The sequence below is a fragment of the Kerstersia sp. genome (assembly GCF_052103615.1).
In the GTDB taxonomy this organism is placed as follows: Bacteria; Pseudomonadota; Gammaproteobacteria; order Burkholderiales; family Burkholderiaceae_B; genus Kerstersia.
Window position 1 is genome coordinate 73,983 of sequence record NZ_JBQEKA010000003.1, and the last position, 43,929, is coordinate 117,911.

The following is a 43,929-nucleotide window of genomic DNA, read 5'->3' on the forward strand; positions in this document are numbered from 1 at the left end:
ACCCCGTAACCGGTTCTTTGAATGGCTCAGTGGCGCAGTTTATGCGCGAACGCGCACACGCTGACCAGCGACACACAGGCGCCCAGTGACAGGTCGAACCCCCGCGCCAGAATGACGACCATCTGCGCCGTGGCGAATATCGCCATATAGCTGGTCTGCACCAGCAAGTTCAGCAGATTGCGGCCGGAGACAATGCGCGGCTCCACCAGCGCCAGCCCCAGCAGCAGCAAGGGCGCCAGCAGCCAGAACACATTGCGGCCGGCGCACGCCGCGCCCTCGCGGCAGCGCTGCGCCACCGCGCCAGTTTGCAAAGTGCGGATCATGAGCGGCCTCCTTGGGCACGATGTTTGCGGAACTCTTCCAGCGCGACCACCAGCACGATGAATATCCCCATGACAATGGCCTGGGCCTTGCTGTGTATCCGCAGCAGATCCATCGCGTTATTAAGCAGCAGCAAAAAGAGCGCGCCCAGCGCCACACGCGCCGCCTTGCCCACGCCGCCCTGCAGGCTCACGCCCGCGATCACCGCCGCGCCTATGCTCTGCAACGCAATCGTATCTTCCAGCGAACCCTGGCCCGACCCCAGCTGCGCCGTCAGCAACAGGCTGGCCACCGCAGCCAGCAATGCGCAGGCGACATACACCAGGACCTGGCAGCGGCGCACGGGCAGGCCGGATACCCGTGCCGCCTGCGTATTGCCGCCCACCGCGTACAGATGCACGCCCAGCACCGTCCGGCCCTGCACCCAGGCCACCAGACCGATGGCCAGCGCAGCCAGATAGACGGCCGCAGGCACACCCAGCCACAAGGAACGCCCCCACTCCACAAACCCTTCCGGCAAGCCATATACCGGAATGCCATTGGTCAGCAGCAAGGCCAAACCGCCAGCCATGGATGCCGTTGCCAAGGTCACCATGAAAGGCGCGATCCCCAGCCACGCCACGCACAAGCCATTGACCAGCCCGACCAGCGCCCCGGCGCCCAAACCGGCCAAGACGCCCAGCAACACGCCGGCTTGCGGCCCCAGGGCCGCCGAGGCATGCACCATCACGCTGGCGCTGACCACACTGACCAGGGCCATGACCGCCCCCACGGACAAATCAAACCCCCGTGACACCAGCACCAGCATCTGCCCGATGGACACAATCATCAGCAAGGCTGCGCCGCGCAACAGGTTCAGCAGATTCTGCCCGCTCAGAAAACGCGGCTCGGCCAGCGCCAGCGCCACGGCAACCAGCACCATCGCCACCGGCAACAAATCCAGGGCCGCCACGCGGCGCCAGGCCCCCTGCATCGCTATCGCATTCATGCCGCCTCCCGTTGCGCGGGCCGCGCGAAAAAATGAGCCAGAATGGCGGCTTCCGAAAATTCCTCGCGCTGCAAATGGGCGACGACCCGTCCCTCATGCATGACATAAATGCGGTGCGCCAGCCCCATGACTTCGGGCAGTTCCGAGGACACCAGCACCACTGTCTTGCCAGCCGCCACCAGCTCCTGCATCAAGCCATAGACCTCCAGCTTGGCGCCGACATCTATGCCTACCGTGGGCTCGTCAAACATGAAAATATCCATGGGGCGGGTCATGCCGCGCGCCAGCAGCACTTTCTGGCGGTTGCCGCCGGACAACCCGCCGACGGCGCGCTCGATCTGCGGCGGCCGCAATCGCAGCCGCGTCAGGATATCGGTGATCTGGCGGTGTTCTCCGCCCAGCCGCAGCATGCCGGCACGCGCATAAGCCCCGGTATCCAGCGCCGCCATCGACGCGTTTTCACGGATAGGCCGGCTCAGCGCCAGGCCTTCACGCGCCCGGTCCGAGGGGAAATAGCACACCCCGCGGCGCAGCGACCCGGACGGGTCCGGCGCGCTAATGACGGCCTCCCCTTGCAGCACTCGTCCTGCTGCCACACGTTCCAGGCCATACACGGCACGGATCAATTCGGATTTGCCACACCCGACCAGACCGGCAATCCCGACGATTTCACCGGAACGGGCTTCAATGCTGGCGTCCCGCACACGGCCATCTTCCAGCGTCAGGCCCTCGGTACGCAACGTGACCGGCCCGGGCACAGCCGGAATGTCCGGGAACAGCACGCCCACCTTGCGCCCGGTCATCAACTCGATCAATTGCGCCTCGCTGGTATCTTGCCAGCGCACGGTCGCAATATGGCGGCCATCCCTCAAGACCGTCACACGGTCGGCCAGACGGGCGATTTCACGCATCCGGTGCGAGACATAAATGATCGCCACGCCCTGCTCGCGCAACTGGTCCACCAGGCCGAACAGTTTCTCGGCTTCGGCATCCGTCAGCGATGCCGTCGGTTCGTCCAGGATCAACACTCTGGTGTCGGTGGCGGCGCCGCTGCCCTGCCCGGCCGCCATCATGGCCTTGGCGATTTCGACCATCTGCTGGCGGGCACGCGAGAGGCGATTGACCGGGCAGGCAGGATCCAGCTCGAAACCCAGCCGTGCCAGCACTTCGCTGGCGCGTGAGCGCATGGCGGCGCGATCCAGCACCCCCAGCCGGGCAGGTTCGCGCCCCAGGAACAGGTTTTGTTCCACGCTCAGCTCAGGCACCAGGCTGAACTCCTGGAAGACCGGCTGAATGCCCAGGCGCCGGGCCCGTACCGGGGTCAGCTGCGTCAGCGGCGCGCCGTCGAACAGATAGCGCCCGGCATCCGGCCCGAACGTGCCGGCGATGATATTGATGATGGTGGACTTGCCTGCGCCATTCTCCCCGAACAGCACATGCACCTCACCGGCATGCAACTCAAAATCCACGCCATCGAGCGCCCGCACACCCGGAAAGGTCTTGACGATCCCCTCCAGGCGCAGCAACGGCGCGCCGGTCTTGGTTTCGACTGTGCTCATGGCCGTGTCCTGTCAGCGTGCCGCGGGAGCCGCCACCGAATACTCGGCACGGAATCCCGCCGGCGCCAGGACTTCTTCCATCCGGATCTCCGGCAGGCTTTCACGCGACACCATGCGGGGAATCGGGCTGAGATAGGCGGGCACGGTTTTGCCTTCCAGCACCTGCACTGCCAGATCCACGGCCAGGCGGCCCTGCAATACCGGGTACTGCGTCGCAAAACCGGCAATTTCCCCCTTGTTGAGCGCATCCAGCATGGCCTGGTTTTCATAGGCCGACAGCAACTTCACATCGGCCCTGCCCGCCTCGCGAATCGCGCCAATGGCGGCTTCCACCATCGTCGCACTGCCCCACAGCACATTCAGATCGGGGTAGGCCTGCAAGGCGTTTTGCACCAGGCGCAATTGCACCGCCACGCCGGTATCCCCATATTTTTCATCCAGCAGTTCCAGCTTGGGGCTGGCATCGACCACGCGCTTGAAACCCGTAGCAAACTGTTCGGCCCAGCCCGACCCGGCAGGCCCGGGCAGCGCCACGATGCGCGCCTGCGCATCCCCCAGGCTATCGGCCAGATAGCGGCCAGTCTGCTCACCCATGATGGTGTTGTCAGCAAACACCTTGGCCGCTGTCGGCGCCTTGTCCACCGGGTTCAACACTGCGATCACGGGCTTGCCCGCGCGCTGCGCTTCGCGGAATTTGCGCGCCAGCCCGGCTTCGGAAATCGCGCCGACAATCAGCGCATCGAAATCGGATGCCATGCAATCATCGAACTGCGACAGTTGCTTGGGCAGGTTTTCATACCCGCCAGCTTGATACACCGTCACGCCCACGCCTTGCCGCTTGGCTTCTTCGACAATCCCGTAGTCCACCGCCAGCCAGATGGTGTCTTTCATATGCGGGAACAGGGCGCAGATTTTCCAAGGCCGGGCAGCATGCTCCTGGGGCGTATATTCCAGCTGGCGCGCCTGTCCCGCGCTCAAATCCTCCACCGTCACCGGCCACCAATCGGCCCCGGGCTGGGCACAGGCCAGGGCGGGTAGCAACATAGCGGTCGCAGCAAGCCATTTTCTTATCATCGTGTTCACCTTTATCGTCAGGACAAGCAGGAAACAAAAGGATGGGAGCCGGCCGCATTGCAGCGTCGCGAGACGGCCTCGCAATTAATTGTTCATTCGAACGACCAATTAAAGGCCAAAATCGAACTTCCCTCATTCAGGATATGCCTGCATTGACGATACAGACAGGTGGGTATAGGAAAATAAACCGGGCGGGCCGCCGCCCGCGCTGGGGCGCGTTGCGACGCGCTGTAATACGTTGTGGTGCGTTGTGATGCGTTGGGCGCAGCAGGACTTAGCGCTGCGCGACCGCCTTGCGCCGCCGCGCCGCTGGCGCTGGTGCCGGTGCCGGTATTGCCGTCGTCGGCGCCATCATCCCGGTAGATAGGAAATTCGTCAGCCGCGCCAGCAATTCACTGGTGTCGCCATTGTGCTGGAACCGCCCGCCAGACAAATCCGCCAGGCGATCCACATCCGACAGCATGTACAGATAGGCGCCAATCAGAAAGACGAAACGCCAGGCCAGATCTTCGGCATGCACATCGGGCAAAAGCTGCTCCAGCACCGCGATATAACGCTTGGAGGAAGCGTCATAGACCTTGCGGCGCAATTGGAATGCCATTTCTTCCGGCTCGTTGTGCAAACGCGCCTGCAGTCTGACGAAGGCCAGCCCGCCAGGGCCGCTGGCCTTCATGTCGAACTGCGGCTGCAGGTAGGCGTGCAACAGTTCGCGCACGGTTGGCGCGCCTGCCGTCCTGGCCAGCAATTCATCCAGGCTGCGCATGCGCTGCTCACCCAGCCAGTTGCCCCGGCGGGTGAAGACTTCTTCGAACAATACCTGCTTGGATTGAAAGTAGTACGCGATCATGGATTGACGCACACCTGCCGCTGCGGCGATCTCTCGCGTCGAGGTCGCAGCATAGCCCTGGCTCGCAAACAGCTGTTCAGCCGCATCCAGAATCAGGGAACGGGTATCGCGTTCGCCTGCCGGACGCCCTGGGCCTCGGCGGGGGGTTGGAGTCGTCATATCGCTATCTTTCAGTACGTCCGGGGTGTGAATAACGTCGCATGGTAGCGAATATCCACAACTTTCGCACCGAATGGAAACACCCGCCCCATCAGGCCGCTGCGGCCCGGACGATAGCGGCACCCTGGCCGCCCAGGCGGCCCGCTGCAAGACCCGCAGCGGCGCGCCCCCTGAACGGCCATGCCGCGCAAGCGCGGTTTACCAGGCCGAACCGGCCTCCCACAGCACGGGCACTTCCGTCTCCCGGGCCTTGCGCAGCATGTCCAGCAGCGGGAAAGCGCGCTGCTTCAGACTGACCGCCTGCGCCATCGGATGCACGGGGTCCTGGTCGCCATCCTCGGATTCCTCGGCAGGCGCTTCGGCAGCGATTGCCGCTTCCAGCGCGGCAATCGCGCCCGGCAACTGCTCCACACTGAAAACGCCGCGCTTGAGGTCCGCTTCAGTCACCAGCCGGCCCGCCGCATGCATCACGGCGAGCGCGTGCTTGTCCAGCATCAGAACATCAGATGCCGCTTTTGATTGAAATGTCACCAGCATAGGTATTTTCCTCCGTGGATGAATCTGTTCATTCGTCAGCCTGCCTGGGACGCCGCGGCCGCATGATACCGGCAGGCACTTGCCGCTGAGACAGCCAATCCCTGGCTGTCCGCGCCCTGCCCGCCCTGCCCGCCCTGCCACTCGCCCTGCCAGTAGCCCTGCAACTTGACCGGCCTTGCCGCCCGCCTGCCATCATGACCAGACAGCCTGCCCAGCGGCGCGCGCCGCCAGACCGCGTCCCATACTGCCATCATATCCTGAGCGGCCTGTTCTTCGCCCTGCTGCCCGTTCTGCCTCTGGCAGCGGACGCCCAGGCGCCAGCCGCATCCCGCCTCTCATGCCCCGCCATGCAGCTGGGCCAGCCCTGCCCCGGCCCTGGGCTGACCGCGCCCGGCGCAGCCGAACCCGCGCTGAACCTGGGGCTGGACAACCCGGTGCATCTGGCCAGCGGCCGGAAATTCCTGCGCGATACGGATCTGCCGGCACACCCGCAGGCGCCAGGCCTGGAACTCGTGCGCTACTACAACAGCGCCGACCCGCGCCGCCATGCCAGCCCTGGCGCCGCCTGGCAATTTTCCTATGACCTGCGGCTGTATCGCCTGGCCAACCACCTGCAACTGATCCAGGCCGATGGCAGCCGCCTGCACTTCACTTGCGCCGCCGGCCTGACCGTTTGCCAGCACGAGGGGCAAGGCAGCCTGCATCTGCAAACAGAAGAACAAACCCATGCCCCAGCGGACGCACCAGCCGATGCTCCTACCGCTGCACCGACCGATGCACAAACCGCTGCGCCTACCGATACACAAACCAATGCGCCAGCAGACCGGCAAACACACGAGCCAGCAGGCGGCTGGCAATGGCGCTGGCCTGACGGATCACGGCTGGACTTCCGCCGCGATGGCTGGCTGGTCAGTCTGCGCCGGCCCGATGGGCGGCTGCTGGCCCGGCTAGACCGCGCTGCGGATGGCAGGCTGCTGGCTGCCCATGGGGCAACGCCTGACCGGCAACTGATTTTCCATTACCAGCACGAAACCGGGCGGTCGCCCCGGCTGCACAGCATAGACACTCCGCTGGGCCGCTTCCGCTACCACCATGACGCCGTGCCTGAGGGCTGGCGGCTAAGCCGCGTGGAGCGCCCCGACGGCATGCAGCGTCATTATGCGCACGACCCCGCTTTGCAGTCCGGCCATCCCCTGGCCATTACTGCCAGCGGCCTGTCCGCGCCCGGCCATGCGGCACGCTGGCAACGGCGCTGGCATTACGACCCTGACGCCCGAGTCATACGCCTGGAATATCTCGGCGCCGACGGCCAGGCCACAGCGGCCTGGCACCTGGAATACCGGGAACCCGCGCACGGCTCGCACGCAGGGCTGACCCGCGTGCGCGGCCCGCAGGGCACGACCGATGTCCATTATCTGCGGTATGGCAGCCGCTATCTGCTCTCCCGGATTTCAGGCGCGCCCTGCCCCGGCTGCGCCGCCCCCGGCCTGCAAGCGCAATATGATGCCGCCGGACGGCTGAGCGGCCTTAATGGCCTTAATGGCCTCAACGGCCTGCGCCTGCGCCGCCATCCGAACGGCGCCGTGCGTGAACTCGCACTCTCCGGCAGCGGCTGGCCCGGCCTGCGCCTGCGCTTTGACGCCGCAGGCCGCCCCAGCGCCAGCTACAGCCACCGCACTGGCCTGACCCGCTGGCGTCATGCCCCGCCCCTTCAACCCATGCAAGCCAGCGGCCCGGACACGGCCAGCGCAAACCGCGCGGCGGGAAGGGCCCCTGCCCATCCCTCAGACAGCCTCCCCGGCCTCCTTCCTGCCCCTCCCATAAAGTCCTCCGCCAAGCCCCTCGCCGAGCCCATCGCCGAACAACCCGCCGAACCCCCCACTGAACACCGCCACGAACCTGTCACTGAGCGCTTCACTAAACGCTTGGCCGAGCACGTCACCGAACACTTCACCGAACACGCTACCAAGCACTTCACCGACACCCGCACCAAGCGTCCGCCTGAACCTTCCACAGAGTCTCACCCTGGGCCGCCCTTCTGGCAGCATGACATCCGTTATGCCAACGGCGACCGCTGGCGTGCCCGCTATGATGCCCAGGGCCTGCCCACCCACCTGGCGGCCTTGCATCCGCTGCCGCCTCCTGCCCCTTCCAGCCCTTCCAGCCCTCACAGCCCTCACAGCCCTTCCAGCCCTTCCAGCCCCTCTACGTCTGCAATCGCCACGCCGGCCGCGCTGCACACCCGCCTGGCATGGCAGCATGGCCAGCTGCTGGAGCTGGCCCATCCGCATGAAAGCGAGCAACGCAAGTACGATGCCGCCGGCCGCCTGCGCGCCCGCCATATCCAGCGCCCCGGCGATGACCAGACACCGGCGCTCACGCTGACTGACCGCTATGACTATCACCCTGATGGCAGGCTGGCACGCCACTACTTGCCCGAAGGCGGCCTGCTGTCCTATGCGTGGCAGCGCGGCCGCCTGCACCGCCTGGAATGGCAGGACAGCCAGGGCCAGCGCCACCTGATTCTGCAAACCCTACCCGGACAGGCTGGCTATCGCACCGGCAATGGCGTGCACACACTGGGCCAACGCGACGCGCAGGGCCTGCGCGCGCTCATCAGCGCCCTGCCTGGCGCGCGCACGCCCCTGCTGGCGCAGGCCATCCGCCTGGACCCGGCAGGCCGCCTTGCTGCCGAACAGATCCAGACCGGCCACTGGCGCCAGCACTTTCGGTACGCTTACGATGCCTCGGGCCGCCTCGCGGTGATTGCAGCCGCAACACCAGAGGCCGCATCCTTGCCTGCGCCTGCGGCCAGCGCCACGTATCTGGCCTGGCATGCCGACGGCAGCCTGCAAGGGCTGCGCCCGTCCGCCAGCGCGCCCTTGCCCGGCGGCGCCTGGTCCTTGCCGCTGCCGCCGCTCACCGAGGATGCCAGCGGCCTGCCCTTGCAGCGCGGCGGCTGGCAACTGGCTTACGATCCGCAACGCCGCCTGCGGCAGGCCCGGCACCCGGCAAGCCAACTGACCATCGAGTACCTCAACAACGCCCACGGCCAGCGTATCCGCCGCGGCAGCGGGCCGGCAGCCATTCATTATCTTTACGATCCCCAAGGACTGCGCACCGCCCTGGCTAGCGCTAGCGCCAGCACCGGCACGCGCATCACGGAACGCTATCTTTATATCGGACAGATTCCGGTTGCCTGGCTGCGCTATGGCGCCGCCGGGGAAACACGCCTGGGCTTCATCCATACCGACGCCCAAGGCCTGCCGCGCGCGCTCAGCGACAGCCAGGGCCAGTTGGCCTGGCAGGCGGAATTCGACGTCTTCGGACGGCTCCTGCGCGAATCCGGCGGGCCTGGCCCCTCGCACCGCTATCCTGGCCAGCACGCCGACCCCGACCTGCCCTGGTATGACAATGGCATGCGCACCTATGACCCCGCCACCGGCAGCTACCTGGAGCCGGATCCGCTAGGCCCCTTGCCCGGCCATGATGCCTACGGCTACGCCGCCCAGCGCCCGCGGCAATATGCCGACCCCAGCGGCATGCTGCTCTACGCCTTTGACGGCACCCGCAACACGCCAGCCTCGCGCACCAATGTCTGGCTGCTGCACCAGCTGTATCCTGACGGCCGCCATTACCAGCCTGGTCCGGGCGACAGCGCCTGGGACACAGCCACTGCCAGCCGCGCCGGCCATATCCTCAGCACTCAATGGGAACGCCTGCTGGCCGACCTCGCCACAGCCGGACGCCAATGGCAGCAGCAGCCCGCCGCCATTGATCTGCTGGGATATTCGCGCGGCGCGGCGCTGGCCCAGCATTTCGCCAACCAGATTGCAGCCCATGTCAGCAACCAGCGTTTCTGGGCTTATGACCCGTCCATGGGCACGGTTTCCGCCTGCATAGACCTGCGATTCATGGGCTTGTTCGATACCGTGGCGCAATTCGGCGTGAACGGGCGCGACAACACCAATTACCTGCTCGGCGCCAGCCCTGCGTGGCAGTGGATCGCGCACGCGGTGGCGCTTCATGAGCACCGCTACCTGTTTCCGGCCAACAGTCTCGGCCAGGGGCAGGCCAATGTGGCGGAACTGCCGTTCATCGGTGCCCATGCGGACATAGGCGGCGGCTATCAGTCATCCGCCACCCCCGAGGCCGCGCGCGGCGACCTGTCGGATGTGGCCCTGGCCTGGATGCACTGGCAAGCCCGGGCGGCAGGCGTGCCGCTGCTCCCCTTGCCCGCCGAACACGCCACGGTGAGCCAGCCTTTGCTGCATGACGAGCGCAACGTGTTCTACCGCAAGACCGGCCAGGACAGGCCGTTGCACCACGCCGACGGCCGTCCCTGGCTGGACAGCCAGGCCGACCATGCCGCCCTGGGACGCGGCCCCCGCGAGGCCACCGAAGCCTTCATCGAACGCCTGCCTGACTGGATGCAGGCGCCCGGCAGCGTCACCGGAACAGTGGACATGGCGGCCTATCAGGCCTGGCTCAACCAGCGCGGGCAGCCTTCACCGCAACCCAAACGCGCTCCGCCGCCACGCTGAGCGGCAGGCCCGGCATCACTGAGGCACCACTGTGGCATCGCCGCCGCTCTCCCGTCTCGCCGTCCCTCAGAACAGCCCGGAGAGCGGCGGTTCTGCCCCGGTCAGCCGGAAAGCGCCCACGGCCGCAGCTTTCCAATCACGCGGATTGTGATTGGCCACCGTGCGCGCATTGCGCCAATGGCGATCCAAATTATGGGAGCGCGCCGTCGCGGAGGCGCTGCCTACATCAAAGACGCGCTCGGCTGCCTTGAGCGCCGCATTCGCCGCAATGTACTGGGCCTGCGCCACATCAATGGATGCCTGCAATACGGCATCATGGGACAAGCCCGCTTCCCAGGCATGGTCTATCGCCGCGGCCGCCCTCAGCACAACGGCCTCGGCCGCAAAGGCCTGGGCGGAAATTTCCCCCACCGCGCCCACCACATAAGGGTCTTCTACCGAGCGGCTGGCGCTGCTGTGCTTGATCGGCCTGGCATGATGGCGAGCAAAAAGCACAGCATCATCCAGCGCATTGCGGGCGATGCCCGCTTCGACCGCCCCTAGAAATAACTGGGCAAACGGCGTCACGATGGTGCGCCGCGCCTGCCCGTCACGAAACAAGGGCGATGGAATCAGGTCTTCCTCATCCACCCGGACATTGCGCAGAAGCGTCGTGCCGCTGGCAGTCAGACGCTGCCCCATGGCATCGAAATCATCGACCCGCTCCACGCCATCACGATCGCTGGGAACAATAAAACGGACTTCTGCCCCCGACTCATCCAAGGCCGCCGCCTGAATCCAGTCCGCATAGAGCGCGCCGGTGCTGTAGTACTTGGTACCGCTAACACGGTAATGCCCCGCTTCCCGCACCAGCACGCTGCTGATCGCGCCATTGGCGCCGCCACGTTCCCAGCCCGCATTGGCCACCACCGCGCCAGCCAGATAGCGCGGGAACCACCGCTGGCGGCTGGCTTCGTCACCCCCGGACAACAGATTCTCGATGAAGAGAAAGCCAGGCCGCAACGCCTGGGCCACATTGGAATCCGCCGCCGCGACATCCATGACGAAACGGATCACCTCCTGCACCGTGGTGCCACTGCCGCCATAGGCCCGGGGAATGCGAAAGGTATATAGGCCCTCGGCCGCAATGCGGCGCACCAGCGCGTGCGGCAACTGCCGCTCACGCTCCCGGTCTGCCGCGCCTGCGCGCAAGTCGGGCAACAGGGCTGCCGCGCGCTGGCGCAGCCCGGCCAGATCCCCCGCTGCCGTCCCGGCCACCTTGCTGCTGCCGGCGGCCGGCGCCAAAGAAAGAGACATGAATCCGTTCCCAAGAATGAAAAGTCAGACACTTCGCCAGAAACGTCGTCAGAAATTCCATCAGAAATTCCGTTAACGCCCATCCCTGGACAGATGGGCGGCTTTTCATCGTAAAAACAGCTGCCGGTATTTCAAACGATACTTTTTGTATTTGAACATTCACATTCGGCGCAGGAATGGCGCAAGCCGCTGCACACTCCTTACGCTCCTTGGCATTCTGTCGTTCCCTGTTGCACGCCCGCTGCGGGAATCAGGCTATCATTCCCCGATTGCACTTCTCTTTTTCGAATCCGCTCCCATGCTCCCCGAGCAACAGAATCTACTGATCTCCCGCATCCAGGCAGCCGTCAGCGCACTGCTGCCCGAAGCGCAGCCCAGCATCCAGCTGGAGCGTCCGAAAGTCGCCGCGCACGGCGATGCCGCCTGCAACGTCGCCATGCAGCTCGCCAAACCGGCGCGCCGCAACCCGCGCGAGCTGGCGCAAGCCATCGTTGACCATCTGCTGGCCGATCCGCAAACGGAAAATCTGCTGGCCGGCGCCGAAGTGGCAGGCCCCGGTTTCATCAATTTCCGGCTGGCGCCCGTGGCGCATCAAGCCGTGCTGGGCGCCATTGCCGGGCAGCGCGACCAATACGGCCGCGCACCCCGCCGCGACGAGAAAGTGCTGGTCGAATTCGTTTCGGCCAACCCGACCGGCCCCTTGCATGTCGGCCATGCCCGCCAGGCAGCGCTGGGCGATGCCCTGTGCCGCCTGTTCGACGCTCACGGCTATGACGTGACCCGCGAGTTCTATTACAACGACGCAGGCAACCAGATCGACAATCTGGCCATTAGCGTTCAGGCACGCGCGCGCGGCATTTCCCCGGATGACGCCAGCTACCCGGCAGACGGCTACCGCGGCGACTACATCGTCGATATCGCCAATGATTATCTGGCGGGCAAGACGGTACAGGCTTCTGACGGCGTCCCGGTCACCGGCACCGGCGATCTGGATGACCTCGACGCCATCCGCCGCTTCGCCGTGACCTACCTGCGCAACGAGCAGGATCTCGACCTGCAGGCCTTTGGCCTGAAGTTCGACAACTATTACCTGGAAAGCTCGCTCTATACCAGCGGCCGGGTGAACAATACGGTGCAGCGCCTGATCGACAAAGGCCACACCTATGAAATGGACGGCGCGCTGTGGCTGCGCACCACCGAACTGGGCACGGGTGACGATAAAGACCGCGTCATGCGCAAGGCAGAAGGGGGTTACACCTACTTCGTGCCGGACGTCGCGTATCACGAAGCCAAATGGGAGCGCGGCTTCCACAAGGCCATCAATATCCAGGGCAGTGACCACCACGGCACCGTGGCGCGCGTGCGCGCCGGGCTGCAAGGCCTGGATATCGGTATCCCCAAAGACTTCCCCGCCTACATCCTGCACAAGATGGTGAAGGTCGTGCGCGGCGGCCAGGAAGTGAAGATTTCCAAACGCGCTGGCAGCTACGTCACGCTGCGTGACCTGATCGACTGGGTTGGCCGCGATGCGGTGCGCTTCTTCCTGATCCAGCGCCGCGCCGATACCGAATTCACCTTCGATATCGACCTGGCCCGTTCGCAAAGCGAAGAAAACCCGGTCTATTACATTCAGTACGCCCATGCGCGCATCTGCTCGATGCTGGAACAGGCCCAGGCCGACGCTGGCGCCCTGCAACAGGCAGATGCCGCACCGCTGGTCGCGCCGACCGAAATCGCCCTGCTGCAGCGGCTCTCCGAATTCCCGGCGCTGGTTTCCCTCGCCGCCCAGGAGCTGTCGCCCCACCTGGTCGCTTTCTGGTTGCGTGATTGCGCTGCCGATTTCCACGCCTGGTACAACGCCGAGCGCGTCCGTGTCGATGACGCGGTGCTGCGCGATGCGCGTCTGCGCCTGGCGGACGCGACGCGCCAGGTCCTGGCCAACGGCCTGGCCCTGCTGGGTGTCGCCGCGCCCCAACGCATGTAACGAGTTTTCATGGCAAAACGCTCTTCCCGTTCTTCCGGCCAAGGCGGCAGCACCATCTACGGGCTGCTGGCCGGGCTGTTGCTGGGCCTGGTCGTGGCCGCTGTCGTGGCCTTTTATGTCACCAAGGCCCCAGTTCCCTTCGTTGACCGCGCAGGACGGGCGCCAGCGCCCGCCACCAGCCCCTTGCAAACGGCCACCCAGGGCGGCGTCAATCTGCCAGACCCGAACCGCGCCTTGCAGAACGCCAACCTGACGCCGCCCGATACGCGCATTCAACTGCCCAGCACCCCCGCGCCGGCTAACAACACTGGCCCCATTGCCGCGCTGCCGGCACCGGGCCAGACGCCAGCCCCGGCGCCCGCGCCAGCCACGCCAGCAGCCAATGGCAATGGCGACGACCTGGGCGCCCTGATCGCTTCCTTGCCCAGCCGGACATCATCGGCGCGGCCCTCCGATGCGGCGCCAGTACCCGCGCCCGCCGCCTTGCCCAAGCCAGCCAACGGCGCGGCCGCCAGCGCCTACTTCCTGCAAATCGGCTCCTTCCAGGTGCTTGAAGATGCGGAAGCCCTGCGCGCCCGCATGCTGCTGCTGGGCCTGCCGGTGCAAATCCAGCGCGCCGAAGTCAACGGCCTGCAGGTTAACCGTGTGCGCGTCGGCCCCTACACGCAGCTTGCCGACATGAACCGTACCCGGGCCCGCCTGACCGAAGAAAACGTCAGCTCGACCGTCGTCCGCCAATAAGCAACCGTCTATCCCGCCAACCCGCGCCAGGCAGGAGCAGGGCGCAGGCTGGCCGGGGCCGCCGCCAGTCGGCCACTGGCTTCATTCGCTCCATTGGCTCCGGATGCCGCCATGCGGCACCCAATGCACCCAAGGCCCCCCCCAAAGTCCACCCATAGACAAAGCGGCGGCGCCTGGGGCCGCCGGGAACCGCTGGCGGCGTCTGCTGTCCAACCGCCTCGGCACATCACGCATTGTGCTTGTGCCGCCATATTCCTGTCGTATCATTCCTCCTTCACTCAGCCAGGAACTGTCCAACATGACTTTCTCTTTTTCCCGTCTGCTTGCCGCCGCCACACTCATGCTCGGCGCGGCCGTTGCTCCGTTGAGCCAGGCCCAAACCGCCCGTTCCGTGGAACTGCAAGCCCCCCAGCGCACCGACAGCCCGGGGCAAGTGGAAGTGTTGGAATTCTTCGCCTATACCTGCATCCACTGCAAACTGCTGGATCCGATGATCAATGCCTGGGCCAAGGATCTGCCCCAGGATGTCAATTTCATGCATGTGCCGCTGGGCGGCGACAGCCGCAGCCGCCCCATGCAGCAGATGTACTACACGCTGGCGGCCCTGGATCGCCCCGATCTGCACGAAAAGTATTTCACCGCCCTGCATGACGAGCGCAAACGCCTGTTCACCCGCAAGGAAATGGCCGACTGGGCCGTGGAGCACGGCGTGGACCGCAAGGCCTTTGAAGGCGCTTTCGATTCGATGGGCGTCAGCAGCCAGGTTTCCCGCGCCGACGAGCTGGCCAAGATCTACAGCATCAACAGCACGCCTACCATCATCGTCAATGGCCGTTACCAGACCTCGCCCGCGCAGGCAGGCGGTTACCAGGAAAGCGTCCAGGAAACCGAGCGCCTGGTGCAACAGGAACGCGCCAAACTCGCCAAGTAAGCCAGCGCGCAGGCCAAGCGCTGCCGCGCCGGGCTCTTGCCCGGCCCACACCGCCCGCCCTCTACGTCCTTACATCCCTCTGCGCCCATCGTTGCCCGCGGCGCCCCATCGCGGGCGCCCAGGCAAGAAAATGGCCAGCGGCATATGCCGCTGGCCATTTTTTTAGTCCGTCCGGGCGGCGGCCCGCAGGCCCCTTCCGGGACAGCATCCTGCCGCTAGCAGCGGGGCGCTGGCGCCTCGCCAATGCCGCGCTCAGGCCTGGGCCGCGAGATCCAGCGCCCGGCCCAAATCCGCCGTCAGCTCTTCCACGTCCTCCAGGCCAATCTGCAAGCGTATCAAGGTCGCGCCCGGCAATTCGGCGCCATCACGCTGCAAGGCCGCCAGGGAAGGCTCCACCCACTGCACCAGGCTCTCGAAGCCGCCCCAGGAAAATCCGATGCCGAACAATGTCAGGGCATCGACAAAGCGCCGGCCCTCATCATGGGACAAATTCAGCGCGACCGTCAGCAAACCATTAGACCCTTGCGCGTCACGCTGCCAGAGCGCATGGCCCGCATCGCCCGGCCAGGCCGGATGGTAGATGGCCCGCGTTTCCGGGCGGCCGGCCAGGAACTCGCAGATGCGCAAGGCGCTGCGCGCTTGTTCAGTCATGCGCAGGGGCAGGGTGCGTAAACCGCGCAGCGCCAGCCAGGCGTCATCGGCGCTCAGGGCATAGCCCAGCGCGTACTGGGTACGGCTGAGACGGTCTCCCAGGGCCGCATCACGGGTCACGACCGCGCCCAGCATCAAGTCGGAATGCCCGCCCACATATTTGGTGCCTGCCACCATGGAGATGTCCGCCCCCAGCGCCAGCGGATGATAGGCATGGCCAGACCCCCAGGTGTTATCCGCCGCGACCAGCAAACCATGACGATGGCCGATCTCCGCCAGGGCGGGCAAATCCAGCATGCGCAACAGCAGGGAGCCGGGCGACTCCAGATACAGCAAGCGGGTATTCGGCCGGATCAGGCTTTCCAGATCATCGACCCCTGGCGTGAAATAGGTCAGTTCCACCCCCATTTTCTTGAGCAGCATATTGTCGAAATGGCGCACCGGGCCATAGACGCTGTCCACCACCAAAGCATGATCGCCCGCGCCCAGCAAGGTAAAGAAGACCAGCGTCAGGGCCGCCAGGCCAGAGGGCGCCAGCACACAGTGGCTGCCGCCTTCCATGGCCACGAACGCATCTTCCAGCGCCCGGTGCGTATCCATGCCGGAACGCCCGTAGGTCACAGCGCGCTCACCGGCAGCCTTGCGCCGCTGCGCATTCTCCAGGGCCGCCAGATCGGCAAAACGCACGGTGCTGGCACGCATAGGGGGCAGGCTGACTGGCGCCACTCCGTCGGCATCGAAGGGCGCGCTGCCGATATGCATCAGGCGGGTGCGCAAGCTGCGTTCAGACGCAGGAACGGCGGCAACGGGATCTTCCGGTGCGGCACTTGCAGGTTTGGACATTCTTGAAGCTCCAGGAATAGCGGCGGCACGCGCCGTAGCGATAGCGCCATTATCGCGTGCCTGCCGCCGTGTTGCACCCGGGCAGGCTGCCTTTCCATGCCGCCGCGGCAACAAACGGCCCATGACTTTTCATATGGCAGAAACGTGCCATTCAGGCAAATGAAAGCCCACCTATTTTGCCTCAAAGGCTTTGCCTCCCAGGCAAAATGACCCGGAAAATGGGCTACATGAAGATAGGTGAAAAAATACGGAAACTCCGGCGTGAGCGCGGGCTGACGCAAGAAGAGCTCGCCCTGGAGCTGGACACTGCCGCCAGCACCGTTTCCCGCATTGAAAATGACGAGCGCACGCCCTCGCTGGACATGCTCGCCCGTCTCGCCAATAGTTTGCAGGTGGGCATCGGAGAGCTATTCGCCGGCGCGCCCGCGGCCGAGGCGGCGCCGCAAATCGTCGCCGATAGCGACCAGGCCTTGCGCCACTACGCTCAAAGCCTGGGGCAGCCCCCAGACCCGGCCGCCACAGATGACTACATGGAGCTGCGGCGCTGGTTCCGCAATCTGACGCCAGAGAACCAGCGTCTTGCCCTGGAACTCATCAAAACCCTGGTACGGACCCAGCACAAGGGCTGATCTTGCGGCAAGCCGCGGGGCAGCGGCATGCCTGCCCGTTCAGATGGGCGCGAAACGGAACACGCCCTTGTCATCCAGGCGGCGTTCCAGCCTTCCGGCATGCCAGAGCAGATGCAGGTGCGCCAGGGCTTCGCCCAGCGCAAAGGTCAGCTGATGCAAATCCAGTTTGCGATGGAACATGATGGGAACGATATCCGCCGCGCTGCATGGCGCCGCGGTACAGGCATCCATGACTTCCTGCAGGCGGTCCCGGTGATGCTCGCGTTGCTGGCGGATGCGCTCATGCAGCCCGCGGAAAGGCTTGCCATGGGACGGCAATACCAGCGTTTCTTCGGGCATGTCACGATACGCATCCAGCGACTGCAAATACAGGCGCAGCGAATCCGCCTCCGGTTCGAAATCGAACACGCTGACATTCGTGGAAATGCGCGGCAGCACCATATCGCCGGCAATCAGCAGATTCAGTTCCGCGCAATACAGGCCGATATGTTCAGGCGCATGGCCGTACCCGACAACTTGCAGCCAGTCCCGGCCGCCAATGCGCAAGGTGTCCCCGCCCAGCAAACGGTGCATGGTGGCTGGCACCGCAGGCACCATATTGACGTAATAGCCGGAACGCTCGCGCACCTGAGCCAGGGAAGTCTCATCACACAAGCCATTGCGGCGGAAATGCGCGGCCGCGGCTTCACCCCCAGCACCCGCGCTGGCGTCACGCCGCCCGCACGCAATCACTGCCTGGGTGTATTCGCTCATGCTCATCAGCAAGCGGGCATCCCAGCGGCGGCATAGCCAATCGGCCAGGCCGACGTGATCGGGGTGCATGTGGGTCACGAGCACGCGCAGCACCGGCAAGCCTTCCAGCTCATGCTCGAAAATCGACTCCCACTGGGCCTGCACTTCGCTGCGCGCAATACCGCAATCCACCACCATCCAGCCGTCACGACCATCCACTGTGTCGCGCAACAGCCAGACATTCACATGGTCCAGCGCAAAAGGCAGGGGCAGGCGCACCCACTTCACCCCATCCACGAGGGTGATGGCCCGGCCGGGTTCTGGCAGCGCGTCATTCCAGGGGTAGGACAGCGCCATTTCATTCTTGTTCATCGGGACTCCGGGAAGCATTCAGGCTACCTCCCGCGCCCCTGCCGTCGGCACGCTGCCACGCGCCAGCGCTGCGCAGCCATCACGACGGCAAAACAGGCCTGGAGCCTGGCTGACGCTCCGGCAACGGCGGCTACGACAGACAGCACAGACAACAAAATCAGACGATAAAGCTGAGTTACTATACCTTACGTTGACGTAAACGGAAATTAAAGTTCCATTCCCATGCCAGCACCCAATTGGAGTATCTCCGAGCTATCCAGCGAGTTCGGCGTCACGCCCCGCACCCTACGCTTCTATGAAGACAAGGGCATACTCGCGCCGGCCCGCCATGGCCGCCACCGCATTTACGGCGCCCGTGATCGCGCCCGTCTGGTGCTGACTTTGCGGGCCAGGGCCGTCGGGCTGGCGCTAGACGATATCCGCAGCCTGCTGGATATCTATACGGGCCCCGACAGCACGCAGGCGCAAATCCGCGCCTGCGCCGAAAAGCTGGAAATCCATCGCCAATTCCTGCTCTCCCAGCGCCAGGAACTGGAGCTCATGCTGGAACGTATCGAAGAACAAATTCAGGATTGCCTGAATAAAATAGATAAATAAAATCAAATCATCGTTCTCTTCGTTTACGTTAACGTAAGATATGCTTTTCGCACGCCGCCAGCAGGATCTGCCAGGCGAAACGCCGTGCCGGCGCTGCCTGGCTCCGGCCTGATGACCTGGCAATTGCTTGGCAGACCCCATGGCAGCCCCCATGGCAGACCGGAGTCCAGGCCACGATGTCCAGCACGCGCCACCCCCCGTTTCCCGTCAGCGACAACGCGCTGTATGTCGAACCTCTGGCACGGCCGCTGTCCGCGCGGCTGGCCGCCGACACCATTTTGCAGGGCTTTAACCGGCACTACGCGCTATTCCGCTATAGCGCGCAGCGCGCCAAGGCCTTGTTCGAGGCCGGTGACTGGCGCGGCATGCAGCAGCTCTCCCGCGAACGCATAGACTATTACGATCAGCGTGTGCGCGAATGCGCCCATGCCTTGGCCAGCCGCCTGAGCGGGCAGGGCGGCGATGCCGATCCCAGCCAGCACTGGCAGGCCATCAAACAGGAATTCGTCACGTTGCTCGATGGGCACCCCCAGCCGGAATGCGCGGAAACCTTCTTCAATTCCGTTTCATGCCGCGTGCTGCGGCGCGAATATTTCAATAACGTCTGCCTGTTCGTGCGGCCAGCCGTCGCAACGGATTATCTGGAAGGCCAGCGGCCCGCATTCCGCGCCTATTACCCCGCGCGCGCCGGTCTGCGCGTCACGCTCAGGCGCATGCTGGGGGATTTCGGCCTGGCGGCGCCGTTCGAAGACCTGCCGCGCGACATCCGTCTGCTGGCGCGCGCCGCCACCCGTTTGCTGCGGCAAACCTTACCCAAAGGGCAAGGCCCGCGGCTCGGGCAAGACTGTCAGGCGCATGTGCATGGCACCCTGTTTTTCCGCAACAAAGGCGCCTATCTGCTGGGCCGCCTGATCAACCAAGGCGCCATTTACCCCTTTTGCATCCCGCTGCTGCGCCTGCCATCCGGCCATGTGTACGCCGATGCGCTGCTCCATGGGCAAGATGCGCTCAGCCGTGTCTTCAGCTTCGCCCGCACCTATTTCCTGGTGGACATGGAAGCCCCGTCGGCCACCGTGCGCTTTCTCGCTACCTTGCTGCCGCGCAAACCGCTGGCCGAGCTTTACACCATGATAGGCCTGCAAAAGCAGGGCAAAACGCTCTTCTACCGCGATTTTCTGCAGCATCTGGCGCACTCTGGCGACGCCTTTGAAACAGCCGCAGGCATTCCCGGCATGGTGATGTTCGTGTTCACGCTGCCGTCCTATCCCTATGTCTTCAAGATCATCCGCGACCGCATCGAAAAAGACGGCATGACAGCAGCCATCGTGCGGCGCAAATATCAGCAGGTCAAACTGCATGATCGCGCCGGGCGCATGGCCGATACCTGGGAATACTCGCAGGTCGCGCTGCCGCGCCACCGTTTCTCCGACGATTTGCTGCAGGCCCTGCGTACCCATATTCCCTCGCAGCTGGAAGAACAGGGCGATACGCTGGTGCTGCGGCATGTTTACATCGAACGCCGCATGACGCCGCTCAACCTCTATCTGTGGCAAGCGGGCGCGCCGGCCAAGGCCGCCGCGCTGGAAGAATACGGCAATGCCATCCGTGAACTGGCGGCCACCAATCTCTTCCCCGGCGACATGCTATTCAAGAATTTCGGCGTCACCCGCCTGGGCCGGGTGGTGTTTTACGACTACGACGAAATCCAGTCCATGACGGAAATGAATTTCCGCCATATTCCGCAAGCCCCGGACGACGACGCCGAGATGAGCGCCGACACCTGGTATGCCACCGGCCCTAACGATGTGTTCCCCGAGGAGTTCGAACATTTCCTGTTCAGCGACCCGGCGCTGTACCAGCCTTTCGCTGCCAGGCACGCTGCGCTGCTGCAGCCGGAATGGTGGCGCGCCTGCCAGGCGCGGATCGCCCGTGGCGGCGTCGCCGATATCTTTCCCTATGATCCAGGCAGCCGCTTTCCCAGCCACCAGGCCTGCACGCCGGACGAGCTGGCCCAGCAACGCTGAAGCCGCGCCGCCGGCCCCTGCGGCCAGCGCCCCGGCCAAAGAAAAACCGCCAGCTGGCATGCATGCCGGCTGGCGGTTTTCCAGCGCGTTCCGCCATCATGGGCGGAACCGCTGACAGTCTGGCGCAGACTCAGGCGCCGCGCACCTGACGGAAGACTTGATCCAGCAATTCAAATTGCAGGTCGATTTCTTCCGGCGTCACGTTCAAGGCAGGCATGAAACGCAGCAGGTTGGGGCGCGGCGAATTGAGCAACAGGCCCACCGGCGCCATATCACGCGCAGCTTCCACGATCTGGGCGCCATCGTCACGGTCCAGCACCATGGCGCGCAGCAAACCACGGCCACGTTCACCCTGCATGCCCCACTTGGCCGAGAATGCCAGCGAACGCTGCGCCAGCAAGTCGCCCAGCTTGACGACATTGTCCAGGAAACCCGGTGCGGCCAGCGTATCGAACACCGCCACGCCCACCGCCGTCATCAGCGGATTGCCGTTATAGGTGCCGCCTTGGTCACCCGGACGGAAACAGCTGACTTCCTCACGCGCCAGCAGTGCCGACAGCGGCACGCCGCCGCCAATGCCCTTGCCCAGCGTCATGATGTCAGGCTCGATCCCGGCGTGCTGATAGGCGAACATCTTGCCCGTGCGGCCCATGCCGGTCTGCACTTCATCAACGATCAGCAGCAGGCCATGCTTGCGGGTCAGCTCGCGCAACTGGCGCATGAACTCGTCGGTCGCCGGCACTACGCCTGCTTCGCCTTGCACCGGTTCGAGCATCACGGCAACGGTTTGGTCGTCGATGAGCGCTTCCACCGATGCGATGTCGTTGTAGGTCGCTTTGGGGAAACCATCGACCTGGGGCGCAAACAAAGTATCCCAGCCCGGCTTGCCCGATGCCGACATGGTCGCCAGCGTGCGGCCGTGGAAGGCATTGGTGAAGGTGATGATCTTGTAGGCGCCATTGCGATGCACCTGGCCGTAGCGGCGCGCCAGCTTGATCGCGCCTTCGTTGGCTTCCGCGCCGCTATTGGCGAAGAACACCTTGTCGAAACACGAAGCTTCGGTCAAACGGCCAGCCAATGCGATAGACGGCTCGTTATAGAACGCCGGCGAAGGGTTGATCAGTTGATCGACCTGCCGGTGCAGCGCTGCGCGGATCGGTTCGGGATTATGGCCCAACGCATTGACGGCCCAGCCCTGAACGAAGTCCAGATATCGCTTGCCGGCATGGTCCTCCAGCCACGAACCCTCACCTCGCACGAAAACGAGTTCGGGACGCTGCGTGATTTCCATGACTGCCTGCACTCTGAACTGAGAAAATTCCATTTCGGCCACCTGCCGCAAAAAAGTTGTAAAGGGGAGCCGACAGTATGCCGCATTTATCGGGTTTTTTCGCGACACACCCGCACGCTGCCCGACATTCGTTCAAGGAAGCGCCCGCCTTGTCTCATGCGGGCCAGCGCGCTGTCACAGCACCCGTGCCAGCGAGGGGAAATACCACCACATGAATACACCCTCCGTCTCTTGGAGTAAACTGGCCCCAAGGCTTGGCCTATACGATTACGGAAAGCGGCGGCATCCCCGCCATGGCTCTTACGGCCCGGATCCGGACCCATACAGGCGAACTACGCTGCTCATGTACGACATTCTGGTTTATCTGTTCGAGAACTACTACACCCCCCAGGCCTGTCCTGCCGCCGATGTATTGGCGCGCCGTCTGGCGGCTGCCGGTTTCGAGGACGAAGACATCGACGAAGCCCTGGGCTGGCTGGGCGGTCTGGCCGAAAGCACGGCGCGCTGCGTCGGTTTGACGGACGGCCCCATTACCGGCATGCGCATCTACAGTGAAGCGGAATACCAGGCATTGGGCACCCAGGCCATCGGTTTCATTGCCTTCCTGGAAAGCGCCGGTGTCCTGCCGGCAGCCTTGCGTGAGATCGTCATCGACCGCGCCATGGTGTGCGCGGAATCCCCGGTTTCACTGGAAACCATCAAAATCATCGCGCTGATGGTGCTCTGGAGCCAGGAAGCCGAGATCGACCGCTTCATCCTGGAAGAACTGCTGGAGCAGGGCGGCGCCCGGCTGCTGCATTAAAGCGCCTCCGGCGCCGCAGGCACCTTCATGGCTGCAATCCCCTCACCGCGCCCCTTGCCTGGCGGCTATATTGGCCGTTTCGCCCCCAGCCCCAGCGGCCCCCTGCATAATGGTTCCCTGGTCGCCGCCATGGCCAGCCTGCTGGATGCCCGCGCCCACCAGGGCCGCTGGCTGCTGCGCATTGAAGACGTCGATACCCCCCGGATGACTGCCGGGGCGGACCAATGCATCATGCAACAGTTGCGGGGGCTGGGCATGCACTGGGACGGCGAAGTCATCTGGCAATCCCGGCGTGAACTGGCTTATCTGGATGCCATGGCGCGCCTGCGCGCGCAAGGCCGGCTCTACCCTTGCGCCTGCACCCGCCGCGAAATCGCCGATGCCGCCAGTGCCGCGGGGCGGCTGGGCGAGCAAGGCGAGCGCCCCTATTTGGGCATGTGCCGCCACGGCTTGGCGCCGGGCCGGGCCGCCCGCGCTTGGCGCGTCCGTGTCGATCCCGGCACTGTGGCATTCACAGACCGCTGGCTGGGCCCCCAGCAACAGGATGTCGCCACCGAGGTTGGCGATTTCGTGCTGCGGCGGGCAGACGGCCTGTGGGCCTATCAACTGGCCGTCGTGGTCGATGACAGCGCGCAAGGCGTCACGGATATCGTGCGCGGCGCGGATCTGCTGACCAGCACGGCACGCCAGATACAGCTGGCGCGCCTGTTGAGCGACCCGGTGTTGAGCGGCCCTGTGGTGGGCGACCCTGTGTTGGGCGGCCCGGTAGCGTCCAACCCTGAGTTGTTCAACACAATACCGCGCTACATGCATGTGCCGCTGGTGCTGGACCCCGGCACCGGCCTCAAACTTTCCAAGCAAAACCACGCCCCGGCGCTGGATCTTTCCCAACCGCTTGCCACCCTGATGCAGGCATGGCGCGCGCTAGGGTTCGACACTTTCTCCGCCGCCGGGCCAGATGATTTCTGGCCGGCAGCCACCGCGCGCTGGGCAAGGCGCTGGCGCATCTCAGGCTGATGCCCGCTTGCGGCCCCTGATGGCGACCTGATGGCTGCCTAACTAACGCCGGATTTCAGCCTGACTGGGGCATGATCACAGCCCCATTTTTCAGCCCCTTTTCCGCCCATTTATGCCGCGCCGCCGCGGCATTCACCGCTTGGCGCGTAAGCACTCCCAGTCGATTGCCTGCACTTCCTGCCGTGTGGCAGGCAAGGGCGCGTATTCGACCGTCAATCCCGAGGGCCGCAGCGTGCAGACCGCAAAACCCGCCCCCTGCACCAAACTGAGATGCTCATGGCAAAGAATGTCCTTGGCATGATGCAGGCCCGTCGCCACCGCCAGCATCGTGCCGTACCAATTCGATACGCGGTCGTAATGGATATGGCCGCAGAACATGCCTGCCACCTGGTGCCCGCGCAGCAGGTCGCGCAGGCGCCGCGTATCCGCCAGGCTGAGTGTTTCCCATTGCCCGGTTTCATCGTCTTCATCCAGCGCAGGCGCATGGTGCGCCACCAGCAAACGCGGCATCTCGGGATGGGCCTCCAGGCGCTGGCGCAGCCAGCCGAACTGGCCATCATCCAGCGCGCCGCCAATCTGTCCGGGCACGCTGGTATCCAGCACGATGACATGCACACCCGCCACCACCTGGTCGTAGTGACAGGGCGCGGCAGCGCCGGATTCGGCATGCGGCAATTGCAAAGCCGCGCGCAGCGCCGAGCGCTCGTCATGGTTACCGGCCGCATACAGCACCGGCATGCGCAAAGGCGCCATCAAGCTGGCCAATGTGCGGTAGCTGTCCGCATCCCCGCGGTTGCTCAGGTCACCGCTGACCAGCACGAAAGCCGGCGCAGGCTGCATGGCCTGAAGTGTCTCGACCACAGCGGCCAGCCGGCTGGCCGTATCCGATTTCAGGCCCGGGTCGGCGCTTTGGTCACCGATATGCAAATCCGTCAGATGGATGAAAGTAATAGGCGGGAAAGAAGCAGCGGAAGACATGGAAAGAAGATTCCTGATGAGCGGAAAAGTGCAAGGCACGACTAAACAGCGAGAGAACGAAAGAACATGTCGCCGGGCAGGCGCAGCTCATTTGATGCCGGCGCGCATAAAGCTCTGGATGAACTGTTTCTGGAACAACAGGAACGCCACCAGCAAAGGCGCCGAAGTCAGCAAGGTCGCGGCCGAGATAATGGCCCAGCTGGTGCCCTGGTCTGGCGAAGAAAACACCTGCAGGCCCACCGTGACCGGGCGGGTGGATACCGAGTTCGTGACAATCAGCGGCCACAACAGGTTGTTCCAGTGATAGCTGATGGAAACCAGGCCATACGCCACATAAACGGGCCGCGCCAGGGGCACATAGACACGCCAGAGTATGCCCAACGTGCCTGCGCCTTCGATACGGGCCGCATCCTCCAGCGCGCGCGGGGTCGCCAGGAAAGTCTGGCGCAGCAGGAAGATGCCGAACGCCGAGGCGAAATACGGCATGCCGATGGCCAGCAAGGAATCCAGCAAGCCCATGCCGCTGATCGTGCGGTAGTTCTCCACCATCAGCATTTCCGGCATGATCATGAGCTGCAGCAGCACCAGGTAGAACAGCACATTGCGGCCGGGAAACTGGAACCGGGCAAAGGCATAGGCCGCGAGGGTACACAGCACAAACTGCACCGCCATGATGACCGTCACCAGCATGGCGGTGTTCACCATATACGTCGCGAAGGGCGCGGCATCCCAGGCTGCGCGGAAGTTTTCCAGCGTCAGCGGCGCCGTCAGGCTGAAGCGGACTTCATAGGCAGCCGGGTGAATGGCCGTCCAGACCGCATAGGCAAATGGCAGCAGCCACAACAGCGCCAGCAGCCAGGCGCCTGCGTTTTCCAGCCAAGCCGCCGTCAGGCAAGCCTGCAAGCGTGACGGCCAGCCGGAACGCCGTGACGGGACGGCATGGCCGCCTGCGCCCGTGACAGAGGACAGGGCTGCACCTGCCCCGGATTGCGTGCTCATCTTCATTGGTAATGCACCTTTTTATCCAGCCAGGCGAACTGCACGAACGCCAGGATTGCCATCAAGGCCAGCAAGACCACCGTCAAGGCCGAGGCGTAGGCCGTATCCCAGTACTTGAAGCCGACGTTGTAGATGTAATGCAGCAACAAATTGCTGGCATTGTCCGGGCCGCCGCGCGTCATGACGATGACGTGGTCGATCAGCCGGAACGAATTGATGAGCGCATTAATCATCACGAACAAGGTGGTCGGCATCAGCAGCGGCCAGGTCACGCGGCGGAAAAATGTCCAGCGCGACGCCCCTTCCAGGGTCGCGGCTTCGCGCAAGGCGGGGTCCATCTGCTGCAAGGCGGCCAGGTAGAAAATCATGAAAAACCCCGCTTCCTTCCAGACCGCCAGCACCATCAGGCAGATCAGTGCCGTGGCGGGATCGCCCAGCCAATTTTTCTCGGTCAGCCCGAACAGACCGCGCAACTGATCCAGCAGGCCATAATCCGGGGTGTAAAAGAACAGCCAGATGTTGGCGACGGCAATCATCGGCAACATGGTGGGCAGGAAAAATGACAAACGCATCCAGGCCCGGCCACGCATGCCGCTGTTGACGATCAGCGCCAGGCCCAGCGCCAGCACAATGGCGGCAGGTACCGTCACCAGGGCATAGAGCGTGCTGTTCCAGAGCGAAGTCATGAAAACCGGGTCATCCAGCATGACCGCGTAGTTTTCCAGCCCGACAAACGCCGCCGGGCGGGCGCCGACCGGCGTGCTGAAAAAACTGTGGATAAACGTGGCAACCGCCGGGTAATGCGTGAACGCCACCAGCAGCACCACTGCCGGCAACAGCAACAGCCAGCCCTGGACGGGAGCAAAGCGCAAATTCATGATGAGTCTCTTTCAGACAGACGGGCCGGAACGGCTGGCCTGGACGCAGCCGGGAGGCCATGCCCAGGCATGGCGCCCCCCGGCTGCGGCGCGGCAGGCGCCCGGCCGGCTGCGATTCCCGGTTCAGCGATAGCGGCGCAAAATGCGCTCGGATTCGGCCTGGGCATCGTCCATGGCCTGTTGCGCCGTCTTGCGGCCCGTCAGGGTGGCCTCGATGTTGTCGTCGATCAGACGCGCCACCCGCTGATTGTCATGCGTGGACAACTCGGCCACGGCATATTCCAGCTGGTCACGCGCTACGGCGGCTGCCGGGAACTCCGCCACATAGGCCTGCATGGCCGGTGTTTCCCAGGCATCCGGGCGCACGGCCACATAGCCGGTGCGTATGCCCCATTGCGCCGCGCGCTCGGCCGAGGTCAGCCATTTGGCGAGCGTAAAGGCAGCCTGCTGCTCTTCGGGCGTGGCATCCTTGAACAGATAGATGTTGCCGCCGCCAGTCGGCGTGCCGCGCTGTTTGCCAGCCGGCAGCATCGCGACGCCGAAGGGGAAGGGCGCATTGGCGCGCACATTGGTCAGGTTGCCCGTGGTGGTGGTCATCATGGCCGTGCGGCCTTCAAAGAAATCCTTGGGTGTGGTCGCCCATTCAATGGCGCCAGGTCGCATCACTTTGTGCTTGCCGCCCAGATCCACCCAGAATTGCATCGCTTCGACCACTTCGGGCGAATTGAAGTAGGTCTGCTTGCCATCTTCGCTGGCGATCTTGCCGCCGTTCTGCGCCACATAGCCTTGCAGCAGCCAGTAGGCCGTCAATGAGGACGGCACCTGCATGCCCCAGCGCACCACATTGCCTTTTTCGTCCTTCTTGGTCAGCTTATCCGCAAATTCGGTCACCTCGTCCCAGGTTTGCGGGCCGCGCTCCGGGTCCAGCCCCGCTTCGCGGAAAGCATCCTTGTTCCAGAAGAAGACGGAAGTCGAACGCTGGAAAGGAATGCCCCAGGTCTGGCCGTCGCTCTGGCTATTGCGCATGAAACCGGGGAAGAAACCTTGCAGCCAGGCACGGTCCTCGTCCGTTTTCACCAGCGTGTCGATGGGCACCAGCACGTCCTGGTCGCGCAGGGTGTACATCTCCGTGGACAGCATGATGGCTGCCGCTGGCGGCTTGCCGCTGCGAGCGGCCGTGAGGGATTTGGCCGCCGTTTCGTTATAGGTGCCGGAATACACGGCCTGCACGCGGATATCGGGATGCTCGGATTGGAAATCCGCCACCATTTCATCAATGATTTTCGTCACCGGGCCGCCAATGGCTACGGGGAAATAGAAAGCAATATCCACTGGCGCGGCCAGGGCCGGAGTGCCCGCGATCAGGCCGGCCAGCGCCAGCCCTGCTGCGCCAGCGCGCTTTTTCAAGGTATGCAGAATCATTTACGTATCCAGAGGAACGTTGAGGGGAAAAACCAAGGCGTCAGCACCGGCCGCTCAGGCGGCCAGCGACTGCCGCGTATTCAGCGCGCCGGGCCCATCCAGACGCAGGCCGGTTGCGCTATCGAAAAAGTGGCAAGCCGATTCCGGCCAGGACAGCATCAGCGCATCGCCGGGCTTGCCCGAAAAATGGCTGTCATGACGAACGGCCAGCATGGCCGCGCCAATGCGGCAGCTCAGAATATGATCGGCACCGTGATATTCCACATGGTCGAGCACCGCCGACACGCCGCCCGCGCCGGACAGGCGGATGCTTTCCGGCCTCAGCCCCAGGCTGATGGACTGTGGCGCCCGGCCCGGCCAAAGGCAGATTTCCGTCCCCGGCAATACCGCGCCCGCCTGGCGGTTTTCCAGCGGCACCAGATTCATGGGCGGCACGCCAATGAAGCGGGCGGCAAAGTGCGTGGCAGGGCGGTGATACAGCTCGCTGGGCGCAGCCTGCTGTTCAATGCGCCCGCCACGCATCAGAATGACCTGGTCGGCCATGCTCATGGCTTCGGTCTGATCATGCGTGACATACACCATGGTCATGCCCAGGCGCTGCTGCAGGTCACGGATCTCACGACGCATTTCATGGCGCAGTTGCGCATCCAGATTGGAGAGCGGCTCATCCATCAGGCAAACCGAAGAACGCGCCACAATGGCGCGCCCAAGCGCGACACGCTGCTGCTGGCCGCCGGACAACTGGCCCGGTTTGCGCATCAGCAAGCCTTGCAAGCCCAGCACATCGGCCGCATGGCGCAAACGCTTGGCGCGCTCGGCGGGCGCCACACGCCGGATTTTCAGGCCAAAAACAATGTTTTCCGCGACGGTCAAATGGGGCAGCAGGGCATAGTTCTGGAACACCATGGACAAGCCCCGCGCCGCTGGCGGCAGGTCGGTCACATCACGGCCGCCCAGCAGGATACGGCCGCTATCCGGCCGTTCCAGCCCGGCCAGCAGGCGCAAGGTCGTGGACTTGCCGCAGCCTGACGGCCCCAGCAGCACGGTCATGCTGCCGGCCGGCACCTCGAAGGACACGTCATTGACCGCCAGTTCGCCGCCCCAGCCACGCTTGAGCGACTGGATCGACAGGGCGCTCATCGGATTTGCTCCAGCGCGCCGTCTTCATGCAGGACGCCTGCGGGTACCGTCGAATGGCCATGCCAATTGAGGCAGGTCACCGTGGCAAAGCCTGCGTCGATCAAGGCATTTTCGTCGCCATCGCCCGCCAGGTAGCGGCGCAGCGCCAGCGGCTCGATCAGCGCATGCTCACGCCCGCGCTCGGCATGGATAATGACCTGCGTGGCAACCTTATCACTGCCCCGGCGCGCGGCGCGCAAAGAGGCCGGCAGGCGGCGCGGCAAATTGACGTTGAGCCAGTGGCCATCGCGCGACCATTCTTCGCGAGCCAGCCAGAAGCCCTGCAAGCGCTCCGCCAGCCAGCGTTCGCCGTCTTCGTCACCGCTGCTGTCCCGCGGCCGGGAAAAAGCCACGGCGGGAATGCCGCACAGCGCGGCCTCACGGGCGACCGCCATGGTGCCGGAGTAGGCCACGTCTTCAGCCACGTTACGGCCTTCGTTGATACCGGACAGCACCAGATCAGGCTGGCGCTCCCCGCGGAACAGCCAGGATACCCCGGCGATCACGCAATCTGCCGGTGTGCCGCTGCACGCGTAGCGGCGCGGGGCGCGCTGCGTCACTTCAAAGCTGCGGCGCAGGGTAATGCCATGGCCATAGCCGCTGCGGTTGCCATCCGGCGCCACCACCCAAACATCATCGGTCAGCAGCCGCGCGGCACGCTCCAGCAGCGCCAGGCCCGGCGCGTCGATACCATCGTCGTTGGAAATGAGAACTCGCATATATCCGCTTTTTGTCTGTGGATTCCCCGGGTCAATTTCCCGGCAATGCGAGCAAGTCTATTGAACAAAAGTTTCTCTAAAATGACATTTATTCATTTCCAACGATCTTGCGCCGTCCTGACGGACGCGCTGGAAAATGACATATACGGCAGGTTATCCTGCCCGCTTCCGTTCCTTTTCTCCCTGTAGCGATGTCAGACACCAGCCCTCTTGCCGCCAGCGATTTCCTGTCACCCGATACCCATGATGTGAAACTGCGCGCCGCCTGGCTCTACCATGTCGAGCAACTCACCCAGGAGGAAGTCGCCCGGCAACTGGGCCTGAATCGCAGCAAAGTGCTGCGCCTGCTGGCCGCCGCGCGCGAAGAGGGGCTAGTGCAGATTTCCATCAATGGCCGGGGCAGCGATATGCTGCGGCTGGAGCAGGCGCTGACGGCTCGCTTCGGTTTGCAGCAAGCCATCGTCGTGCCCGTCTCTGGCCTCTCGGAAGCCCTGGCGATCCAGGCTGTCGCCCACGCGACGGGCCGTTATCTGTCCGAACAGATCAATGATGGCATTTCCATCGGCGTGGGCTGGGGCGCTACGCTGCATCATGCGATCCGGTCACTGGCCTGGCGTCATATCCGCGATGCGACGGTCGTCTCTTTATTGGGCGAAGTCACCCATGCCGGCGCCGACAGCCCCTCGGCCGTCGCCTGGCAACTGGCACATTTCTATCGCACCGAGCTGTACCAGATCACAGCGCCCGTCTTCGTGCCCAGCCCCGAACTGGCGCAGGCGCTCTGGCAGATAGACGAAATGGCCAAGCTGCAGGCACGCGCGCAGGCGCTGGACCTGGTTTTGCTGAGCGTGGGCGATCTGAGCCGCCAGGCCTCTATTTTCCGGCGCGGCCTGCTTGCCTGGGACACGGCCGACAGCCTGAAAGCGGCCGGGGCCGTCGGGGATGTGCTCTGCCATTTCGTCGATGCCGCGGGCCAAATCGTGGACCATCCGGCCAATCAGCGCGTCATGGCCATTCACCCCGCCAGTCTCGCCGCCGTCCCGCGCATCGTGATTTCCTCCTGTGGCGCGCGCAAGGCGCAGGCCATCATCGCCGGCATCGCCGCCACCCGGGCGCATACACTGATTACCGATGAAACCGCCGCCAGGGCCATGCTGAGACTGGCGGGCACGGCCTGAGCCGGATGCGTTGGCTGCCTGCGACAGCGGCGGCCAACGGACTTCTCTTTTATACATGCCGACCTAAAATACCTCTGTCTGCCTCGCCCCTCAGGTTATGGGCGGTGCTCCTTGCAGCTGGCCGCCTCTAGCGTCTGGATCCGTCGGCGCACCTTCTGCCTGCCGGCGCCGCACCCTCAGCTGTCTTTTTCCTTTTCCGCATACACATGCCCGCCGATTTGATTGCCACCGACATCTATTCCTGGACGACACTGATCGCCCTGCTCGGCAGCCTGGCGCTGGCGGCCTTTCTGGGCAAATACACCTGGGGCCGGCGCTTCAAGCACACCAATACCTCCGACGATGAGCTCAAGGTGGTTCTGGGCGCAGCGCTCTCCCTGTTTGCCTTGCTGATCGGCTTTATCCTGACATTCGCCATCAACGGCTATAACCTGCGGGTATCGGCCGAAGAAAATGAAGCCATCGCCATCGGCAATGCGCTGCAGCACACGACATTGCTGGAAGAATCGAAGCAGGAGCAGGCGGAAAAAATGCTCACGCAGTATCTCGAACTGCGCATCCGCTTCTTTGAAACCAATGATGATGCGCAGCGCGCCGAGCTGCGCCTGCAAGCCATCCAGCTGCAAACACGCATGTGGACGCTGATCAGCAAAATCGCGCTGGCCAACCCCAATACCATCATCAAAACCGCCCTGGATGCCAGCAGCAATCTCTATACGGCGCAGCAGAAAACCATGTCCAGCTGGCGGCGCCAGGTGCCCAATGCGGCCTGGGCCATTCTGCTGATGTTCGGGCTGTGCTCCAATTTCATGATCGGCTACAACATCCGCGGCAAGCAAGGCAGCAATCTGCTGATCCTGACTTTCCCCGTCATCACCGCGCTGGCGCTCTTCCTGATCGCGGAAATCGACATTCCGGGCAGGGGCTTGATCCAGGTCGCCCCCGACAACCTGGAAGCCATCAAGATCACGCTGGCCCGCGGCGGCCTGGCGCCCTGAGCCAGAGGGCTGAACCAGGCTGGCCGCCAGGCGGCCTGATCAGTTTTCCTGCGCTGGCGGCGCCGGCACCGAGCCGGTAGCGGCCTGCGCGGCACGCTGTGCGTTTTCGGTAGCTATCCTCGCGGCAGCGTTGGCATCGGCAGCCACCGCAGACTGCGCTGGCGGCTCTGCCTGCGCCCCGGCGGCCTGCGGCGCAGGGTCCGCCACGCCTGGCGCCTCAATCACAGGCGTCTGACGTTTTTCCTGGGCAGCCTCGCCCGCCTTGGCAGGCTGGCTGACCCCTGCGGCAGACATAGGCTGCATCTCTGCATCACGCAATTGCAGCAACACGGAACGGCCCGAATCATCCACGCGGAACTCGCCATAGCGGGCAGGCGAAAAATAGGGTTCCAGGCCTTCGGCAAAGAAATACGCGCCCGTCAGCACCAGACTGGTGCTATCCCACTGACTACGGCGCAGCGGAATGAGCACTTCATCCTCCGCCTGGGGCTGGGCCGCCGGCTGCAGGCGCAGTATTTGCGCCGGACGCTCCGCGCCCGCGGCAAACACGGCATAGCCCATGGTGTCCGCCTCCTTATCGCCCCAGCGCAAAGCGCGGTCTTCCGCGTACGCCAGCTCCATGTAATCCCCCTGCAACAAGGCCCGCGGGTCCAGCGGCGCCAATTCCAGCAGCAGCGGTTTGCCATGCGCCAGGATACTTTCGTAGCGCATCACCCCCGCGTTGGCGACCAGCAGGACTGCCAGCAATCCGCCAGCCAGCCCCGCCTGCACACCCCTGCTGCCAGCCGCCAGGCGGCCCGCCGCATCCTCCGCTGGCGCGCCGTTGTTGCGGCGGAAACTGCGCTGCAAGACAAACGCCACCCCCAGCGCCAGGCAGCCGCCCACCACCAGCCATTGCGCCTTTTCCAGCAGGGAGACATGCAGGCCATAGTAATAATCGAACAGGCCCAGCAATAACGCCAGTGTGCCGAAGACACGCAACCAGCGGCGTTGTACCGCAATCCCCAGCCAGACCCAGATCAGCGCGATCAACACCGCCGGGGCCGACAGGCAGACCAGCGAGATTGCCAGCGTCATCAAGGTCAATCCGGCACGCCAGGCCTGGGAGGGCCGTTGCGGCAGGCTGCGCAACACCATCAGGGCCACGGCAGCGGGCAGAACGGCATACAGCAAGGTAATGCAGCCAAACAGCACATCCCGGCCCAGCAGGGCGGGCAGGTGCTGCAAGGTCACGCTGCCCATGCCGAAAATCGCTATTTGCGCCACCAGCATCCAGGCCAGCGCCCCCGGCAGCAGCCAGCTCAGGCGCCGGGTGCCATACGCCAGGACAAACGCCAGCAAGGCGCCCACCGTCAGCAGCCAGACATCAGGCGCCAGCGGCATCAGGTTGCTCCAGCCATGCTCCATATTCCACCAGATCAGGTCACCCAGCGAATCCGTGCCCTGGATCTGCACCCAGAACAGCCACTGTATGACCACCATCAGGCAGCCTGCCTGCATCAGCGCCGCCAGGAAACGGATGATACGGCCCGTCCCGGCCGCATACAGGGCGCACGCCGCCAGCCCCAGGCCCACATAGCCATAGGGGTCGGGCAGCAGCATGATCAGCCCGAAACCAAAAAACCCCATGCCGACGACCCCGGCCGCCACGCCTACCTGTTCCACCATATTGCCCATCTGGCCGCCACGCGCCAGCGGCGGACGGTTGCCAGCCGCGGCCTGCGCCGCCTCAGTAGCTGCATCAGTAGCTGCATCAGATGCGGCACCTGAGGCAATAGCAGGGGCCCTGGCCTTTTCTCCCGCCTGCCTCAGCCGCAGGATGACTACCGATATCAGCATCAGGATGATGCCAAAAACTAGGGCGCCTTCCTCGCTTTCTACGATGCCCATCAATAACAGCAAACCCAGGCCGAACAAGGTCACCAGCCAGGCGCCAAAGCCCAGGACGATCTGCACCGACAAGGGCATCTCTTCGCTGACGCGCGCCGCGCGGCCAGTCACCGCTTCATGCAGACGCAGCAAGCGCCAGGCCACCCAGGCCGCTTCAACAACCACCACAATGCTCAGCAGGCTCAAGGTGGCTTCCAGAGACCCGCTATCGGACACCAGCGTCTGCACGACAGCCAGGCTGACCCCTATCGCCCCCAAGGCGACAATCGCCAGCACCCAGAGATCGGCCTGCGCCACCCGGCTGAAGCGCCGCCACAGCCAGACCGACGCCAGCAGCCAGAGCCCCGTCAAAATGGCCAGCGGAACCAGCGGATACTCATGCCCATAGCTGTGAGCCTGCACAATGCCCATGCCGACTTCCATGGCCAGCGGCCACAATGCCAGCGCCGTCAGCAAGCGCATGCCCGCCTTGCCGCGCGCACCAAAGCGCTCGCCATAGAAATGCCAGAGCGCCAGGCAGATCAGATTGGGCAAAGCCAGTTGCCAGCTGCCCAGGCTGCCGCGAAAATAGGGAATCGCCAGAAAGCTGTTGCCCGTGCCCAGCCACAACACCAGGGCAAAATTCATGATGACCAGGCTGAACAGCCACAAGCCGGGGCGCCGCGCCGTCAATGCCCAGGGCAGCAGCAAGAGCGCCCACCAGGCAAAAAGCTGCCAGCTTTGGGCGCCCGTCTGGTAAGTTTGGCCGACCAGTCCCAGCAATGCGCCGATGCCAATGGCTGCCAGCATCAGCAGCGCCAGGAACAGATTTCCCTGCGTGCCCCGCCGGCGGGCGTCCCAAAACGCCAAACCGACCGTTGCAATCAGCAACACTTGCAATCCGATCAGGCGTGTCCATTTCCCCAATGACGTCCAGTTGGCCGCCAGCAAACAGATCAACCCGCTGGAAAGCAAGATGGCGCCTAGCCAAAGCGCTTGTGAGGACAGCAATTTCTGCCAATTCCAGCCCGCTGTGTCAATCTCATCCTGGCTGATCGCTTGCATGTCTTGATTCTCCAACCGTATGATTCCCCGCAACCTGGCGCCAGGCGCTCCTTGGAAACACATGGAAAAAACGCTGATTATTGCCGAGAAACCCTCGGTAGCCCTTGATATCTCACGCGCCCTCGGCGGTTTCAAGCGTGAGGGCGATTATTTCGAAAGCGATCGTTACGTGCTGAGTTCCAGCATCGGGCATCTGCTGGGTCTCGTCGCGCCCAACGATCCGGTACGCGGAAAATGGAGTTTTACGCATCTGCCGGTCATTCCGCCGCAATTCGAACTGGCTCCCGCCGACAAGAAATCGACGGAACGGCTGAAGATGCTGGTGAAGCTGATCAAGCGCAAAGATGTCGGTGACATCATCAACGCCTGTGACGCGGGACGTGAAGGGGAGCTGATCTTCCGCTACATCACCCAGTATGCGGGCACGAAGAAGCCGATCAAACGTTTGTGGCTGCAGTCGATGACGCAGGCCGCCATCCGCGAAGCCTTCGAAAACCTGCGCGATGATGTGGACCTGCAGCCGCTGGAAGCCGCTGCCCGGTCGCGCGCCGAAGCCGATTGGCTGGTGGGGATCAACGGCACGCGCGCCATGACGGCGTTCAACAGCAAGGACGGCGGCTTTTTCAAGACGCCGGTGGGCCGTGTGCAAACGCCGACGCTGGCCATCGTGGCCGAGCGTGAAGAACGCATCCGCCGCTTCGTCTCCCGGGATTACTGGGAAGTGCGGGCGCAGTTCGTGGCCGCCGCCGGTCTGTATGAAGGCCGCTGGATAGACCCGGATTTCAAGAAGGACGAACGCGACCCCGAAAAGCGCGAATCGCGCCTGTGGTCGCAGGCTGCCGCGCTGAGCGTGGTGGCCGCTTGCCGCAACCAGCCTGGCAGCGTCACGGAAGAGTCGCGCCCCAGCACGCAGTTGTCACCGGCCTTGTTTGACTTGACGTCGCTGCAACGCGAAGCCAACTCGCGTTTCGGTTTTTCCGCCAAGGCCACGCTGTCGCTGGCGCAGTCGCTGTACGAACGCCACAAGGCCTTGACGTACCCGCGTACCGATTCGCGCTATCTGCCGGAAGACTATATCGCCACGAGCCACGAGGTGGTGGGCGCCTTGTCGCAAGGGGAATCCGCCGCAGCCGGCGTGAATCCTCATGCGCAGCGGATTTTGCAGGAAGGCTGGATCCGCCCCAACCGCCGCATTTTCGATAACAAGAAAGTGTCGGATCACTTCGCCATCATTCCGACGCTGCAAGTGCCGCGCGAGCTGAGCGAAGCCGAAACCAAGATTTATGACCTGGTGGTGCGCCGCTTCCTGGCGGTGTTTTTCCCCGCAGCCGAGTACCGGGTGACGACCCGGCTGACGGAAGTCAATGGCCATCGTTTCAAGACCGAGGGCAAGGTGCTGGTGCAGCCCGGCTGGCTGGTGCTGTATGGCCGCCAGGCGCAAGGCGATGAAGCCAATCTGGTGGCCGTGGCCGATGGCGAGAAGGTGCGCACCGAGGAGGTCGAGGCCGTGGGCCTGGCCACCAAACCGCCAGCGCGCTACAACGAAGCGACGCTGCTGTCGGCCATGGAAGGCGCGGGCAAACTGGTCGATGATGAAGAGTTGCGCGAGGCCATGTCCGAGCGCGGCTTGGGCACGCCTGCCACACGCGCTGCGATTATCGAAGGCCTGCTCAACGAGAGTTACCTGCGCCGCGATGGCCGCGATCTGATTCCTACCGCCAAGGCGCGTCAGCTGATGACCTTGCTGGCGGGCCTGGATGTGCGCGAGCTGACGTCGCCGGAACTGACGGGCGAGTGGGAGCATAAGCTCAAGCAGATCGAGCAGCGCAAGCTGGACCGCGATGCGTTCATGCGCGAGATCGCGCAGATGACGCAGGTGATCGTGAAGCGCGCCAAGGAGTATGAGCGCGATACGGTGCCTGGCGATTATGCGACGCTGACGACGCCCTGCCCGAAGTGCGGCGGGGTGGTGAAGGAGAATTACCGGCGTTTCGCGTGCACGCAGTGCGATTTTTCGATCAGCAAGCATCCGGGCGGCCGGACGTTCGAGTTGCCGGAAGTGGAGGCTTTGCTGGCCAAGCGCGAGATTGGTCCGTTGCAGGGGTTTATCAGCAAGATGGGCCGGCCATTCGCCGCGATTCTTCGTATCGACGATGAGTTCAAGCTGAATTTTGATTTCGGTCAGAATGACGACGAGGACGAGGAAGAGACTGATTTTTCACAGCAGGAGCCTGTGGGCGTCAGCCCGATCAGCGGCGGCAAGGTCTATGAACATGGCATGCATTATGTGAGCGAGCATGCGGTGGGGCCGAATAAGAATCCGGCGGATTTCCGTTGCGGCAAGGTGATTTTGCAGCAGGAGATTTCCCGCGAGCAGGTGGCCAAGCTGTTGCGTGATGGCCGGACGGATTTGCTTGATGGTTTTGTATCGAGCCGGACAAATCGCAAGTTCAAGGCGTATTTGGTGTTGCAGCCGGACGGTAAGGTCGGGTTCGAGTTCGAGCCGCGTCCTGAGAAGAGCGGGAAGGCAGCGGGTAAGACAGCCGCCAAGACCAGCGCCAAGACCACTAAGACGGCAAGTAAGACGGCGGCGAAGTCGGCAACCAAGACAGCGGCGAAAAAGGCGGCGACCAAAACGGCAGCCACCAAGACAGCGCGCAAGACCGCTGCGAAGAAGCCGGCGGCGGAGGAGTAAGTCTTCGGACTGACGGTGCCTGTCAGCGTCATGCTGGCTCAGGAGAGGCGTGGGAGGAGTCCCACGCCTTTTTTGCGTCTGGTGTGTGCTCCTTTGCTACACCAAAGAGGCCAGAGGGTCTGGAGGCGTTCTGCGCGGGATGCGTGACAGGGGTTCATGTGTGTGATGCACACCGTGGCTTTTCCGCGCTAAAGGCTTTTTTTGTGAGGGGGCAAGTGCTAAGCCGCGCAGCGGGGGTTCCAGGGCGGGCCGCAGATCGCGTGGTTCCGGCTGCGCCGGAACTGCCCGCGCCTGACGGCCTCAGCGGGGCGGACGCGCAACTCGCGAAGCGGACAGTCCCCCGGACTGTCCGCAAGCGTTTCGCTCAGACATGCGCGTCCTTGCTTCCCCGCTGAGGCCGCCAGGCACGGCACGCTCCACTGCGGCCCGCCCTGGAACCCCCGCTGCGCTGATAGGGTGCATGAGCAACGAGGCAAGGCATGGGCGGCAGTCAAGGATGAGGCCAGTGAGGGATGAAGATTACTGATGAGGGACGAGTTCCGGATGGGCCGTTTTGAACGATGGCATCTGACGGCTTGTTTTGGATTGTCTGTTCTAGTCGCCTGCTCTAGGTTGCTTGCTCTGGGTTGCCTGTCCTAGTCGCCGGGTTCTGGTGGTTTGTGTTGGGTTGCGGGGGGTTGTTGCGCAACTGGTGATATGTTGCCTTTTCGGAACGCTCTGATGGTATGTGGGGCTTGGATGCTGCATGCGCAAAATCGCAGGCCTATAATTCGCCCGGTCGGGCTTTGCCTGTCTTTAACGTTCCTCATCATCATGATTCAGCACCGCGCCCCGTCGCGTACCTCCCTGGGCTGGCGTCCTAGCCGCCGTGAGTTTGTCCCCTGTAATCCTCGTAATGAAACGCCGCAAGACGGGCAAGATCATGCCCAGCCGCAAGCCAGCCAGGCTGATAAAAACGGCCAGATTGCGTGAGTAGCAAGCCCCGTTCCTCTGCCAAGGACAAGCACGCCGATGCGCCTGCCGCTGTGCGTACGGCCGGGCGGACGGGCAAGGCGGAAGCTGCCTGGCATCGCTTGGCGGATTCCCCTGTGCACGGCAAAGGGGTGTTCGCCTCGCGCGATATCCCTGCCGGCACCCGTATTCTTGAGTATGAAGGCGAGCGGATCGACCAGGAGACGGCGGATGACCGACATCCGGTCAATCCTGATGATCCTTTTCATACTTTCTTTTTCGCTTTGAGCAGCGGCACCGTGATTGATGGCGGCGTGGACGGCAATGATTCGCGCTGGATCAATCATGCCTGCGCCCCGAACTGCGAGACGCAGGAAGGGCGGCATGGCAAGCGGGTGTATATCGTTACCCTGCGCGATATCCAGGCGGGCGAAGAGCTGAATTACGATTACGGCCTGGTGATTGAAGGCCGTCAGACCCGCAAGCTCAAGGCGCAATACCGTTGCCTGTGCGGCGCGCCCGAGTGCCGCGGCACCATGCTGGCCCCGCCGCCAAGCAAGCGGGCCAGGAAGGCAGACGGCAAGTCTGCGGCAAAAGGCGGCTGACCAGAGGCCGGGCCGTCAGCCCGGGCATCTGGCAACGCGGCAAGCTAGCCTCTTCAGAACTGCCTTGTAAAAGTACGGCCAAGCTACGGTATTTTCTTAGGATTTTGCCGTTTCAGGCCTGCCTCAGGCACGCTGAAAAACCGGTCTTCCACATAAATATCCACAATTATCCAGATGCGATATGCGCCCTCATCGAAGCGACATGGCGGCGCCTATGGATGCAAGACCGCGATTTGCCGGGTACGATGCGGGCAGTTCCTTGGATTGCGTATTTCCGCCAAGCCGCGCCAATACTGGTTCCCGGCATAGACACTACTGTCTTGCCTAGCCCTGGGCGGGCAAAAGCTTGCCTTTCCGGCGCACGCCAGCGCTGCGCCAGTTAGGCGCGCAGACGCGGAAACAGCCTGGCAAAATCGCAGACCTGCCGTTTTATTAACAGACTTATCCACAGCCGATCACCATGTCCATTCTTGATGCCAAGCCTATCGTCGCCATCGCCACCGCGCCCGGCCGTGCCGGTATCGGCATCATCCGTTTGTCGGGTCTGGCGCTGGGCCCCTTGGTGCAGGCGCTGCTGGGGCAGGATCTGAAGCCGCGCCACGCGCATTTTCTGCCTTTCCGTGACGGCGACGGCAGTACCATCGACGAAGGCATTGCCATTCATTTTCCCGGGCCGCATTCGTACACAGGCGAAGACGTGCTGGAACTGCAAGGCCATGGCGGCCCGGCAGTGCTGCGCCGGCTGCTGCAACGCTGCCTGGATGCCGGACGGACGCATGGACTGAGGCTGGCCGCACCCGGTGAATTCACCCAGCGCGCTTTTCTTAATGGCCGCCTGGATCTGGCGCAGGCCGAAGCCGTGGCGGATTTGATCGACGCCAGTTCGGAAGCCGCCGCACGCAGCGCCGTGGCTTCGCTATCCGGCGTTTTCTCGGCCAAGGTCAATGATTTGGCCGACCGCATCACTCACTTGCGCATTCTGGTGGAAGCCACGCTGGACTTTCCCGAAGAAGAAATCGACTTCCTGGAAAAATACCAGGCCGCCGCCACGCTGACAGGCCTGCGCGCCGAACTGGCGGACATCCTCGCCAAAACCCGCCAGGGCGTCGCCTTGCGCGATGGCCTGAAAGTCGTGCTGGCGGGCGAGCCCAATGTCGGCAAGTCCAGCCTGCTCAACGCTCTCGCCGGGGAAGACATTGCCATCGTCACCCCCATCGCGGGCACCACACGCGACAAAGTCACCCAAGAAATCCATCTGGATGGCGTCCCGCTGCACATCATCGACACTGCCGGCCTGCGCGACACGGATGACCTGGTCGAAAGCCTGGGCATAGAACGCAGCTGGAACGAAATCGCCAACGCCGACATCGTGCTGCACCTGCAAGACGCCCGCCTGCCGGTCCAAGCCATCAGCGCGCGCATCCTGGGCCACTGCCGCCCAGGCGTGCCCGTGCTGCAAGTCTTCAACAAAATCGACCTGGCGGAAAAGGAAACCGGCACGGCATGGCAGCTCAGCTCCGCCGCCGTCACCGGCATAGCAGCCAGCACAAGCGCCGCCACGGAACCGCCCGAGAGCCGCCCGAACGGCACGCGCCATACCCTGACAACCATAGGCATCTCCGCCAAGCGCGGCGACGGCCTGGACGCGCTACGGCAGCAACTGCTGCACCTTGCAGGCTGGACCCCCGGCGAAGCCTCCCCCTGGCTCGCCCGCGCCCGCCACGTCGAAGCCCTGAACCTCGCCAGCGCCCACCTGGAAATGGCAGCCCTGCATGCCGCCCAGAACGACACCGTCCTGGACCTCTTCGCCGAAGAGCTGCGCCTAGCGCACGACGCGCTGGGCGAAATCACCGGCAAGGTCAGCAGCGATGATTTGCTGGGACTGATTTTTTCCAGTTTCTGCATCGGGAAGTAATCCTGCCCCTGGGCCTCTCCCGGTCACTCACGCATACCGCACCCAAAGCGCCGACCCCGGCGCGCAGCGGGCCCAAGCGCGAATGCGAATGCGGATGCGGAGCGGCGCTGAGTGATGGGCCTGCCCTCGGCCCAGCAGCCTCAGGGCGCCATCCCATTTGCTCAGCGTCAGGCAGTCCTGTCGGCAGCCCTGTCAGGCGATCCCTTGGGCTTTCTTCCATTTGCGCAGCCGGCCGCGCGCATTGGCATAAGGCGACGAGGTGTTGAACTGGATCATCCGGCCCTGGGTGTATTTTTCATACCAAGGCGCGCCATACAGCGCTGCCTCAGTCTCATGCTCGACCAAGGCGGTGATGCGGGCATGCACATCGGCAAACTGCCGCAATAGATCGGCGTAACCCAGGCTTGCATGGTCGGCGTAAAACTTTTGCGCCAAACGGCCCAGTTCGTTCCACTTGTAGCCCGTTTCCGGAAAATCCACCGCTGCGCCTCTGGACTTGCCATCACACCATTTGAGTACCAAGAGGTTCCAGCCGATCAGGTAGGCGACCAAGTCGGCCACGCTCATTTTGGTGCCCTGCGCATGGCCTTCGAGCGTGGCTTCCCGCACGCGCTCGGGCGGCATGCTGGCGAGATCGGCCATCAGCCTCTGATAGCTCGTGCGAATCGCGTCAAGGAGTTCCTGCTTGCTTTGTGGCACAGCCATGCGATTTGTCCTGGATGCCGGGCCGGGGTCGTCCCGCTGATGACTGGCATTATCGCCCGGCGGCAGGAACGGCCCGGCTCAGTTCGGCAACTGCGGCGCCATCGTCTTCGCCCGCTATCGCCCCTTTAGGCGCCGCGCGGTGCCGCCAATAAGCACAATAAGCACAATAAGCACAACAAGCAGCCTGGCTTCTGGCGAATCCGCTCTGTATCGCTTTAGCTGCGCACCCGGCTCGTCTGCGCGTACATCAGGCCGGCCAAGACGATCGCAAGCGTTGCGATCCAGTAGGGCGCGTGCATGCTCATGCGGTAGCTGGAGGCGCCCAGCAGCGGGCCTATCATCATGCCCAGACCTTGCGCCGCCCCGCTCAGGCCGCCGACACGAGCCTGGTCACCAGCGCGCTGGGCGCGGTGGGTCAGCAGGCTGAGCAAAAAGGGCAGGAAGGTGCCCAGGCTGAGGCCGAACAGGCCCATGCCGACCAGCTGCCAGGCAAAGCCCGCATCGGTAATCAGTATCGCCAGGCCTAGCGCCCCGATCAGCCCGCCCGTCAAAACCAGACGGCGCTGCGCGCGCGGGTCGGGAATGGAGATTTTCGAGAGCGCCATTTGCGCGCCCACCAGCGTGGCCGCGGTTGCCATCAACTCCGCGCCCGCATATTGGGTCGCCTGAGTACCGGCCAAATGGAATTGATCCTGCATGCGAAAGCCAGTGACCTGCATGAGAATGCCGTAGATGACATAAAGCAGGGTCAGCACCGATAAGGGCTGCCACAAGTCGGCCCAGGCCGTGTGCCGCAGCGGTGCCCCAGGGGACGAGGCTGCGGCTGCGGCCGGTGTCTCGGCGGCCGCAGCCGAGGCCTGAAGACTCGCCGCGCCCGGCAAATATAGCCAGCAAGCGCCGGCTGCCAGCAAGAGCAGGGCGGCGACCACATAGAAAGGCACCAGCAAACCCGCGCTGGTCGCAACCGCCGCCAGGCCGGGCGAAGCCACCAGGCCCAGCGCGAAACTGGCCCCCATGCCCGCCAGCGCCCGGGAACGCGCCGCGCCTTCGGTCACGCGGGCAATATAGGCCTGCGCGGTTGGCAGCAAAGCGGCCGAAAACGGCGAAAGCATCACGCGGCTGAAGACCAGCATGGCGAAGCAAGCCGCCAGCGACATCACGCCCGCGCTGCGCCAGGCCATGGTGTAGCCGAACAGCAGATTGAACACCATCATGGTCAGCAGGGCACCGGTGCAAATGGCTTTGGCAGACAAATACTGGCCCAGCTTGCCCCAGACTGGCCCGAACAAGACAAAAGCCAGCGCGGCTGGCGCCACCACCCAGCCCAGTTGGGTTTCGCTCAGCCCCAGCCCGCGCCCGACTGCCGGCAAGATGGCGAACACGCAGGACATGGCGGCGGCGGCTGCGAAAAGCGCCAGGTAAATACTGATCAAGGCACGCGAAACCTGACGCTGCGACGGGCTATCCGTGCGCGGGTGCTGTTGCTGGGATGTCATATCAACCAATGGAGAAAATGTCTGAACCCGGCGCCCGGCGGATGCCGGGAAGCATCCGGGCCGAAGCCGGTACCTACGTCTGATCGCCAGCCCCGGCAAGCAATATCCGCATGCTGAATCGCTCAGCCCGCGTCATTCACTACCGTTTACTGCCACTAATCATTTGGTCAGTCTATCAACTGATTGATTAGGGCGTCAACCTGAAACCTGGCCCGACCCGACGCCATCACCGCCGCAAACCGCCATTTCCCCTGACCTGGCGCAGGCCTGAACCCGCCGCGCACCCTGTATCCCTGTATCCCTGTATCCCTGTATCCCTGTATCCCTGTATCCCTGTA

The 43,929-nt window shown here is 63.9% G+C and carries 33 protein-coding genes; 14 read left to right on the forward strand and 19 right to left on the reverse strand.

The window, feature by feature from the left end; genetic code table 11:
• Positions 1–26: 26 nt before the first annotated feature.
• The 6 genes from ACTJGZ_RS01720 to ACTJGZ_RS01745 form a co-directional block, all read right to left on the reverse strand.
• Positions 27–323, reverse strand: coding sequence for a hypothetical protein (locus ACTJGZ_RS01720; protein WP_441661224.1), 297 nt, complete (start codon positions 321–323; stop codon positions 27–29).
• On the reverse strand, positions 320–1,309 hold the full coding sequence (locus tag ACTJGZ_RS01725; RefSeq protein ID WP_441661225.1) for an ABC transporter permease: 990 nt from the start codon (positions 1,307–1,309) through the stop codon (positions 320–322). Before ACTJGZ_RS01725 ends, ACTJGZ_RS01720 begins: the two co-directional genes overlap by 4 nt.
• Positions 1,306–2,868, reverse strand: coding sequence for a sugar ABC transporter ATP-binding protein (locus ACTJGZ_RS01730; RefSeq protein WP_441661226.1), 1,563 nt, complete (start codon positions 2,866–2,868; stop codon positions 1,306–1,308). Before ACTJGZ_RS01730 ends, ACTJGZ_RS01725 begins: the two co-directional genes overlap by 4 nt.
• A 12-nt stretch (positions 2,869–2,880) precedes the next feature.
• The gene (gene torT, locus ACTJGZ_RS01735) at positions 2,881–3,912 is read right to left on the reverse strand and encodes a TMAO reductase system periplasmic protein TorT (protein WP_441661227.1); all 1,032 of its coding nucleotides are present in this window, start codon (positions 3,910–3,912) and stop codon (positions 2,881–2,883) included.
• A gap of 304 nt (positions 3,913–4,216) precedes the next feature.
• Positions 4,217–4,948, reverse strand: coding sequence for a TetR/AcrR family transcriptional regulator (locus ACTJGZ_RS01740; protein WP_441661228.1), 732 nt, complete (start codon positions 4,946–4,948; stop codon positions 4,217–4,219).
• A 198-nt stretch (positions 4,949–5,146) separates the two neighbouring features.
• Positions 5,147–5,485, reverse strand: a complete 339-nt coding sequence (locus tag ACTJGZ_RS01745) for a DUF1840 family protein (protein ID WP_441661229.1) — start codon at positions 5,483–5,485, stop codon at positions 5,147–5,149.
• Between the two features lie 194 nt (positions 5,486–5,679).
• On the opposite strand from ACTJGZ_RS01745, the gene ACTJGZ_RS01750 reads away from it, so the two are divergent.
• Entirely contained in the window at positions 5,680–10,029 is a 4,350-nt protein-coding gene (locus tag ACTJGZ_RS01750; protein WP_441661230.1) for a phospholipase effector Tle1 domain-containing protein, read from the forward strand.
• Between the two features lie 66 nt (positions 10,030–10,095).
• On the opposite strand, the gene ACTJGZ_RS01755 is transcribed toward ACTJGZ_RS01750, so the two are convergent.
• Positions 10,096–11,325, reverse strand: a complete 1,230-nt coding sequence (locus ACTJGZ_RS01755) for an acyl-CoA dehydrogenase family protein (protein WP_441661231.1) — start codon at positions 11,323–11,325, stop codon at positions 10,096–10,098.
• A 298-nt stretch (positions 11,326–11,623) separates the two neighbouring features.
• On the opposite strand from ACTJGZ_RS01755, the gene argS reads away from it, so the two are divergent.
• The 3 genes from argS (at position 11,624) to ACTJGZ_RS01770 (ending at position 14,981) form a co-directional block, all read left to right on the forward strand.
• Entirely contained in the window at positions 11,624–13,309 is a 1,686-nt protein-coding gene (argS, locus tag ACTJGZ_RS01760; protein ID WP_441661232.1) for an arginine--tRNA ligase, read from the forward strand.
• Positions 13,310–13,318: 9 nt separating this feature from the next.
• On the forward strand, positions 13,319–14,050 hold the full coding sequence (locus ACTJGZ_RS01765) for an SPOR domain-containing protein (RefSeq protein WP_441661233.1): 732 nt from the start codon (positions 13,319–13,321) through the stop codon (positions 14,048–14,050).
• A gap of 298 nt (positions 14,051–14,348) precedes the next feature.
• Complete coding sequence (locus ACTJGZ_RS01770) at positions 14,349–14,981, forward strand: thiol:disulfide interchange protein DsbA/DsbL (RefSeq protein WP_441661234.1); 633 nt, start codon at positions 14,349–14,351, stop codon at positions 14,979–14,981.
• Positions 14,982–15,233: 252 nt separating this feature from the next.
• On the opposite strand, the gene metC is transcribed toward ACTJGZ_RS01770, so the two are convergent.
• Positions 15,234–16,475, reverse strand: coding sequence for a cystathionine beta-lyase (gene metC / locus ACTJGZ_RS01775; protein WP_441661235.1), 1,242 nt, complete (start codon positions 16,473–16,475; stop codon positions 15,234–15,236).
• Between the two features lie 227 nt (positions 16,476–16,702).
• On the opposite strand from metC, the gene ACTJGZ_RS01780 reads away from it, so the two are divergent.
• Positions 16,703–17,104, forward strand: a complete 402-nt coding sequence (locus ACTJGZ_RS01780) for a helix-turn-helix domain-containing protein (RefSeq protein ID WP_441661236.1) — start codon at positions 16,703–16,705, stop codon at positions 17,102–17,104.
• Between the two features lie 39 nt (positions 17,105–17,143).
• On the opposite strand, the gene ACTJGZ_RS01785 is transcribed toward ACTJGZ_RS01780, so the two are convergent.
• Complete coding sequence (locus ACTJGZ_RS01785; protein ID WP_441661237.1) at positions 17,144–18,208, reverse strand: MBL fold metallo-hydrolase; 1,065 nt, start codon at positions 18,206–18,208, stop codon at positions 17,144–17,146.
• Between the two features lie 222 nt (positions 18,209–18,430).
• Here ACTJGZ_RS01785 and ACTJGZ_RS01790 point away from each other — a divergent pair, with 222 nt between their 5' ends.
• Together ACTJGZ_RS01790 and aceK are read left to right on the forward strand one after the other, a co-directional pair.
• On the forward strand, positions 18,431–18,805 hold the full coding sequence (locus ACTJGZ_RS01790; protein ID WP_441661238.1) for a MerR family transcriptional regulator: 375 nt from the start codon (positions 18,431–18,433) through the stop codon (positions 18,803–18,805).
• 176 nt (positions 18,806–18,981) lie between these two features.
• Positions 18,982–20,829: a bifunctional isocitrate dehydrogenase kinase/phosphatase gene (gene aceK / locus ACTJGZ_RS01795; protein WP_441661239.1), complete on the forward strand. Its 1,848-nt coding sequence runs from the start codon at positions 18,982–18,984 to the stop codon at positions 20,827–20,829.
• Between the two features lie 130 nt (positions 20,830–20,959).
• Here aceK and ACTJGZ_RS01800 read toward each other — a convergent pair whose 3' ends face one another.
• Positions 20,960–22,153, reverse strand: coding sequence for an acetylornithine transaminase (locus ACTJGZ_RS01800; RefSeq protein WP_441661240.1), 1,194 nt, complete (start codon positions 22,151–22,153; stop codon positions 20,960–20,962).
• Between the two features lie 310 nt (positions 22,154–22,463).
• On the opposite strand from ACTJGZ_RS01800, the gene ACTJGZ_RS01805 reads away from it, so the two are divergent.
• Both ACTJGZ_RS01805 and gluQRS read left to right on the forward strand, forming a co-directional pair.
• On the forward strand, positions 22,464–22,922 hold the full coding sequence (locus ACTJGZ_RS01805) for a DUF494 family protein (RefSeq protein ID WP_441661241.1): 459 nt from the start codon (positions 22,464–22,466) through the stop codon (positions 22,920–22,922).
• 27 nt (positions 22,923–22,949) lie between these two features.
• Positions 22,950–23,939, forward strand: a complete 990-nt coding sequence (gene gluQRS, locus ACTJGZ_RS01810; RefSeq protein ID WP_441661242.1) for a tRNA glutamyl-Q(34) synthetase GluQRS — start codon at positions 22,950–22,952, stop codon at positions 23,937–23,939.
• 132 nt (positions 23,940–24,071) lie between these two features.
• Here gluQRS and ACTJGZ_RS01815 read toward each other — a convergent pair whose 3' ends face one another.
• The 6 genes from ACTJGZ_RS01815 to surE all read right to left on the reverse strand — a co-directional run bounded on the left by ACTJGZ_RS01815 (position 24,072) and on the right by surE (position 30,114).
• Positions 24,072–24,917 carry a metallophosphoesterase gene (locus tag ACTJGZ_RS01815; RefSeq protein WP_441661243.1) on the reverse strand — a complete coding sequence of 282 codons (846 nt, stop codon included), beginning with the start codon at positions 24,915–24,917 and terminating at the stop codon, positions 24,072–24,074.
• 87 nt (positions 24,918–25,004) lie between these two features.
• Positions 25,005–25,922 carry a carbohydrate ABC transporter permease gene (locus ACTJGZ_RS01820; RefSeq protein ID WP_441661244.1) on the reverse strand — a complete coding sequence of 306 codons (918 nt, stop codon included), beginning with the start codon at positions 25,920–25,922 and terminating at the stop codon, positions 25,005–25,007.
• Positions 25,919–26,794, reverse strand: a complete 876-nt coding sequence (locus ACTJGZ_RS01825; RefSeq protein WP_441661245.1) for a carbohydrate ABC transporter permease — start codon at positions 26,792–26,794, stop codon at positions 25,919–25,921. Before ACTJGZ_RS01825 ends, ACTJGZ_RS01820 begins: the two co-directional genes overlap by 4 nt.
• Before the next feature lie 123 nt (positions 26,795–26,917).
• A complete protein-coding gene (locus tag ACTJGZ_RS01830; protein ID WP_441661266.1) occupies positions 26,918–28,210 on the reverse strand; it encodes an ABC transporter substrate-binding protein in 1,293 nt (430 codons plus the stop codon).
• Positions 28,211–28,270: 60 nt separating this feature from the next.
• Positions 28,271–29,356, reverse strand: coding sequence for an ABC transporter ATP-binding protein (locus ACTJGZ_RS01835; protein WP_441661246.1), 1,086 nt, complete (start codon positions 29,354–29,356; stop codon positions 28,271–28,273).
• Entirely contained in the window at positions 29,353–30,114 is a 762-nt protein-coding gene (surE, locus tag ACTJGZ_RS01840) for a 5'/3'-nucleotidase SurE (protein ID WP_441661247.1), read from the reverse strand. Before surE ends, ACTJGZ_RS01835 begins: the two co-directional genes overlap by 4 nt.
• A gap of 191 nt (positions 30,115–30,305) precedes the next feature.
• On the opposite strand from surE, the gene ACTJGZ_RS01845 reads away from it, so the two are divergent.
• Positions 30,306–31,292: a sugar-binding transcriptional regulator gene (locus tag ACTJGZ_RS01845; protein ID WP_441661248.1), complete on the forward strand. Its 987-nt coding sequence runs from the start codon at positions 30,306–30,308 to the stop codon at positions 31,290–31,292.
• Between the two features lie 206 nt (positions 31,293–31,498).
• On the forward strand, positions 31,499–32,290 hold the full coding sequence (locus tag ACTJGZ_RS01850; RefSeq protein WP_441661249.1) for a bestrophin-like domain: 792 nt from the start codon (positions 31,499–31,501) through the stop codon (positions 32,288–32,290).
• A 39-nt stretch (positions 32,291–32,329) separates the two neighbouring features.
• Here ACTJGZ_RS01850 and ACTJGZ_RS01855 read toward each other — a convergent pair whose 3' ends face one another.
• Positions 32,330–35,224 carry a GDYXXLXY domain-containing protein gene (locus tag ACTJGZ_RS01855; protein WP_441661250.1) on the reverse strand — a complete coding sequence of 965 codons (2,895 nt, stop codon included), beginning with the start codon at positions 35,222–35,224 and terminating at the stop codon, positions 32,330–32,332.
• Positions 35,225–35,285: 61 nt separating this feature from the next.
• Here ACTJGZ_RS01855 and ACTJGZ_RS01860 point away from each other — a divergent pair, with 61 nt between their 5' ends.
• The 3 genes from ACTJGZ_RS01860 to mnmE all read left to right on the forward strand — a co-directional run bounded on the left by ACTJGZ_RS01860 (position 35,286) and on the right by mnmE (position 41,390).
• Positions 35,286–37,919, forward strand: coding sequence for a DNA topoisomerase III (locus ACTJGZ_RS01860; protein WP_441661251.1), 2,634 nt, complete (start codon positions 35,286–35,288; stop codon positions 37,917–37,919).
• Positions 37,920–38,944: 1,025 nt separating this feature from the next.
• The gene (locus tag ACTJGZ_RS01865; protein ID WP_441661267.1) at positions 38,945–39,475 is read left to right on the forward strand and encodes an SET domain-containing protein; all 531 of its coding nucleotides are present in this window, start codon (positions 38,945–38,947) and stop codon (positions 39,473–39,475) included.
• A 460-nt stretch (positions 39,476–39,935) separates the two neighbouring features.
• The gene (gene mnmE / locus ACTJGZ_RS01870; RefSeq protein WP_441661252.1) at positions 39,936–41,390 is read left to right on the forward strand and encodes a tRNA uridine-5-carboxymethylaminomethyl(34) synthesis GTPase MnmE; all 1,455 of its coding nucleotides are present in this window, start codon (positions 39,936–39,938) and stop codon (positions 41,388–41,390) included.
• 192 nt (positions 41,391–41,582) lie between these two features.
• On the opposite strand, the gene ACTJGZ_RS01875 is transcribed toward mnmE, so the two are convergent.
• Both ACTJGZ_RS01875 and ACTJGZ_RS01880 read right to left on the reverse strand, forming a co-directional pair.
• Entirely contained in the window at positions 41,583–42,095 is a 513-nt protein-coding gene (locus ACTJGZ_RS01875) for a ClbS/DfsB family four-helix bundle protein (protein WP_441661253.1), read from the reverse strand.
• A 215-nt stretch (positions 42,096–42,310) separates the two neighbouring features.
• Complete coding sequence (locus tag ACTJGZ_RS01880; protein ID WP_441661254.1) at positions 42,311–43,591, reverse strand: MFS transporter; 1,281 nt, start codon at positions 43,589–43,591, stop codon at positions 42,311–42,313.
• Positions 43,592–43,929: the final 338 nt, after the last annotated feature.

What these genes read in the sequence shown, in the direction of transcription:
- ACTJGZ_RS01875 (WP_441661253.1), bottom strand. Translation starts at nt 42,095, where the DNA reads ATGGCTGTGCCACAAAGCAAGCAGGAACTCCTTGACGCGATTCGCACG.
- mnmE (WP_441661252.1), top strand. Translation starts at nt 39,936, where the DNA reads ATGTCCATTCTTGATGCCAAGCCTATCGTCGCCATCGCCACCGCGCCC.
- ACTJGZ_RS01730 (WP_441661226.1), bottom strand. Translation starts at nt 2,868, where the DNA reads ATGAGCACAGTCGAAACCAAGACCGGCGCGCCGTTGCTGCGCCTGGAG.
- ACTJGZ_RS01755 (WP_441661231.1), bottom strand. Translation starts at nt 11,325, where the DNA reads ATGTCTCTTTCTTTGGCGCCGGCCGCCGGCAGCAGCAAGGTGGCCGGG.
- ACTJGZ_RS01745 (WP_441661229.1), bottom strand. Translation starts at nt 5,485, where the DNA reads ATGCTGGTGACATTTCAATCAAAAGCGGCATCTGATGTTCTGATGCTG.
- ACTJGZ_RS01725 (WP_441661225.1), bottom strand. Translation starts at nt 1,309, where the DNA reads ATGAATGCGATAGCGATGCAGGGGGCCTGGCGCCGCGTGGCGGCCCTG.
- ACTJGZ_RS01860 (WP_441661251.1), top strand. Translation starts at nt 35,286, where the DNA reads ATGGAAAAAACGCTGATTATTGCCGAGAAACCCTCGGTAGCCCTTGAT.
- ACTJGZ_RS01855 (WP_441661250.1), bottom strand. Translation starts at nt 35,224, where the DNA reads ATGCAAGCGATCAGCCAGGATGAGATTGACACAGCGGGCTGGAATTGG.
- ACTJGZ_RS01820 (WP_441661244.1), bottom strand. Translation starts at nt 25,922, where the DNA reads ATGAAGATGAGCACGCAATCCGGGGCAGGTGCAGCCCTGTCCTCTGTC.
- argS (WP_441661232.1), top strand. Translation starts at nt 11,624, where the DNA reads ATGCTCCCCGAGCAACAGAATCTACTGATCTCCCGCATCCAGGCAGCC.
- ACTJGZ_RS01845 (WP_441661248.1), top strand. Translation starts at nt 30,306, where the DNA reads ATGTCAGACACCAGCCCTCTTGCCGCCAGCGATTTCCTGTCACCCGAT.
- ACTJGZ_RS01770 (WP_441661234.1), top strand. Translation starts at nt 14,349, where the DNA reads ATGACTTTCTCTTTTTCCCGTCTGCTTGCCGCCGCCACACTCATGCTC.
- ACTJGZ_RS01805 (WP_441661241.1), top strand. Translation starts at nt 22,464, where the DNA reads ATGTACGACATTCTGGTTTATCTGTTCGAGAACTACTACACCCCCCAG.
- ACTJGZ_RS01750 (WP_441661230.1), top strand. Translation starts at nt 5,680, where the DNA reads ATGACCAGACAGCCTGCCCAGCGGCGCGCGCCGCCAGACCGCGTCCCA.
- ACTJGZ_RS01765 (WP_441661233.1), top strand. Translation starts at nt 13,319, where the DNA reads ATGGCAAAACGCTCTTCCCGTTCTTCCGGCCAAGGCGGCAGCACCATC.
- ACTJGZ_RS01880 (WP_441661254.1), bottom strand. Translation starts at nt 43,591, where the DNA reads ATGACATCCCAGCAACAGCACCCGCGCACGGATAGCCCGTCGCAGCGT.
- metC (WP_441661235.1), bottom strand. Translation starts at nt 16,475, where the DNA reads ATGTCCAAACCTGCAAGTGCCGCACCGGAAGATCCCGTTGCCGCCGTT.
- ACTJGZ_RS01790 (WP_441661238.1), top strand. Translation starts at nt 18,431, where the DNA reads ATGCCAGCACCCAATTGGAGTATCTCCGAGCTATCCAGCGAGTTCGGC.
- ACTJGZ_RS01780 (WP_441661236.1), top strand. Translation starts at nt 16,703, where the DNA reads ATGAAGATAGGTGAAAAAATACGGAAACTCCGGCGTGAGCGCGGGCTG.
- torT (WP_441661227.1), bottom strand. Translation starts at nt 3,912, where the DNA reads ATGTTGCTACCCGCCCTGGCCTGTGCCCAGCCCGGGGCCGATTGGTGG.
- ACTJGZ_RS01815 (WP_441661243.1), bottom strand. Translation starts at nt 24,917, where the DNA reads ATGTCTTCCGCTGCTTCTTTCCCGCCTATTACTTTCATCCATCTGACG.
- surE (WP_441661247.1), bottom strand. Translation starts at nt 30,114, where the DNA reads ATGCGAGTTCTCATTTCCAACGACGATGGTATCGACGCGCCGGGCCTG.
- ACTJGZ_RS01825 (WP_441661245.1), bottom strand. Translation starts at nt 26,794, where the DNA reads ATGAATTTGCGCTTTGCTCCCGTCCAGGGCTGGCTGTTGCTGTTGCCG.
- aceK (WP_441661239.1), top strand. Translation starts at nt 18,982, where the DNA reads ATGTCCAGCACGCGCCACCCCCCGTTTCCCGTCAGCGACAACGCGCTG.
- ACTJGZ_RS01720 (WP_441661224.1), bottom strand. Translation starts at nt 323, where the DNA reads ATGATCCGCACTTTGCAAACTGGCGCGGTGGCGCAGCGCTGCCGCGAG.
- ACTJGZ_RS01850 (WP_441661249.1), top strand. Translation starts at nt 31,499, where the DNA reads ATGCCCGCCGATTTGATTGCCACCGACATCTATTCCTGGACGACACTG.
- ACTJGZ_RS01835 (WP_441661246.1), bottom strand. Translation starts at nt 29,356, where the DNA reads ATGAGCGCCCTGTCGATCCAGTCGCTCAAGCGTGGCTGGGGCGGCGAA.
- gluQRS (WP_441661242.1), top strand. Translation starts at nt 22,950, where the DNA reads ATGGCTGCAATCCCCTCACCGCGCCCCTTGCCTGGCGGCTATATTGGC.
- ACTJGZ_RS01800 (WP_441661240.1), bottom strand. Translation starts at nt 22,153, where the DNA reads ATGGAATTTTCTCAGTTCAGAGTGCAGGCAGTCATGGAAATCACGCAG.
- ACTJGZ_RS01740 (WP_441661228.1), bottom strand. Translation starts at nt 4,948, where the DNA reads ATGACGACTCCAACCCCCCGCCGAGGCCCAGGGCGTCCGGCAGGCGAA.
- ACTJGZ_RS01785 (WP_441661237.1), bottom strand. Translation starts at nt 18,208, where the DNA reads ATGAACAAGAATGAAATGGCGCTGTCCTACCCCTGGAATGACGCGCTG.